Annotated in this window: 58 protein-coding genes and 1 tRNA gene (1 of these 59 only partly in view); 26 read left to right on the top strand and 33 right to left on the bottom strand. The window is 50.4% G+C overall.

The features are described from left to right. The 14 genes from ACO0LD_RS28170 to ACO0LD_RS28105 all read right to left on the bottom strand — a co-directional run. A protein-coding gene (locus ACO0LD_RS28170) for a FecR domain-containing protein (RefSeq protein WP_423012228.1) crosses the window boundary here: on the bottom strand, positions 1–42 show its beginning. It extends 1,677 nt beyond the left edge of the window; only the first 42 of its 1,719 coding nucleotides appear in the window; it begins with the start codon at positions 40–42; its stop codon lies beyond the left edge, outside the window. Between the two features lie 57 nt (positions 43–99). Next, a complete protein-coding gene (locus ACO0LD_RS28165; protein ID WP_162043428.1) occupies positions 100–792 on the bottom strand; it encodes a response regulator transcription factor in 693 nt (230 codons plus the stop codon). Positions 793–1,032: 240 nt separating this feature from the next. Further along, positions 1,033–1,296 carry a cell division topological specificity factor MinE gene (gene minE / locus ACO0LD_RS28160; RefSeq protein ID WP_423012226.1) on the bottom strand — a complete coding sequence of 88 codons (264 nt, stop codon included), beginning with the start codon at positions 1,294–1,296 and terminating at the stop codon, positions 1,033–1,035. 1 nt (position 1,297) lies between these two features. Next, positions 1,298–2,113, bottom strand: a complete 816-nt coding sequence (gene minD, locus ACO0LD_RS28155) for a septum site-determining protein MinD (protein WP_423012224.1) — start codon at positions 2,111–2,113, stop codon at positions 1,298–1,300. Positions 2,114–2,158: 45 nt separating this feature from the next. Beyond that, the gene (minC, locus tag ACO0LD_RS28150) at positions 2,159–2,935 is read right to left on the bottom strand and encodes a septum site-determining protein MinC (RefSeq protein WP_423012222.1); all 777 of its coding nucleotides are present in this window, start codon (positions 2,933–2,935) and stop codon (positions 2,159–2,161) included. 358 nt (positions 2,936–3,293) lie between these two features. Beyond that, entirely contained in the window at positions 3,294–4,064 is a 771-nt protein-coding gene (locus tag ACO0LD_RS28145; RefSeq protein WP_423012220.1) for an ABC transporter ATP-binding protein, read from the bottom strand. Position 4,065: 1 nt separating this feature from the next. After that, positions 4,066–4,905, bottom strand: a complete 840-nt coding sequence (locus ACO0LD_RS28140; protein WP_423012218.1) for an ABC transporter permease — start codon at positions 4,903–4,905, stop codon at positions 4,066–4,068. A gap of 22 nt (positions 4,906–4,927) precedes the next feature. Then, the gene (locus ACO0LD_RS28135) at positions 4,928–5,914 is read right to left on the bottom strand and encodes an aliphatic sulfonate ABC transporter substrate-binding protein (protein WP_423012216.1); all 987 of its coding nucleotides are present in this window, start codon (positions 5,912–5,914) and stop codon (positions 4,928–4,930) included. A 44-nt stretch (positions 5,915–5,958) separates the two neighbouring features. Next, the gene (locus ACO0LD_RS28130) at positions 5,959–7,347 is read right to left on the bottom strand and encodes an LLM class flavin-dependent oxidoreductase (protein ID WP_423012214.1); all 1,389 of its coding nucleotides are present in this window, start codon (positions 7,345–7,347) and stop codon (positions 5,959–5,961) included. Between the two features lie 9 nt (positions 7,348–7,356). Next, entirely contained in the window at positions 7,357–8,187 is an 831-nt protein-coding gene (locus ACO0LD_RS28125) for a MetQ/NlpA family ABC transporter substrate-binding protein (RefSeq protein ID WP_423012212.1), read from the bottom strand. A gap of 28 nt (positions 8,188–8,215) precedes the next feature. Beyond that, positions 8,216–8,878 (bottom strand): methionine ABC transporter permease, encoded by a 663-nt coding sequence (locus tag ACO0LD_RS28120; protein ID WP_423012210.1) that lies wholly within the window; start codon positions 8,876–8,878, stop codon positions 8,216–8,218. Beyond that, positions 8,871–9,668 (bottom strand): methionine ABC transporter ATP-binding protein, encoded by a 798-nt coding sequence (locus ACO0LD_RS28115; RefSeq protein WP_423012208.1) that lies wholly within the window; start codon positions 9,666–9,668, stop codon positions 8,871–8,873. The genes ACO0LD_RS28120 and ACO0LD_RS28115 overlap by 8 nt, the downstream gene beginning before the upstream one ends. Positions 9,669–9,680: 12 nt before the next feature. Further along, a complete protein-coding gene (locus ACO0LD_RS28110; RefSeq protein WP_423012206.1) occupies positions 9,681–10,892 on the bottom strand; it encodes an acyl-CoA dehydrogenase family protein in 1,212 nt (403 codons plus the stop codon). A 151-nt stretch (positions 10,893–11,043) separates the two neighbouring features. Continuing rightward, complete coding sequence (locus ACO0LD_RS28105) at positions 11,044–11,946, bottom strand: LysR family transcriptional regulator (protein ID WP_423012204.1); 903 nt, start codon at positions 11,944–11,946, stop codon at positions 11,044–11,046. Between the two features lie 119 nt (positions 11,947–12,065). Between ACO0LD_RS28105 and ACO0LD_RS28100 the strand changes: the two genes are divergently transcribed. The 4 genes from ACO0LD_RS28100 (at position 12,066) to ACO0LD_RS28085 (ending at position 15,893) form a co-directional block, all read left to right on the top strand. After that, entirely contained in the window at positions 12,066–13,001 is a 936-nt protein-coding gene (locus tag ACO0LD_RS28100; RefSeq protein ID WP_423012202.1) for a DMT family transporter, read from the top strand. After that, a complete protein-coding gene (locus tag ACO0LD_RS28095) occupies positions 12,998–13,978 on the top strand; it encodes an aldo/keto reductase (RefSeq protein ID WP_423012200.1) in 981 nt (326 codons plus the stop codon). The genes ACO0LD_RS28100 and ACO0LD_RS28095 overlap by 4 nt, the downstream gene beginning before the upstream one ends. Positions 13,979–14,301: 323 nt before the next feature. After that, positions 14,302–14,784 (top strand): cyclic nucleotide-binding domain-containing protein, encoded by a 483-nt coding sequence (locus tag ACO0LD_RS28090; protein WP_423012198.1) that lies wholly within the window; start codon positions 14,302–14,304, stop codon positions 14,782–14,784. Continuing rightward, positions 14,781–15,893 (top strand): AI-2E family transporter, encoded by a 1,113-nt coding sequence (locus ACO0LD_RS28085; protein ID WP_423012196.1) that lies wholly within the window; start codon positions 14,781–14,783, stop codon positions 15,891–15,893. The genes ACO0LD_RS28090 and ACO0LD_RS28085 overlap by 4 nt, the downstream gene beginning before the upstream one ends. A gap of 46 nt (positions 15,894–15,939) precedes the next feature. Here ACO0LD_RS28085 and ACO0LD_RS28080 read toward each other — a convergent pair whose 3' ends face one another. Next, positions 15,940–19,377: a S8 family serine peptidase gene (locus ACO0LD_RS28080; RefSeq protein ID WP_423012194.1), complete on the bottom strand. Its 3,438-nt coding sequence runs from the start codon at positions 19,375–19,377 to the stop codon at positions 15,940–15,942. Positions 19,378–19,573: 196 nt separating this feature from the next. Beyond that, the gene (locus tag ACO0LD_RS28075) at positions 19,574–22,000 is read right to left on the bottom strand and encodes a penicillin acylase family protein (RefSeq protein WP_423012192.1); all 2,427 of its coding nucleotides are present in this window, start codon (positions 21,998–22,000) and stop codon (positions 19,574–19,576) included. Positions 22,001–22,165: 165 nt separating this feature from the next. Here ACO0LD_RS28075 and ACO0LD_RS28070 point away from each other — a divergent pair, with 165 nt between their 5' ends. Beyond that, positions 22,166–22,621: a MerR family transcriptional regulator gene (locus ACO0LD_RS28070; protein ID WP_423012190.1), complete on the top strand. Its 456-nt coding sequence runs from the start codon at positions 22,166–22,168 to the stop codon at positions 22,619–22,621. On the opposite strand, the gene prfH is transcribed toward ACO0LD_RS28070, so the two are convergent. Beyond that, positions 22,618–23,250, bottom strand: a complete 633-nt coding sequence (gene prfH / locus ACO0LD_RS28065) for a peptide chain release factor H (RefSeq protein WP_423012188.1) — start codon at positions 23,248–23,250, stop codon at positions 22,618–22,620. The two genes, ACO0LD_RS28070 and prfH, sit on opposite strands and share 4 nt — an antisense overlap. Beyond that, the gene (locus tag ACO0LD_RS28060; protein WP_423012186.1) at positions 23,250–24,443 is read right to left on the bottom strand and encodes an RNA ligase RtcB family protein; all 1,194 of its coding nucleotides are present in this window, start codon (positions 24,441–24,443) and stop codon (positions 23,250–23,252) included. Before ACO0LD_RS28060 ends, prfH begins: the two co-directional genes overlap by 1 nt. Before the next feature lie 455 nt (positions 24,444–24,898). On the opposite strand from ACO0LD_RS28060, the gene ACO0LD_RS28055 reads away from it, so the two are divergent. The 3 genes from ACO0LD_RS28055 to ACO0LD_RS28045 all read left to right on the top strand — a co-directional run bounded on the left by ACO0LD_RS28055 (position 24,899) and on the right by ACO0LD_RS28045 (position 27,351). Continuing rightward, complete coding sequence (locus tag ACO0LD_RS28055; protein WP_423012184.1) at positions 24,899–25,108, top strand: hypothetical protein; 210 nt, start codon at positions 24,899–24,901, stop codon at positions 25,106–25,108. Further along, positions 25,101–25,889, top strand: a complete 789-nt coding sequence (locus ACO0LD_RS28050) for a zeta toxin family protein (RefSeq protein WP_423012182.1) — start codon at positions 25,101–25,103, stop codon at positions 25,887–25,889. The genes ACO0LD_RS28055 and ACO0LD_RS28050 overlap by 8 nt, the downstream gene beginning before the upstream one ends. 262 nt (positions 25,890–26,151) lie before the next feature. Further along, positions 26,152–27,351, top strand: a complete 1,200-nt coding sequence (locus ACO0LD_RS28045) for a hypothetical protein (RefSeq protein WP_423012180.1) — start codon at positions 26,152–26,154, stop codon at positions 27,349–27,351. 66 nt (positions 27,352–27,417) lie between these two features. On the opposite strand, the gene ACO0LD_RS28040 is transcribed toward ACO0LD_RS28045, so the two are convergent. After that, the gene (locus ACO0LD_RS28040) at positions 27,418–28,611 is read right to left on the bottom strand and encodes a glycerophosphodiester phosphodiesterase (protein ID WP_423012178.1); all 1,194 of its coding nucleotides are present in this window, start codon (positions 28,609–28,611) and stop codon (positions 27,418–27,420) included. A 229-nt stretch (positions 28,612–28,840) separates the two neighbouring features. Here ACO0LD_RS28040 and ACO0LD_RS28035 point away from each other — a divergent pair, with 229 nt between their 5' ends. Beyond that, entirely contained in the window at positions 28,841–29,824 is a 984-nt protein-coding gene (locus tag ACO0LD_RS28035; protein ID WP_423012176.1) for an endonuclease/exonuclease/phosphatase family protein, read from the top strand. Positions 29,825–29,847: 23 nt separating this feature from the next. On the opposite strand, the gene ACO0LD_RS28030 is transcribed toward ACO0LD_RS28035, so the two are convergent. Beyond that, positions 29,848–30,414, bottom strand: coding sequence for a hypothetical protein (locus tag ACO0LD_RS28030; RefSeq protein WP_423012174.1), 567 nt, complete (start codon positions 30,412–30,414; stop codon positions 29,848–29,850). A gap of 319 nt (positions 30,415–30,733) precedes the next feature. Between ACO0LD_RS28030 and ACO0LD_RS28025 the strand changes: the two genes are divergently transcribed. From ACO0LD_RS28025 to ACO0LD_RS28005, 5 genes are all read left to right on the top strand, one after another. Further along, on the top strand, positions 30,734–31,213 hold the full coding sequence (locus ACO0LD_RS28025) for a DUF3455 domain-containing protein (RefSeq protein WP_423012258.1): 480 nt from the start codon (positions 30,734–30,736) through the stop codon (positions 31,211–31,213). Positions 31,214–31,448: 235 nt separating this feature from the next. After that, the gene (locus tag ACO0LD_RS28020; RefSeq protein ID WP_423012172.1) at positions 31,449–32,183 is read left to right on the top strand and encodes a DNA-formamidopyrimidine glycosylase family protein; all 735 of its coding nucleotides are present in this window, start codon (positions 31,449–31,451) and stop codon (positions 32,181–32,183) included. A 102-nt stretch (positions 32,184–32,285) separates the two neighbouring features. Beyond that, complete coding sequence (locus ACO0LD_RS28015; protein WP_423012170.1) at positions 32,286–33,002, top strand: glutathione S-transferase; 717 nt, start codon at positions 32,286–32,288, stop codon at positions 33,000–33,002. A 401-nt stretch (positions 33,003–33,403) separates the two neighbouring features. Beyond that, positions 33,404–34,546, top strand: coding sequence for an AAA family ATPase (locus tag ACO0LD_RS28010; RefSeq protein WP_423012168.1), 1,143 nt, complete (start codon positions 33,404–33,406; stop codon positions 34,544–34,546). 5 nt (positions 34,547–34,551) lie between these two features. Continuing rightward, a complete protein-coding gene (locus ACO0LD_RS28005; protein WP_423012166.1) occupies positions 34,552–35,313 on the top strand; it encodes a DUF4435 domain-containing protein in 762 nt (253 codons plus the stop codon). Positions 35,314–35,621: 308 nt separating this feature from the next. On the opposite strand, the gene ACO0LD_RS28000 is transcribed toward ACO0LD_RS28005, so the two are convergent. The 4 genes from ACO0LD_RS28000 to ACO0LD_RS27985 all read right to left on the bottom strand — a co-directional run bounded on the left by ACO0LD_RS28000 (position 35,622) and on the right by ACO0LD_RS27985 (position 37,934). Continuing rightward, a complete protein-coding gene (locus tag ACO0LD_RS28000) occupies positions 35,622–35,843 on the bottom strand; it encodes a hypothetical protein (RefSeq protein ID WP_423012164.1) in 222 nt (73 codons plus the stop codon). Continuing rightward, entirely contained in the window at positions 35,840–36,271 is a 432-nt protein-coding gene (locus ACO0LD_RS27995) for a VOC family protein (RefSeq protein ID WP_423012162.1), read from the bottom strand. The genes ACO0LD_RS28000 and ACO0LD_RS27995 overlap by 4 nt, the downstream gene beginning before the upstream one ends. Continuing rightward, the gene (locus ACO0LD_RS27990) at positions 36,268–36,747 is read right to left on the bottom strand and encodes a helix-turn-helix transcriptional regulator (RefSeq protein WP_423012256.1); all 480 of its coding nucleotides are present in this window, start codon (positions 36,745–36,747) and stop codon (positions 36,268–36,270) included. Before ACO0LD_RS27990 ends, ACO0LD_RS27995 begins: the two co-directional genes overlap by 4 nt. A 269-nt stretch (positions 36,748–37,016) precedes the next feature. Continuing rightward, positions 37,017–37,934: a LysR family transcriptional regulator gene (locus tag ACO0LD_RS27985; protein ID WP_423012160.1), complete on the bottom strand. Its 918-nt coding sequence runs from the start codon at positions 37,932–37,934 to the stop codon at positions 37,017–37,019. 174 nt (positions 37,935–38,108) lie between these two features. Here ACO0LD_RS27985 and ACO0LD_RS27980 point away from each other — a divergent pair, with 174 nt between their 5' ends. The 4 genes from ACO0LD_RS27980 to ACO0LD_RS27965 all read left to right on the top strand — a co-directional run bounded on the left by ACO0LD_RS27980 (position 38,109) and on the right by ACO0LD_RS27965 (position 41,677). Then, positions 38,109–39,200: a porin gene (locus ACO0LD_RS27980; RefSeq protein ID WP_423012158.1), complete on the top strand. Its 1,092-nt coding sequence runs from the start codon at positions 38,109–38,111 to the stop codon at positions 39,198–39,200. Positions 39,201–39,218: 18 nt separating this feature from the next. Continuing rightward, complete coding sequence (locus tag ACO0LD_RS27975) at positions 39,219–40,025, top strand: substrate-binding domain-containing protein (RefSeq protein ID WP_423012156.1); 807 nt, start codon at positions 39,219–39,221, stop codon at positions 40,023–40,025. Positions 40,026–40,148: 123 nt separating this feature from the next. Next, positions 40,149–41,468 (top strand): MFS transporter, encoded by a 1,320-nt coding sequence (locus tag ACO0LD_RS27970; protein WP_423012154.1) that lies wholly within the window; start codon positions 40,149–40,151, stop codon positions 41,466–41,468. Positions 41,469–41,548: 80 nt separating this feature from the next. After that, the gene (locus ACO0LD_RS27965) at positions 41,549–41,677 is read left to right on the top strand and encodes a hypothetical protein (protein WP_423012152.1); all 129 of its coding nucleotides are present in this window, start codon (positions 41,549–41,551) and stop codon (positions 41,675–41,677) included. 63 nt (positions 41,678–41,740) lie between these two features. Here the strand turns inward: ACO0LD_RS27965 and ACO0LD_RS27960 are convergent. Then, positions 41,741–41,816, bottom strand: a tRNA-Phe gene (locus ACO0LD_RS27960). A gap of 155 nt (positions 41,817–41,971) precedes the next feature. Between ACO0LD_RS27960 and ACO0LD_RS27955 the strand changes: the two genes are divergently transcribed. The 6 genes from ACO0LD_RS27955 to ACO0LD_RS27930 all read left to right on the top strand — a co-directional run bounded on the left by ACO0LD_RS27955 (position 41,972) and on the right by ACO0LD_RS27930 (position 48,128). Then, complete coding sequence (locus ACO0LD_RS27955; RefSeq protein WP_423012150.1) at positions 41,972–43,210, top strand: UbiH/UbiF family hydroxylase; 1,239 nt, start codon at positions 41,972–41,974, stop codon at positions 43,208–43,210. A gap of 118 nt (positions 43,211–43,328) precedes the next feature. Continuing rightward, positions 43,329–44,069, top strand: a complete 741-nt coding sequence (locus tag ACO0LD_RS27950) for a DsbC family protein (protein ID WP_423012148.1) — start codon at positions 43,329–43,331, stop codon at positions 44,067–44,069. 23 nt (positions 44,070–44,092) lie between these two features. Continuing rightward, a complete protein-coding gene (locus tag ACO0LD_RS27945) occupies positions 44,093–44,707 on the top strand; it encodes a nucleotidyltransferase family protein (protein WP_423012146.1) in 615 nt (204 codons plus the stop codon). Positions 44,708–44,931: 224 nt separating this feature from the next. Next, positions 44,932–45,396, top strand: a complete 465-nt coding sequence (locus ACO0LD_RS27940) for a DUF3429 domain-containing protein (protein WP_423012144.1) — start codon at positions 44,932–44,934, stop codon at positions 45,394–45,396. Positions 45,397–45,479: 83 nt separating this feature from the next. Further along, a complete protein-coding gene (locus ACO0LD_RS27935; protein WP_423012142.1) occupies positions 45,480–47,342 on the top strand; it encodes a M61 family metallopeptidase in 1,863 nt (620 codons plus the stop codon). 69 nt (positions 47,343–47,411) lie between these two features. Continuing rightward, entirely contained in the window at positions 47,412–48,128 is a 717-nt protein-coding gene (locus ACO0LD_RS27930) for a hypothetical protein (protein WP_423012140.1), read from the top strand. A gap of 190 nt (positions 48,129–48,318) precedes the next feature. Here ACO0LD_RS27930 and trpC read toward each other — a convergent pair whose 3' ends face one another. From trpC to rpe, 7 genes are all read right to left on the bottom strand, one after another. Beyond that, positions 48,319–49,119, bottom strand: coding sequence for an indole-3-glycerol phosphate synthase TrpC (gene trpC / locus ACO0LD_RS27925; protein WP_423012138.1), 801 nt, complete (start codon positions 49,117–49,119; stop codon positions 48,319–48,321). Positions 49,120–49,123: 4 nt separating this feature from the next. Continuing rightward, a complete protein-coding gene (gene trpD / locus ACO0LD_RS27920; RefSeq protein ID WP_423012136.1) occupies positions 49,124–50,155 on the bottom strand; it encodes an anthranilate phosphoribosyltransferase in 1,032 nt (343 codons plus the stop codon). Further along, positions 50,152–50,724, bottom strand: coding sequence for an anthranilate synthase component II (locus ACO0LD_RS27915; protein ID WP_110258194.1), 573 nt, complete (start codon positions 50,722–50,724; stop codon positions 50,152–50,154). Before ACO0LD_RS27915 ends, trpD begins: the two co-directional genes overlap by 4 nt. A gap of 41 nt (positions 50,725–50,765) precedes the next feature. Beyond that, the gene (locus ACO0LD_RS27910; RefSeq protein ID WP_423012134.1) at positions 50,766–51,185 is read right to left on the bottom strand and encodes a GxxExxY protein; all 420 of its coding nucleotides are present in this window, start codon (positions 51,183–51,185) and stop codon (positions 50,766–50,768) included. A 4-nt stretch (positions 51,186–51,189) separates the two neighbouring features. Further along, positions 51,190–52,686 carry an anthranilate synthase component I gene (gene trpE, locus ACO0LD_RS27905; RefSeq protein ID WP_423012132.1) on the bottom strand — a complete coding sequence of 499 codons (1,497 nt, stop codon included), beginning with the start codon at positions 52,684–52,686 and terminating at the stop codon, positions 51,190–51,192. A gap of 266 nt (positions 52,687–52,952) precedes the next feature. Beyond that, positions 52,953–53,636 (bottom strand): phosphoglycolate phosphatase, encoded by a 684-nt coding sequence (locus ACO0LD_RS27900; protein ID WP_423012130.1) that lies wholly within the window; start codon positions 53,634–53,636, stop codon positions 52,953–52,955. Positions 53,637–53,702: 66 nt separating this feature from the next. Beyond that, entirely contained in the window at positions 53,703–54,368 is a 666-nt protein-coding gene (gene rpe / locus ACO0LD_RS27895; protein WP_423012128.1) for a ribulose-phosphate 3-epimerase, read from the bottom strand. 103 nt (positions 54,369–54,471) lie between these two features. Here rpe and apaG point away from each other — a divergent pair, with 103 nt between their 5' ends. After that, positions 54,472–54,846: a Co2+/Mg2+ efflux protein ApaG gene (apaG, locus tag ACO0LD_RS27890; RefSeq protein WP_423012126.1), complete on the top strand. Its 375-nt coding sequence runs from the start codon at positions 54,472–54,474 to the stop codon at positions 54,844–54,846. Between the two features lie 18 nt (positions 54,847–54,864). Here the strand turns inward: apaG and ACO0LD_RS27885 are convergent, their stop codons facing one another. Further along, positions 54,865–55,035, bottom strand: a complete 171-nt coding sequence (locus ACO0LD_RS27885) for a hypothetical protein (RefSeq protein WP_423012124.1) — start codon at positions 55,033–55,035, stop codon at positions 54,865–54,867. Positions 55,036–55,187: 152 nt separating this feature from the next. Between ACO0LD_RS27885 and ACO0LD_RS27880 the strand changes: the two genes are divergently transcribed. Next, the gene (locus ACO0LD_RS27880; protein WP_110258199.1) at positions 55,188–55,964 is read left to right on the top strand and encodes an enoyl-CoA hydratase; all 777 of its coding nucleotides are present in this window, start codon (positions 55,188–55,190) and stop codon (positions 55,962–55,964) included. The last annotated feature ends 553 nt before the right edge of the window (positions 55,965–56,517 follow it).

Raw genomic sequence — 56,517 nt, 5'->3', positions numbered from 1 at the left:
GTATGGTATTTGTCGCAAGAGTGTGGGGGCGCTTAGTCTCATGCGGGACTCCTTGTTGGGAAAAGCTTTCCGGGGCAGCCTTGGCTGCCCCGGAGGTGTTTATTCTGGTGTCATTTGTTCCAGGCGGTAACCGTAACTATAGACGGGCGCCAGGCGGTAGCCGTTTTCCGGTCGCAATTCCAGCTTGCTACGCACTCTGGAGATATGCGTGTCCATGGTACGCGATGGGATATCCACATCACGTGACCATACTGCTTCCAGTATATAGGCGCGCGACAGCGGGCGACCAAGGTTGCGGAACAGCAGCAGGGCCAGGTCAAATTCTTTCTGCGTCATTTCCACAGGCACATCATTGACACTGACGCGACCTGCGCGGGTTTCAAATTTGTAGATGCCAAATTGCAGATGTTCAGACGCTGCCTGGGTAGGGTAGGCACGGCGCAACAAGGCCTGTACCCGCGCCACCATTTCACTGCGGCGTATCGGTTTGATCATGTAATCATCGGCACCAGCCGCCAGGCCAGCCACGATATCGTCTTCGCCAGAGCGGCTGGTCATGAACAGGACCGGCAGCGTAGGCGAGAGTTTCTCCCGCACCCAGTGCAAAATCTCGGTACCGCTCAGGTCTGGAACTTGCCAGTCGAGTATCAGCATGTCATAACTCTCCCTGCGCAGTTGATGCAGCATCTCTTTCCCACTAAGGAAAGGGTGAGTCGTATGACCGGCTGCATTCAATATGGTGCAGACCAATTCGAGCAAGTTATTGTCGTCGTCAAGTACAGCGATTCTCATGGGATGTTACCGTTGATGTTCGGCAAATAAAGTGGAATATCTTCCATTATATCGAAAGCAAGTGAAAAAATAAGTAATTGTGAAAAAATGTGAATAAAACACAAATTACTTCTTGTTACAAACTTCCGGTAATAGAAAGCGACAATTGCTGATTTTGTTAATTTTTTGATAAATTCACTGCCTACATCGCCTGTATCCGCAAGACCATGCAGTCTCTATACCTGCTATATCTATATAGACCTAACTGCGCAACTCAAGTTCCGGTAAAACAACATTCACGTCCAGCACTTCCAGATTACCCTGTTTATCCAGGGAAACTTTAATGTCTTCTGGATTGACTTTGGTGTATTTGGAAATCACGGCGATCAGTTCTTCGCGCAATGCCGGTAAGAAATCATAACCATCACGGCCCGAGCGTTCGCGTGCAATGATGATTTGCAGGCGTTCCTTCGCCATATTGGCGGTTTTGGGTTTGGTATTAAATAAAAATGAAAGCAGAGCCATATTATTTGCCTCCGAAAATGCGTTGCAGCAGCCCCGGTTTTTCGTAAGTGATGAAACGCAAGGGAACTTCTGTGCCCAGGAAGCGTGAAACTACGTCTTCATAAGCGTCCGACACGTCACTACCCTTCATGTGAATAGCCGGATTACCTTGATTGGAAGCATGTAACACCGCTTCCGATTCAGGAATAACACCAATCAACGGGATGCGCAAGATTTCTTGCACATCTACATAAGACAACATTTCGCCAGCTTCTACCCGTTTTGGTGAGTAACGGGTGATCAGCAGATGCTCCTTGACCGGCTCTCCGCCTGCCTGGGCACGCTTGGACTTGGCCTGGATGATCCCCAGGATACGGTCAGAATCCCTGACGGATGAGACTTCTGGATTGGTCACGACGATGGCTTCATCGGCAAAAGTCAGCGCCATGACGGCACCGCGCTCAATACCGGCAGGCGAATCGCAGACGATAAATTCAAAATCCATCTTGATCAGGTCATTCAGTACGCGCTCTACACCTTCTTCAGTCAGGGCGTCTTTGTCGCGGGTTTGTGAGGCGGGCAAAATATACAAATTATCGCAGTGCTTGTCCTTGATCAGGGCCTGGTTCAGCGTCGCTTCACCGCTGATGACATTCACCAGGTCATACACGACACGGCGTTCACAGCCCATGATGAGGTCAAGATTACGCAAACCCACGTCAAAATCCAGCACGGCGGTTTTATGCCCACGCATGGCCAGGCCAGAAGAAAAACTGGCACTGGAAGTGGTCTTGCCTACGCCGCCCTTACCGGATGTCACAACGATGATTCTTGCCACAAATAACTCCTTTTATCTATCCGAAGATACTGAAAATTGAGGGCGTCAGCCTGCTGATTTCACTGATGATACTTCAATACTGTCACCATTCAGTTTAACTTGAACTGCATGGTGAGGCTGTAACGGTGGGAAACCGTTCTCAAAGGTACGGTAAATCCCGGCGATGGAAACTAGTTCAGGTTCCATGGTCAGGGCAAAAATCCTGGCCTGGGTGTTACCAGTCGCCCCGGCCAGGGCACGGCCACGCAAAGGCGCATAAATATGGATGCTGCCATCGGCAATCACTTCAGCCCCGTTATTTACCGAGGCGGTAATGATCAGGTCAGCTCCGCGTGCATAGATACGCTGGCCAGCACGCACGGGAGTGTCGATCACCATGGCGGGCATATTGCGGATGATGACTTGTGGTTCAACTGCAACGGGTGCCGGGGCCGGCACCACCTCTACAGGTGCTGGCTGCTGTTCAACTGGAGTTTCAAGCTTAAGTTCAGGCTCTGCCCTGGGTTTGCTGACCACATCTATACTCAGACCGTGCGAGCGTATGGTGGCATGATCCTCTTCACGCGCATGGCGCACGGCAACCGGGTTCAGGCCATGCGACTTGAACAGTGGGATCAGCGCATTCCAGTCCAGCGCCTGTTCAGTAATGGCTTCCACATCAATGACAGCAAATTCATCATCAAAAAAGTCAGGCGAACCCGCAGTCATTTCCTTCAATGCTGCTTCCAGCACAGGAAAAGCGGAGTCATGCAGCAAAATTGCAACAGCAACAACAGTAGAAATCTTGATTTCGATAGGCTTGCGCGTCAGGCTGTTTTGCATGGCATCCAAAAAAAAATAGTGGTAAATCTGCTTAAAACCTATTTCCGATCTTACTGCGCGAGCGTGATCGGGGCTCATGTGCTGCTCAAAATGCTCATGTACTAGAGTACATTCCGCTTTTTGCGCTGCTCTTCACCCCGCTGACGCACGCTCGCTACAGATCGCAAACAGGTTCTTATTACCCAAATACTTGCACAGGAGGAATAATTACATTCTCCTATGTCAGCATTATATTCATGTACCAATTGTGGCAAGCATGAAAAGGACTAATCCTACCAATAGGCGGGCAGGATTGCAAAATTATGCACTTTTTATTTTACAAAGCTACAAAAACTGATATCGCTACACTTCAATCCACTTAAAAAGCATGTGCTTCGTGCAAGCTTTCCAGGATATTAATTTTCATCGCTGACAAAGCCGTATGCGACCGCTTGCGTGGCCTTTCCTGCAATACTGCAAATTCTTGCCTGATGCTCGCTGTCTGGTGATTCGTATGTTGATTCGTTTGTTGCTCCATGAGTACGACACGATCACTCAGATACAGGGCTTCATCAATATCATGGCTTACCAGGATGATGGTCAGTCCATGTTTGCTGGCGATATTGATCAGCAAATCCTGCAACTTCATGCGGGTGAAGGCATCTACTGCAGAAAAAGGTTCATCCAGTAACAGGATTTTTGGGCTGGAGAATAAGCCACGGGCAATTGCCACCCGCTGTGCCTGGCCGCCCGATAATTGCTTGGGCAGGGCATTCTCATAGCCATGCATGCCAACCTCCGCCAATAGCCTGGCAACTTTAGGCTGGTCGCGGCTGGCGTCTTCGCTGTCGAAAGCAATATTCTGCGCCACCGTCAGCCAGGGGAACAAGCGTGGTTCCTGGAAGATAAAACCTATGTCGCGGCTGACGCCCTGCAGCTTGTTACCATCCAGGCTGATTTGTCCTTCAAAATTGCCATCCAGCCCTGCAATGATGGACAGCAGGGTGCTCTTGCCACAGCCACTGGCACCGATCAGGCTGAGGATTTCACCTTGTTGCACGCTCAGTTGCAGATTTTTAAGTATCTGACGTGTGCCATAGGATTTTTTGGTTACCTGGATTTGCAATAAAGGTGCAAAGAATTTAGACATTTCAGGCCCCATTTCCTGGCTGGTAAGTATCACGCCAGGCCAGCAAATGCGTTTCCAGCTTTTGCATGAGCCAGTCGCTGCTTTTGCCGAGTACCGCGAGTATGGCAATCGCCGCCAGCACGATATCGGCACGGCTGGTTTCACGACCATCTGTCAATAGATAACCCAGGCCCTGACTGGCAGCAATCAGCTCTGCCGCCACCATGAACATCCAGGCCAGGCTGAGGCCATTGCGCAAGCCGGTGATAATGGCTGGCAAGGCGGCAGGCAAGAGTATGCGCCTGATCGTGTCGGCGGTAGACAAGTGGTACAACTTGCCCACTTCTATGAGACGCCGGTCCACTCCGCGTATGCCCGATACCACACCCATATACACAGGGAAGAAAGCACCGATGGCGATCAAGACCAGTTTGGGCGCTTCATCTATGCCCAGCCACAGCAAGAGCAAAGGTACCCAGGCCAGGGAAGGTATCGCACGCAAAGCCTGGAAACTGGGGTCAAGTATCGCCTCCAGACGACTACTCAAACCCACCAGTGAACCGGTGACGATGGCCAGGCCAGCGCCAGCGATAAAACCTGCCGCCACTCTTGCGCTGCTTATGCCTATATGTGCCAGCAAGCCTTGCTGCGCGAGGTGAACAATGGTGTTGAAAATCTCGCTGGGAGCAGGCAAGTGATTGGCCGCGATCCAGCCACGGCTGACACTGATTTCTGCCAGCAGGATCAAGGCGAAGGGCAGTATCAAGCCCAACAAGAAACGTGGCATGACAGGGCGCTGCCTGCTGGTCGTGATAGTCTTGGCAGGCGTATTCGCAGTAATGGTGGCGCTGGTCGATGGCATGATACTGGTTCGCTAGCCTGGATTACACCGTGATCAGCTTCTGGGCAAAGCGGGTATCAATGAGGTCGAGTATGGTACGGTTCAGATCAATGCCCGGTTTCACCAGACCTTCATCCTGCAAAATAGGCGCGGCTACCTGCAAGGCCTGTATATGTTCATTCGATGGCAGTGCATTGCTGAAGTCACTGCGCAATTTGATTTGCAACAAGGCCACCGGCAAACTGACCTTGGCTTCTTCAGACAGGATTTTTGCCGCTTCAGTCGGGTTAGTACGTATCCATGCCCTGGCTTTTTCGTAAGCACGCAATACACGTGTCACTTCTGGACCATGATTATTGAGGAATTCTTCACGCACATTCAAAAAACCATAAGTATTGAAAGCGACGTTGCGATAAATCAGGCGCGAGTTGGCCTCCAGTTCACTGGCTGCCATATGCGGGTCAAGCCCGGCCCAGGCATCTACCTTGCCTTGTTCCAGCGCAGCCCGGCCATCGGCATGTTGCAGGCTGACATGTTCAATGTCTGAACGTTTCAGGCCCGCAGTCTTCAAGGCGCGCAGCAAGAACAGATAAGGATCAGTGCCCTTGGTAGCGGCGACTTTCTTTCCTTTTAAATCGGCTAAAGTGCGTATCGCAGAATCCTTGCGCACTACCAATGCTGTCCATTCAGGACGTGAAAAAATATACGGTGTCTTGATCGGGTTGCCATTGGCCTTGGCCAGCAAAGCTGCCAGACCAGCCGTGGAACCTATATCCAGGCTATTGGCATTCAGGTATTCCAATGCGCGGTTACTGCCCGCACTGAGCACCCATTTGATATTTGTGCCGTCTGCTTTGAACTCTTCTTCCAGCCAGCCAAAGCGGCGCAACACCAGGCTGGTCGGTGAGTAATAGGCATAGTCCAGTCGCAATTCTTTGAGCGGTGATGCAGCATGAACGAGTGATGGCAAGCTCGCAATGCCAGTAGTTGCAGCGACAGTAGATAGTTGTAGAAAGTGGCGGCGTTTCATGACGTTTCCCGATAATGTTATTGTGTTTTTTTGGATGCGATTTTTTAGGCTGCATCAGCCAGCGGATTGTGGATATGCGTATTCCTGCCTATATGATTTTCTGGCAGACGTGAGCCGCGCTGGAATAACTGCTGGCGCAAAGTGCCATCGCTATAGTTGGTCTTGTAACGGCCACGCGCCTGCAATTCCGGTACGATGAATTTCACCACATCCCTGATGGTTTCATGCGCCAGGGCGAAAGTCAGGTTAAAGCCATCAATGCCGGTTTCATCCAGCCATGCTTCGAGTTGATCAGCCACTTCCCTTGCATCACCAACAATCACCGGCCCACGGCCACCGAGGGCGATAAATTCTGCGGCTTCGCGCACTGTCCATTTCTTGCCAGGATCTGCAGAGCTGAATGAGGCCAGCGCAGAGCGGCCCGCTTCAGACTCTATGTAGTCGATAGTCGCATCCAGCGGCAACCTCGAGAAATCCACACCTGTCCAGCCAGACAATAAAGCCAGTGAAGCATCAATATCGATGTACTGGCGATAGTCCTGATATTTTGCTTTTGCAGCTTCGCTGTTTTCTGCAGTGATGATCAGTGCCTGTGCATAGATATACACATCGCCAGCTTCACGCCCGGCAGTTTTCAATGCCGCACGTGTGTCATCAACATAGCGTTTAACTACCTGCTTGCTGGGGCCGCTGACGAAAGTGCATTCTGCATGCTGCGCCGCAAAGGCTGTGCCGCGCGCGGAATTACCCGCCTGGAACAACAGAGGGGTTCTTTGCGGTGAAGGCTCAGACAAATGTATGCCGGGCACGCTGTAATATTTTCCATGATGATGTATGGCATGCACGTGCGCCGGGTCGGTATAGATGCCACGTTCCTTGTCGCGCACCACAGCCTGTTCATCCCAGCTTTTTTCCCATAACTTATAAACCACTTCCATGTACTCATCCGCCAGGTCATAACGCTCGTCATGGCTCAGTTGTTTTTGCAGGCCCAGGTTACGGGCAGCACTATCCAGATAGCCGGTTACGATATTCCAGCCTATGCGCCCCTGTGTCAGATGATCCAGCGTAGAGATGCGTCGTGCAAAGGTATAAGGGTGTTCATAGGTCAGTGCGCAAGTCACGCCAAAACCCAGATGCCTGGTGACGCTGGCCATCATTGGCACCAGTGCCAATGGATCATTCAGCGGCACCTGTATTGCGTGGCGCAATGCTGCATCAGTATCCCCTGCATAGACGTCATATACACCCAGCACATCTGCCAGAAAAATTGCATCAAACAAGCCTTCTTCCAGCAGGCGTGCCAACTCTGTCCAATGCTCGGCACTGGTGTAGCGATGGCTATTATCTCTGGGATGACGCCACATGCCGGGCGATTGATGCCCGACAGTGTTCATCTGAAAAGCATTGAAGCGGATAAGTTTTTTACTCATACTAAATATCTACTTGGCTGCGACTTCAAGTGCCTGTTGATAATCTGGTTTGGAGAAACCGGCGAAATGCTTATTCGTCACTTCCAGAAATTCTTTGGAACGGTAAGCTGCTTCCAGGTCTTTTACCCAGGGCTTGCTCTTGTCATCAGTGCGTATGGCAACCAGGTTTTGATAATTGGCAGAGATTTTTTCACGCGCCAGCGCATCATTTAGTTTGAGGCCAGACGCCAGTGCGAAATTGCCATTCACGAAAGAGAAATCTGTATCTTCGAGAGAGCGTGGCAGTTGTGCTGCTTCCAGCGGTATCAGTTTGATTTTCTTGAGGTTATCCGCCACATCTTTTTCAGATGCACGGATAGGGTCGATATTTGCCTTCAGCTTGATCCAGCCCAGTTGATCCAGCAAGACCAGCGCACGCGCCTGGTTGGTCGGATCATTGGGCAAGGCGACTGTCGTTCCCTCTTTGACTTCGTTCAGGGACTTGTGCTTTTTACTGTAGATGGCAATCGGTGCAGTTGGCACCTTGATCAATTCCGACAGTGCCAGTTTATTGTCGGTCGAGAATTTCTTCAGATAGATGATGTGCTGGAAGGCATTTGCATCCAGTGAGCCTTCTGCCAGTGCAAAATTAGGCTGGATGTAATCATTGAATTCAACGACCTTGACCTTGTAACCCTGTTTTTCCAGTATGGGTTTGATACCCAGTTTGACCTGGTCAGCATAAGGGCCAGCACTGGTGCCTATCACCAGTTCTTTCGGGTCTTTGGCAAATGCTGAAGTAGTCAGGGTAGTGGCAAGTGCAAGAGTCAGTGCACCGAGGAGGAATGGGCGACGATACATGATGATGTCCTTTTGAAAAATTAAAGAATTAGCGTTTATCGATATGGCGGGCAATGCGGTTTCCCGTGAACTGTATGATCTGTACCAGTGCGATCAGCAGGGCAACCGTGATGAACATGACGTCGGTCTGGAAACGGTAGTAACCATAGCGTATCGCCAGGTCACCTATGCCACCGCCTCCAACCACGCCTGCTACAGCAGAGTAAGACAGGAAACTGATCGCTAATACCGTCAGTGCCAGCACCAGGCCACTGCGTGCTTCCACCAGCAAGACACGGACAATGATTTGCAACTCAGACGCGCCCATGGCATGCGCAGCTTCAATCACGCCGCGTGGTACTTCACGAAAACTCTGCTCTACCAAGCGGGCGAAATAGGGGATGGCCGCAATCGACAAGGGCACGGCTGCTGCCAGCGGGCCTATTGAGGTGCCGACTATAAAACGTGTGAAAGGCACGAGCGCCACCAGCAAAATAATGAAGGGGAATGAGCGTATGGTATTCACCAGCCAGCCCAGGAAAACTGCCAATGGACGGTTTTGCAGCGACTGACCGTCACCCACCAGGAAAAGCAAGACACCCAGCGGGCCGCCTATCAGCACCGCTGCGCTCAGGCCTATGGCCAGCATGGTGAAAGTCTGTAATGCGGCGGTACCCAGTTCAGGCAATAATGAAATCAGGTTTTCAAACATGGCTTAATTCCTTCCACTGTGCATTGCTGCCATTCTCCTGACCATGGAAAGCCAGCTCACGACCGAGCGCAGTCTTGCGCAGGATACCCGTGTCAGCCAATGAAAAACTCTCGGCAATTTCACCGTCTTCGATAACGGCTACCTTATTGCAGATGGTACTGAGCACAGATAGTTCGTGGCTGACGATGACGATAGTGACGCCCAGGCGCTGGTTGATATCACGCAGGGTATCGAGCACTTCGCGTGTAGTTTCTGCATCCAGTGCCGAGGTAGGTTCATCGCACAAGACCACATTGGGTTTGCTGGCCAGCGCACGGGCAATTGCCACGCGCTGTTTTTGTCCGCCGGATAATTGAGCTGGATAGCTGTTCGTCTTGTTGGCGAGGCCGACGATGTCCAGGCATTCAGCAACACGCTCAGCAATTTCATGCCTGCTTTGCTTCGTGTGTATTCTCAATGGGAAGGCCACGTTCTCAAACACACTGGCGTTTTGTAGCAGATTGAATTGCTGGAATATCATGCCTATGTTTTGCCTGGCGACCCGCAACTCTTTTTTACCGAGTCTGGTCAGTTCCTGCCCGGCGACTATGACTGCACCGCTATCCGGACGTTCAAGCAAATTGATCAAACGCAGCAGCGTTGATTTACCAGCGCCACTCTTGCCTATCAGGCCAAAGATATCGCCCTGTTCAATGTCGAGGCTGACAGATTTGACTGCATGAAAAGTCTTGCCATCCGGTAGAGGGAAAGCCTTGCTGACAGACTGTATTTGTATAAGAGGTGTACTCACGTTTATTGCCGATCAAGAATATGCAGTAGGTTCAGGAAGGCTGCCATTCAATACATAGCGGCCCAGATCGCGCAATTTGTAATCGATGGGATCATGCAGGGTATGTACCCTGACATTGCGCCAGAACCTGTCATAGCCATAGCGTGCCGAGGTGGAACGGGCACCAGTCAGTTCAAACATTTGCGAGCTGACTTCTATGCCAGCGCGGTGCGCCAGGCATTTTGCTTCTGCCACGGCAATCGCCAGTTCACCCCTGGTTTCTGCCGTGACCAGTGGTCCCTGGCGAAAAGCCTTTTCCAGACTCGCTGCAGCCTGGTCTGCCAGCGCAACTGCCGGGCGCAATAGCAACCACAGTTCGCCATAGCGATGTTGTATGAAAGGGTCGTCCGTGGCTTTATCCACACCCGCAGCAAACCATGCCTTGGCCTGCTCTTTTGTATATTGGCGTGCTGCATCAAAGGCACCCAGTCCTATGCCCAGGTACAGATTCGTCATGATGAGTTGGGCAACTTGCGAGCGCAGAGTGGCCTGTGCGGTTGGCAATGTTGCTGGCGCTTGCAACACCAGATCGGCAGGCAGGAAGACATTTTCAAAATGCACATTGCCACTATCCGTCTGCTTTTGACCAAAGGCGTCCCAGTCGGCTTGTACCGAGATTCCTTTTTGATTGGTCGGAACAGCGGCAATCAGGGCACTTTGGGTGGCATCATCCCAGGCAGAGATCGTCAGCCATTCTGCACCCACAGAGCCAGATGAAAAACTCTTGATGCCATTCAGGATAAAACCACCATCCGTCCTTGTTGCCGTAGTGCGCTTGTCCAGAGGGTTAAGAGCATTGCCCCAGAAAAATCTTTGTTCTACCGTGGCTGCCAGCAAGCGGCGCTGTTGCTGTGCATTGCCATACAGCTGTATACCAGCGAGTTGCAAGTGATGGAAAGCGAACACATGAGCCAGCGCGCTGTCGGCCTTGGCCAGCAGGCGTATGACCTGGAACACCAGCGACCAGTCCGCACCCTGACCACCAAATTCTACCGGGATGGAAAGTGTCAGCAAGCCCGAGGCGCGTATCCATTCGCGCTCTTGCTGCGCATGCCCGCCTGCGCGGTCACGTTCAATGGCGGTGCTGGCCAGTTGACCAGCCAAAGCAGTGGCAATAGCCAGTGCGTCTTCTTGCTGGTCTGAAGTAGCGGTAGGTAGGGCGCGGCTGTGCAGGGCAAAAGGCATGATGGCAAACCTGATATTTCTAAATGATCTGAAAAATCAGTATTACATTGCTCCTTATGCGCGTACACGAACAAATCCAGCTTACCTTATGCGTTATTGACCTATGAAGAAAACCAAGATTGGATAGTTGAAATGCGCATGATGACTTTGCTTATGATGTCGATGAGTTTTGTGCCTGTAGCAAATAATCGATGAAGACCCTGATCTTCAGGGCCAGATGTTTACCGGGTGTGTAAACAGCATAAATTTTGCCCGTATAAGGTGCGCAAAACTCCCAATCCGGTAAAACAATTTCCACCTGTTTCGCGGCGATGGCAGCACGTGCCGTAAAGTCCGGGACCAGGCCTATGCCACCACCAGCCAGAGTGGCAGCGAGTATGGCGGAACTATTGTTGATGGTCAGTCGTGCCGGGATTTGCACATTGCATTGTTGCTTGCCCTTTTGCATGGTCCAGTGATCATCAAAACTGCCATAGCCCAGATAAATACAGCGATGTGCTGTCAATTCATTTGGCTCTGCAGGATAGCCAGACTGTTGCAGATAATCTGGGGTAGCCACCAGTACGTAGCGCATCTTGCCCAGTGGCCGGGCCGCCAGTCCAGGTGCAAGTTCTCGCGAAATGCGTATCGCCAGATCTACCCCTTCATCGATGAGGTCCAGGGTATGGTCTACCAGCGTGAGGCGCACAGACACATCGGGATAGGCTTCCAGAAAGCCCGGCAGTAAAGGGGCCAACCAGACTTCGCCAAGCACGACAGGGGCAGTCACACGTATCACGCCGCTGGGATGCTGGCTGTAAGTACCCGCCAGCGCATGGGTTTCACGCGCTGCCTGCAAGATGCGCATGCTGCCGGTCAGCACTTCCTGCCCCAGTTCGGTCAGGGCAAATGAGCGCGTGGTTCTTTGCAATAGCCTGCCACCCATATGCGCTTCCAGCCGGGTGATATGGCGACTGATGGCCGAGGTATTCACCCCCAGTTGCCGGGCCGCCGCAGAAAAACTGCCGCTTTCCACTACCTGGGCAAAGATCGCCATTTCATTGAGCATTTCCATCAAGCATGTCCTTTTATTTTTGCCTGTGAGGCAATAATCATTTGTATTTTATGCTTATTGTTGAAGAGTGTCAGTTTGTCGATAATGGAAGTTACTTAAATCAGAAGCAGGCGGATACGATGAATAGCAACTCTGGTAATTCCGGGAATTCTGGAAAATGGCAAATGGTAGTGGCAATGACATTGTCCGGCACCATAGGCCTGTTCGTGCTGGCCAGCGGCCAGCCAGCCATGACGGTGGTTTTATTGCGCTGCCTGATCGGCGGCCTCAGCCTGCTGGCCTTGCTGTACTGGCAAGGTGTTTGGCAGAACTTGAATGTCCGGCAAGTGAAATGGCTCACGCTGGGGGCCGCTGCCCTCATCGTCAACTGGCTATGTCTGTTTTCTGCTTACAGGCTCAGCAGCATTTCGATTGCCACGGTGGTCTATCATGTACAACCCTTCTTTTTACTGATCTTGCTGGCCATGACGCGAAGAGATGGGCAGATCTGGCGCAAGCTGCCTTTTTTGCTACTGGCTTTTGCTGGGGTTGTGCTCAGCTCGGGTCTGGATATCCAGCAAGACTTCCTGCGCAATGCTGACGGGCATTTTAGCCAGGCCTTGGCAGGAGCCGGGCTGGCCTTGCTGGCCGCATTGCTGTATGCATTCGCTACCCTGGCGACCCGGAAGCTGCAAGGTATAGCCCCGGCGCAGATCGCCGGTTTGCAACTGCTCACGGGTGCCGTGGTATTGGCGCCGATGGCAGATTTATCAAACTGGAGCTGGCACTGGCAAAGCTGGGGCAGTTTATTGCTGCTGGGCTTTGTACATACAGGACTGATGTATAAACTCATGTACGATGCTTTTCAAAAGCTACCAGTGGTAAGTATCGCTACGCTGTCCTTTATTTATCCACTGGTGGCTTTGCTTGTCGATGTGTGGTTTTTTTCTACGGTCTTGAGTGCTCTGCAATTGCTGGGCATGGCGATGATCTTGATAGCCGTGCTGGCAAATCAGCGTGACTGGAATCTGCTTATGTTGATGCGTACTTTGAATTTTAAAAATGGAATCAAATGATGAAAACTCGTGAACTGGGACAACAAGGTTTGCTCGTATCTGAGCTTGGGCTGGGATGCATGGGCATGAGTACAGCCTATGGCGCTGCCGATGAAAATGAAAGCATAGCCACCATCCACAGGGCGCTTGAACTGGGGTTGAATTTTTTTGATACGGCAGAACAATACGGCCCTTATGCCAACGAAGCTTTGCTAGGCAAAGCCTTGCAAGGCAGGCGCAGTGAGGTCGTGATCGCCACGAAATTCGGTTTCAAGATCGAGAATAATCAAATAACTGGCCTGGACAGCCATCCCAAACATATACGTCTTGCGGTTGAAGGTTCTTTGCAAAGGCTGGGTACCGATTATATTGATCTTTTGTATCAGCACAGGGTAGATCCCGCTATCCCGATCGAAGAAGTCGTAGGCTGCATGGCTGATTTGGTACAACAAGGCAAAGTGCGGTTTTTGGGCTTGTCAGAAGCGGGTGTCAATACCATACGGCGCGCGCATGCGACCCACCCCATCAGTGCATTGCAAAGCGAATATTCCTTATGGGAGCGCAATCTGGAAGACCAGATTTTGCCGCTTTTGCGAGAACTGGGTATAGGCCTGGTACCGTTCAGCCCTCTGGGCCGTGGATTTCTCAGCGGTAGCGCACTGCGCGCTGAAGCTTATCCTGCGACCGATTTTCGCCATCTTGATCCGCGTTTGCAGGGTGAGAATTTTGATCGCAATATGCAGGCAGCCGACCAGGTCACGGCAATTGCCAGAACTAAAAATATCAGCCCCGCTCAACTGGCGCTGGCCTGGGTCATGCATCAGGGGCAGGATATTGTCGCCATCCCAGGTACCAAGCGAGTGAAGTATCTGGAAGAAAATCTGCATGCCGGCGATGTCGTACTGGACAATGCAGATATGCAAGCCCTGGGCCTGGCAATGCAAACTGTGGCAGGCGAACGTTATAGTAAAGAGAGAATGGCCATGGTGGACAGATGATCTGCACCAATGCTGATTCATTGAGAACCCAGATCTGCTGATGAAAACCGTACTTTAATCGCCCGGTTGTTGCTTGTTCATACACACATGCATCCTGAACCCGGCCTGCATGTGTGCTTGACGTCCTGCCGTTCTGAGACAGATTGCAAATGTGGTGCCAGGGCGTGGAAAACAAATGTGAGAGTGTCTTTGCACGATTTGTGGTGCTAATATCTACGTTTTTAGTGTAACTCCTGTGTACCACGCATGAGATTTTCATGGGCAAGGGCCGCTGGGTACAGCATAATTGTAGATTGCTCTGCTATCAATAATAAAGGACGCACATGACACTCACCTGGATAAGGCAACCTCCTGCCTCTTATCGCCTGCAACGCTTGTCAGGTATGTCATTGTTCGCCACCCTTAGTCCCCGCGAATTAAAGATTATCGATGGCATGCTGCACGACAGGCAGTATCTTGCCAATGAAATCATCTTTGATGAAGGTGAGGAAGGACAGGCACTGTATATCATCCTGTCTGGCATAGTGAGTATTAACCGCAGGCGTGAGCATGGTGATGAATTCATTGCCAACCTGACCGAAGGCAATTTTTTTGGTGACGTGGCTTTGCTGGATAACTCTCCTCGCAGCGCCCAGGCCAAGGCGGCAGAGAATTGTGAGGTGGCGGTATTTTTTCGCGCCGACTTCAGCTCTTTACTGGAAACCAATGCCGTCATCGGTTACAAAATTTCGCTGGAACTGGCTCGCCTGAACAGTCGCCGCCTGCGTGATTCCCTCGACGATGTTTCACGCAGTGAGGTCTTGTGAACCAGCGTCAATCTGGCCCCATCGTATGGCTGTGTGTACTGGCCTCGACTTGCCTGCTGCTATTTTTACTGCCCAAGGTGTTGTGGCTGCTGATACCGTTCATGTTTGCAATGATACTGTATTACATACTCGTGCCTGCAGTGGCGCGCCTGAGCCTGCTGGGTTTGCCGCGTGAATTGGCCGCGACTCTGGTCGGTGGTGTTTTTTTCATAGTGCTGGCTCTGGTGCTGACCTATATCATTAATAAATTCACTTTGCGAGCGGGGTCTTTGCAAGAGATGTTCACGCATTATGTGGATGGCGGTATACGTTTTGTGCGCAATTCCATGCAGTCCATGGAGGAAAATTTTTCCATACTGCGCAAGGCTCATGCCAGTGAATCGGTGAATGCATGGATGGCGAGTAACACCGATAATTTTGCGCAGCAATATGTTGCCAACATTTTGGTTTCCATGGCGGCGGTATTGCCAGCGGTATTTTTGACACCTTTCCTGACTTTCTTTTTCTTGCGCGATGGTCGCAAGTTCAAGCAATTTTTGGCTCGGGCTGTGCCGAATGCTTTTTTTGAAGAAACCCTGTTCCTCATGCATGAAATTGGGCAGACTGCGCGTCGCTATTTCCAGGGTTTGCTGAAGCTGACGCTGATAGACACTGTTATTCTGGCACTGGGTTTGTGGTCCATAGGCATATCTGCCCCGTTCACACTGGCCTTGATATCGGCCATCCTGGCGTGGGTGCCTTTTGTCGGTTCGGTGATCGGTTGCATCATGGTCGTCCTGGTGGCTTCTACCGATGCGCCAGACACCCCCCTGCTGGCTTACGGAGCCATCACGGTATTCATCGTGGTTCGTTTGCTGGATGATTTTATCTTCATGCCAATGACACTGGGACGCAGCTTGCACATGCATCCCCTGATTTCGGTGTTGATGATTTTTATAGGTGGTGAGCTGGCCGGTATCCCTGGCCTGATGCTGGCACTGCCGATACTGGGTGTTGCCATGGTGGTAGGTGAGACTCTGGGGCGCGTTATTACCAATCCCCGCCTGCGGGCAAGATACCGGCACGCCAAACTCATCAGGGAAAAGCAGGCCAGCGCAGATTTGCAATAGCTGGCCTGCATTTATCCGGTGCGGCGTGCCCGATAATCTACACAGCTCAGGCGTGATAAGCCTGGTAATCTATACCGTTTTGTATTGAACCTATGACCTGCGCCTGATTTTCCTGGCTCTCTGAAAAACTGGCCAATACACCCGCTGAAGTGATGTGGCCGCTGGAGAGCTCGGCACGCCAATAATCCAGCCCTGCCTGATCTGGTGTCCTGTGTAACACATTGGCATACAGCAGGGTAATCAGGGCATCCGTGCCAGGGTTGATGCCATATAAGGACTGAAATTCCTTGGACTGGAAAAAGCCTGCTGCAACAGTAGTGAGGCTACTGCCCTTATCCATGTCTGCAATCCAATATCCAAGACCTGCCAGATCAGGTTTGCGGGCGAATGCCGCCTGGTAAATACGGTATGCCTGCCCTGCAATGCCACTGACATCAAGCGCGACTGAAGTATCCGAAAAATTCAGGCGTTCCACATTCACCACACTGTCTGTACCATTGACGCCGCTTGAATCTTTGACGGTAAAACCGTTGCCATTTTTGCTGATGACATAATTTGATCGGGCACTTTCATATAAGCCAGTATCAAAGCCCGCACCACCGTCAAGACTGTCATTGCCTTTGCCACCGACCAGGGTATCGTTACCTATGCCACCCAGTAAAGTGTCATAGCCACCCATGCCATACAACAAGCTACCCTTGGCATTTGCGATGAGCATATCGTCACCATCACCGCCATAGGCATTCTGGATAATGGTGTCTTTGGCGATCGTCAAGGCACCGCCATTCAAACTGGAAGCAGTGAGGCCACTTAGATCAATGCGGTTATTGGAACCCAGCGCGCCTGCATTGATGGTATCGACACCGCCATTTGGGTCACTCAAAATACCACGGCTTGCATCTGCCTTGACCAGGTCCGGAAACGCACTGGTGTATACGAAGGTATGATTGTTGCTGCTGGTGTGGCCGATCAGATCTATGCTCCAGCTATCAAATGTGCCGGTTGAGCCGTTAGCCAGATCACGTACATTCAGGGTCCAGTTGCCGCTCGCCGCTTCTCCCATATCCAGCACGGTATCAAAAGTGAAATGGATATTGTCCTGGCTTGATCCAAAGGCGCTGAGACTGCCTTTGGACGGGCGGTACATCAGATAACTCGCCGTACCGGTAGGCGAGAACAGGATAATTTCCAGGTCACCGATAAATGTATGGGTAATATTGACGGTCACATCAACCCGCTCTACCACCAGGTTACTGGAAACTTGGATAGTGCTGTTAACCCCGGTTCTATCGTTGTCTGGAATAGCCAGGTTGGCGGTCTTGCTGGCGATAAATTCTTTTGTATTGGCGACTGTTTGTGCTGGCGTGTTCCAGGTTTCGGCCAATCGTACAGCGGCAAGCGCATCAACCTGGCCAAAGCCAGATGATTGCGTGACAGCTTCAAATTTCAAACCGCCACCATTCCAGTCTTTTGCACCATTGCTGATCCAGGAACTGGCATCGCCAGTCTGGGTAGCGGTATAGGCAAGGATTTGCTGTACGTCACGGTAGCCGAGCTGGGGATTGACCTCCAGCATTAAAGCAATAATGCCCGATACCAGAGGGGCAGAAAATGAAGTGCCATCAGACAATGCAAAATCAAAAATGTTCTCACCCGCAGTACCACTGCGGTCAGTCGTAAAGATACTGTTGTAGTCCCGGTAGCCAGCACCACCCGGAGCAGATACCAGTATCGATGCGCCAGTCGTGCTGAAACCAGAATCATTGCCAAAATAATCTGTTGAACCAACAGTGATGATGTAACGGCTATTCTGAAAATTATGCAAATTCGTGTCGTCACCAACGCTGTATGAATTACCGGCAGACTGGACCACGATCGTGCCAAGACCATTGCGGCCAGTTGTCACCAAGTCTTGCAGGGCTTTAAAGGCGGGAGCAAAGTCGGGAGAATTGGCATTGTCGAGAAAAGCCCAATTGGTGCTCTGTGCCAGCAGGTTACCGTAACCCCAGGAATTATTCAGTATGTCAAATGACTTCGCATAGGTGAAGGCATTTTTGATTTCGATCAAATATTTTTGACCGTAGGCAGATGATGTGTAGATAGGGATCAATTGTGCATTGTAGGCAGCACCGACTATCCCTTTTCCATCACGCGCAGCACCAATGACGCCTGCAACCAGCGTGCCGTGGTTGTCGCTGGCGAGTACGGGGGAACCGCCTGACGACAAGTCATAGGCCTTGACGCCAGGCCTGGTATTGCTGGTCAGATCAGTATTGGTGGCATCAATACCCTGGTCAAAAACGGCGATCTTGATGCCTTTGCCGGTAGCATGACTCCAGGCCAGTTCGGTCCTGGTTGTAAATAAATACCATTGATACGGGAAGTAACCATCACTAGGCAGATAGCCGCTTGGCCCATAGTCTGAACCAAAAATCACACCCCATGCATCTGCCTGCCGTGAGTTTTGCAAAGTGCCTGTCGCGTCATAGTAATTGGGTTTGATTGTGGCACCAACAGCATTGCTGAGGTTGAGCTCAAATGCCACCGCAGGTAGTAAGCTGCTGTTACCATAAATGGGTACTTTGACTGTGGCGGTTGTGCTGTTTGCTGCAAAAGTGACGGTCTGATTAACCAATTGATAATCAATCCCCGGCTGGGCAGTTTCACCCAGGCTCTTCACGAGCACAGTGACAGGGGAGGAAGAGGCTGCAGATAACTTGAGCGTGAACACCATTTCGCTGGTTCCGCTGCTCGTGCGATTAATTGCCTGAGTAGCTACCTGTATCGTTGGTAGCTGTGCAGCCTGGACATCCGTTACCTTTAGTTGATAGCTACCTGTTCCTCTAAAGGAGTTTGAGCTGATATCCACATAATAATTGCCACTGACCGTAGGTGTGAATGTCAATGAACCAGAGGCAGAATAAGCTAGATTGCTGGCGTCTTCCTTTGAAAAAATTCGCAGGAATGGATCAGTCAACGTGCCGCCAACATCGGAGATGGTATAGGTGTGGCCTGCCTGAAGGTTGACCATATGCCAGTCTGCATCTGACCATACTTCCAGCGCCCCGGTTTTTACCTGGCCCAATGTCAATACACTACTGGTTTGAGTATTTTCTGTATAGTCATCGGCACTGCTGCTGACCACACTGATGGAATAATTTCCTGTGGCTCCGGTACCTTCTACTGACCAGTAGTAAGTACCGCCTATCGCTGGTGTGTTAAAAATGCCAGCGTTGCTATTGGCTGAAACAGGTACGGTGTACAACAATTTGCCATTGTTGTCGCGCAAAACCAGGTTCAGATTCATGCCTGTCGTCAGAGAGTTAAGCGTCACCGTATATTTCACGCCGGCCTGCATCTCCATGAAATACCAGTCAGTATCCAGTTTGCTATCTATACGGCCGTATACAGTACCGCTCACGGCAAGATAGGCAAAAGTATCAGTATTGCCAGGTATGTCTTGGTATTGTTCAAAGGACGGCATGCGACTCTCTAATTGTAAGCAAATGTTAGAGCAATTTTAACCGATAGTCCTTAAAGTTAACTACTTTCTCTGCGGGCATTTGCAGTATTCAAATCAGATCGCTATTTTTTGTGCAAATTCTTAAAAATAAACAGGCCAGTCACAATGTTGGTATCAAAATCAGTCCGACCTGTTTTTAGTTCATGTTTTGGCTTATTTACGGTTTCAATATGACTTTATTTTTTGCATGGGCTTCCACCTTGCCAGGCGCAAACCACCAGGGTCTGCGCTCATCTTTTGCCCATAGTTTGGCCATGTCATTTTGATGAGGCTGGAAATGCCTTTCGCTGACACCACCCGCCATGGCAGCTTCGATTTTTTCATTATCACCAAAGTCCATGATGACTTGCATGGACGCGAAGAAATTCGATTCATACGGTTTCTGGAAATCATAGACACCACGGCTGACAGTCTCGCCACTGCCAGAGCGTTCAACAGTAAAACCACCCAGCAATTCCTGACCTGCGCCATTGCGGCGCAAGGGGCTGACAAAGCGTACGGTATGCGACTTGCCCCAGCGCCACTGCGATGTATCTTTACCTTGCAGGGCTTCGATTTCTGCACGGGCGCGCGGTGCTGCCGCGCGTATCACATCGGCCAGGGTTTCGCGTTTGTCCTTGGTGCGCACATCATCAAACCAGATCGAGTCTGGCTTGGCCAGCAGGGTATCAAAACGCTGCTGCCAGAAATACCAGGTAGACAGCATGTCCTTCGCAACATCGTCGCCGAGTTCATCACTGAAAGTGCCTATCACGACTTCTCTGTAGAGTGCCTGGTACACCAACGGTGCAGCGAGGGCCGCATCATCCCTGCCATCCCAATTTTTTAGTATGCTTGCGAGTTCTTTTTGTGCAGGATCATTTTCCAGCGCAGCGATAAGGGCAGGGCGCAAGGCATCTGATTGCAGGTTACGACTGTCATGCATGAGTTTCCAGTGATCTTCCACCGTCATTTTTTGTGCAGCACCGAGTACCTGTCCTATGCGGGTATAACGATAATTCGGTGAGACATAATTGGTGTAATACCAGGGGAAATCTTCAGGACGGGTATCATGATTGGCGGTGCCCACCCAGGCACGTGCCGGATTAATCATGCCCGGCATCTTGTCCTTGGGAATAAAGCCTGTCCAGTCATCACTGCCGTCTGCTGGTGGCAGGCGCGGGAAGCCGCCGTCAGCACCAGAGCGTATCGGAACCGCACCAGTGGCACGGTGAGCGATAGTTCCCTGATCATCACCAAAGACAAAATTGAACATCATCAAATCTATCTTTTGTACTTGCTTGTCAAAGTCAGCGGCATTGGCGGCAGTCAGCATGCCTTCTATGCCGATTTGCGGCGTCAGTACTTCGGCATCAGTTGAACGTAAGACCAGCAACTTGTCGCCCTTGGGGCCAAGGCCGGGATGGTCGGTGATCACTGGCCCGCGCTTGGTGAAACGGATGATCAGGGGCTGATCCCGGTAGCCGCTTGCTGCACTCTTGTCCTTGATGCGTATAGTTTCATTGATGACCGCGAAAGGCACGCTGCGGCCACCATCCATGTAATGATCTTTATTGGCCGGGTCCAGGCTTTCTACATACAAATCCTGCACATCGCCATAGGCATTCGTGACACCAAAAGCCACATGTTTGTTGCGTCCCACCATAATGCCAGGCATGCCGGGTATGGCCGCACCCACGGCCTGTATCTCGGGTGTGAACAGACCTACGGGATGCCAGGTGCCCGGCAAGATGCGGTTATCCAGATGCGGGTCATTCGCCACCATGGCTTTGCCTGATTGCGAGCGCGATGGGCCAATAGCCCAGTTGTTCGAACCCAGCCCTTGATGATTCAAAGTCTCTGGTGCGATATTCAAATCACTCCATGCCAGGTTCAATTGTGCAGACTGTGCCTGCTGGTTTGCTGCTTGCGTGATGGCTGTCGTGGGTACAGTCTTCCAGTCAGGATTGACAGTCAGCGGGAAAATCTCGCGTGCTTTTTCCATGCCCAGATGATCAATGAGTTTTTGCGCAATGACTTCCGCCTTGAAATTGGTTGAGTGGGTGTAATGGATGTAGTGCACCAGCGCCACCAGGTCAGCCACCGTCCAGGCTTGCGGTACCAGGCCTATGGCCTTGAGTTCTATGGGATGTTCACCGGGATAAGATTTGATATAGGCATTGATGCCGTCGACATAATGTTGAAAGAATGCTCGTGATTCAGGGCTGAGTTTTTCTGCATGGCGCTCACCGTTGCGGCGTATGCCGAGCACCCGCATGCGTATATCGCTGGGCACAGTCTCTGCACCCAGGATGGCTGACAATTCGCCACGCCAGGTTGCGCGGAATAATTCCATCTGCATCAAGCGGTTTTGCGCAGTGACAAAACCTTGTGCCCGCAACAGGTCAGGGGTATTGCTGGCAAAAATATAGGGTATCCCCAACTCATCGCGCAAGACTTTGACTGGTGCAGTCAAACCAGCCAACTGCATCTCACCATCGATTTGTGGATGACCGGAACTGCGCAGTTTCAGATACCCAGCAGTACCACCCAGTGCCAATAAGACCATCAGGCCTATGGCAGTACGTTTAACAAATTTACTCATGTAGTCTCCTTCGATTGATCAATGACTGACCACCGATTATTTTTTATTCAGCTCCCATATCATTTAGCATGCGTGTAAAACCGTCAAGCGTTAATAGCACTTGTCGTCAGCCTAAAGCCTGGACTAAACTCCATAGTCAAGAAAGATTTCAATCTGGAGCAGCCTATGAATATCAGCCAGTTTGCGAATGCCTGCGAAGTATCGACCGACACAGTGCGCTACTATGAAAAGCAGGGCATCATCAAGCCTGCCGCGCGCCAGGATAATGGTTACCGCAAGTATGGCGATGCAGACATACAAACATTGCGTTTTGTACGTGGCGCGCAGTCTTTGGGATTTTCCCTGTCAGAAATTCTGGCCATTATGCCCCGCCTGGCAGAAGGCAAGTTCGCCCGTGCTGACATTGAACAACAATTATTGAACAAGATGGCCCAGATAGACGCGCACATGCGTCAGTTGAAAACCCTTAAAAAAGAATTGCAAGCGACCTTTGCCTTGCTGACTTGCAAACCAGAGTTGCCAGTAACAAGCGCACAAAGCACCGCCACCGATAGCGGCAGCGGTGCTGGTGTGGCAATGGCAAAGAAGGCTTTCAAGAAGCCTGTCGCAAAAAGGCTTTAAGCTTTTTGTTCCTTGAAATCCATGCCTGCAAACACTCGTTTGGCATTTCCCCTTTCTGTATCGTGATGTTGCATACGTCTTTCAGCCTTGCTGTCACGTTCTTTTGCCGCATGCAATTCAGCCAGTTTGCTACTCAGTAATTGCGCAGCCAGGCGTTTGTTGGCATGCTGGCTGCGTTCAGTCTGTACCTTGACTGAAATGCCGGTGGCGATATGCGTGGCGCGGATAGCACTGTCAGTCTTGTTGACATGCTGGCCGCCAGGACCGGATGCGCGTGTGGCTTCATAACGTATTTCACTTTCAGGCATAGTGCTGCCAGCCTGAAATACTTTGCAGCCCAAAAACCAGTTCTTGCGTTTATGGCCCAGACGATAGGGACTATTGCAGATCCATAGCAGGCTACCTTCCCATGCCTGTGCCAGTTCCAGTACTGCATCCTCACTTTTATCACTGGTCAATTCCAGCAAGGCAGAACGCAGGCTGCCAGCATACGGGCCATCCAGTTGCTCGATGATGCGCGCAGTAATGCCCGCTTTTGTCGCCTCTTTATTGAATAACTGCAAAGCCTTGGCAACAGCCAGGCAACATTCTGCCGGGCCAGTATTCGCGGTGATTTGTAGATATAGCATCAGCAGCACTCCCCACGTGTTTTGTAGGTCAGCAGTGGCTTGCTGCGAGATATGACAGTCACCAGGTCTGCACCCAGCAAGCAGTCGAGCACACTGTCCAGATTTTTATAGACTTGCGGTGCTTCTTCATAGATCAGGGCACGGTCTGCACATATCACGCGGCTGCCAAATTCTGTGCGGCTCAGTTGATCTGGTGTCGCCAGTTTGAACAACCTTTCCTTGCAATCAGTACGCTGCCATTTTCGGCCAGCACCATGCGCCAGTGAATACAAACTGGCTGCGCCATTCTCTGTTTTTGGTTGCAGCAAATAGCTATAGTCACCACGCGAACCCGGCAACATCACCAGACCCTGATCACTGGGGCTGGCACCTTTACGATGCAACCACAAACTCTTGCCATCCGCTTTTACAGGGGTGACGAGATTGTGATGCACATCGAGTATCAATTCGCCATTGCAACGCAGGCGACGCAAGATGCGTGCTGCGATCATGGCGCGGTTTAGTGCCGCATATGCCAGCGCTGCATCATGCTTGCGCAAGTAATCTGTCGCTGCTTTGCTATCACTTACCAGGCCAGCGTGACTATGTGCATCCACATGCTGACGCAAGATGAATTGCCCGAGACCACGCGAGCCGCTGTGCACCAGTAATTGCACGCGTTTGGCATGCAGGTTTACTGCGTCATAGCTGCTTGCATCATCGACTCTGTCAGTGATTTGCAGTTCGGCAAAATGATTGCCGCCACCGATAGTGCCCAGTGAGCGCATTTGCAGTAAATCCAGTCCTGCCGCCAGCAAGCCATCTGCGACTGCCTGTTTTTTAACTGCCAGGTCAGGATCAAGGCTGAGCAATTGCTGCCACTCATCTTCATCGACAGGCTCATCCAGATTACCGATTTGCTTGTCGAGTTTATCCAGTTTGACCTTGTTGATCGCCAGGTCAGTTTGATACAGGCTCATGCCGCAGCCTATGTCATTGCCAACCAGTGCAGGGTAGAAATGGTCTTGCGATAAAAATGCTGCGCCCACGGGGTAGCCACGACCCGGGTGTAAATCAGGCAAGCCAACTACGCCTACCATATGTGTTAATTGTGCTGTGGTCTTGAGTTGCTGTATTGCGCTGTCTTCAAGCCACAAGCGGTCAGAGGCGATCACGGATACGCGCTCAGACAATTGCTGAATAAAATTGCCCATAGAGGAATTCCAAATAATATCTTTTAAGGAATTGGGCGCTGGTATAGACGTATCAAATCACCAGCAGATGCTGACAAGATGAAGACTAAGATGAAATGCTTGCAGACGTGTACGCTGTATTAACAGCGCGATGAAATACGCACGCTGAAATACAAATTAATGCAGGCAGCAAAAAACCAGACCCAATGAAGGAGAGAGGTTTTGTAGTAGTCGCATGTGTATCTCCTTTCAGATGAATTGGTTGAGGTGAGAGTTTGATAGTAGCCGATGCTTTTTGGTTTTGGCAAGAAATTTTTCATGTTTGCCACACAATAAAATTGATGCAGCGATATTAAAGCCTGCTATATCAACGGCGTAACATATTGCAACTTCGTTTATTCTTTCTGCATCAAGCGTCTAGAATCAAAAACTGAAGTATGTATTTTTCAATTTCTTTGTCGTGATCAGGAATAAAAATGAGTCAGCCGAATCAAGAAAATAAATTAAGTGAAGATGATCTGCATGAGTTGGAACTGGACAAGAAGTTTGCAGAACATATCAAAAAACTCAACGAGACTGAGACCATCAGTTATGTCGATGAGCAAGGTTATCTGGTCAGGCGTACTCCTGATGGAATCATTACGCGCGTGCATGATGTACCTGTAGAAAAGTCGAAACATGAGTGAGCGTCCCATCGCCCTGTTTTATGGTGGCACGAATGGCTCTGGCAAATCCACTTTGCGCGACATCGACTCCGGCAGCAAGATTAGCAAACATATAGACCCCGACGCCATCGCCCGCGTCATGAATCCACAAGACCCACGCGCTGTTGATGTCGCAGCAGGCCGGGAAGCAATACACCAGTTCAAACAAGCCCTTGTAGCAAAAACCTCATTTACGATGGAAACCACGCTGACCGGTAATGGCATACTCAGGCGTATGGATGAAGCCAAAGCTGCCGGGTTCCAGGTGCAATTGCGCTACGTCGGGCTAAACAGTGCGGATGTCAATGTAGAGCGGGTAGCCAATCGTGTAGCTAAAGGCGGCCACCATATTGATGAAGATGTCATCAGAAGACGATATGCAGAAAGCCAGGAAAACCTGGTCAAGGCCGTCGCGATTTGTGACAAGACCTTGATACGTGACAATTCTGGTGCAACCCCTGTCACTTACCTGAAGATTGAAAATAATCAGATCACTCATCTCACGGATAAAGAGTCACCAAACTGGATTAAAGCGATAGAGACAAAAATTGTGGCGGGTATGCAAACCAGCCAGTCTCAATCAAAATTAGCAGAAAAAGCGAACGAAATTACTGCAACTCCTTTGAAGGAAACGCAAAAGTCGGAAAAATCGACCGCAATTGACAATGCCAGTACCAATGCATTATCAGGGCAAGATAGCCCTTCGAATCGACTGATTGCCACTGTCAACGAATCGACCAGGTTGGATAAACCAAAGCCATGAGGTGATGGCATTGCAATAAGAGTGCGATCACTCCGCTTATCTCTTCTTGATTTTTGTCATCCGATTCCGCTCTTTGCCGTTATAGCTAGATGCGGCAAATGTATTTGGCTGTTTGTACGCGCTTGCGCGTAGTTTTAAGCTCTTGCTTCAATGTAATGTGATCATGCATATCTGGTCAGATCGCTGTCAACATGAAGAATTGCCACATACATACGTGCCATATTTGCTGGCCAGCCACACCTCAGAAATAATGGAAAAGAATATGAAATTCTATTTATTAAAACACACATCACCAGGCGCAATGCTCAGTCTTGCAGCCTGCCTGATGATAACTGCATGCGGCGGCGGTTCTTCGTCCAGCCCGGTGACTACGCCCGTTGTCACCACCCCGGATGTCGCCAATCCTCCTGGCCCTGGCCATTTTGAGGCTGCCACCTTTATCAAAACCATCAGTGCTGCTGAAGTGACGGCTGCCTTGCCAAAAGAAGTGACGGCAGTAGTCAAGCCTCTGTACGCAGTTGATACTTACAAGATCACTTACACCACGACTGATACCAGTGGCCGCAGCGTGATTGCCTCAGGCCTTGCAGCCATCCCGCGCAAGACTGGCAGCCTGGCCAGCCCGGTACTCGGTTACCAGCATGCAACCATCAAAACCAATGCCGAGGCACCGAGCAACCATGCTACAGCAGATGAGCCGGCAGTGCTGTTTGCCTCCATGGGTTATCTGGTCAGTGCCACTGATTATGTAGGTTATGGTACTACCAAGGGCTTGCCACATCCGTATTTGCTTGCGACGCCGACTGCGCTTTCGGTAGCAGACTTTATGACGGCCAATTCACGCTGGCGGCAAATGAAATCTATTGCTGAGAATGGTCAGGTGTTTTTAACTGGCTATTCTGAAGGTGCCTATGCGACCATGGCGACTTTGCGCTACCTGACACAAAACCGGACTGGCGCTTTGCCCGTCAGCACCTTCATTGGTGCCGGGCCTTACGATGTGGTGTTGACACTGAACGCGATGCTGGATGCTGTACGCAAAGAGAACCCGATTGTCGGTGCGCTTATCAGCCCCGGCTTCTTGAAAAAACTGGGTGCAAATGACAGGGCCAATGTGCGCAATTTGTTATTGTCGTCCGCACTGGGCAACAATAGCGATATCAGCTTTGACCCTACCTTCCTCGACAACTTCCTCAACGATGATGATGCCGCTATCACGGCACAAAGCAATGTCAATGATTGGACACCGCAATCGCCGATCTCATTCTTTCATGGTCGTGATGATACGACTGTACCTTATGGAAATACTGACTCAGCCTTCCAGGCCATGACCAGGCGCGGTGCCGGGACTTTGATAGACCGCATGGATTGCCCGGTCAAACCGGCAGAGCATATCCCTTGCGTACCGGCTTTCCTGATCAATGATATTACCCGTCTGGGTACATTGGCCAAAGGCTTGTAGTGCAGCAGCTCAGGCACGAAGTGAAAGCACTCCGGGCCTGAGCTTGTCATGCACTGATCAGGAAGATCAACGGCCAGTTTCTTTCAAATAATCTGCACGTGCAGCCAGTGCGGTGTCGGCAAAGTCAGAGAACATGCCGTCAATACCAAGACGGAAGAATTGCAGGTATTCTGCCTTTGGGTCACCATTGTAGTTGGCTGCAAGGCGGCGCTTTTCATTACGGAAAGTGTAAGGGTGCACCAGTAAGCCAGCCTTGTGCGCATCGCTGATCAGGCTGGTGGGGGCCAGAGTAGTCGCATCGGTTTCATTGATCTTGCCATCGCCATTCACATCCACCAGTTTGCCATCGGCACCCACTGTACCCTTGACGCTGACAATGTAACGCTTCCACGGACCTATGCCATCAGCATAGGTCTTGATTTCGGCCAGACCGGCAGGTGTCACCATGTCGCTGAACAGGCGCTTGTCACCAGCCAGTGCCCAATCATAAGGTCTGTCGTAAGGTGCTGCAAAGGTCAGTGCACCGGTTTTTAAATCCACGTCATCTGCATCAATCAATTGCACCAGCTTGACGTTTAAGCCTTTCTTGCGCAATTCTTTCAAGCTGCCCGGTTCAAATGACTGCACAAAGACAGGGGCAGTTTTATCATTCCAGCCCGCCTTGGTGATAAGGTCGATGAGCTTGTCTTCCAGTGGCAAACCAAGGGCGCGGTGGTAGCTGGGGTTTTTGGTTTCCGGGTAGACTGCAATGGTGCGTCCAGTCTCTTTTGTCTTGGCTTTGACCAGGTCAATGATCTCCTGGAAGCTGACGATTTTATACAGGCCGTTGAATTGTTGTGGGCGCTCGGCATCCGTGGATATGCCACCCAGTGTCTTGATTTCTGCAAACGTAAAATCGCTGGCAAACCAGCCGATTTGCGTTTCGCCATCAACATCGATGGTTTTTTTTCTGGATGCAAATTCAGGGTGTTTGTCTACATCTGTGCTGTACGCCAGATTAGGATCATGACGCGCAATCAGCACGCCATCTTTGGTCGAAATCAGATCTGGTTCTATCGCATCTGCACCCAGGTCAATCGCTTTTACGTAGGCTTCATAAGTCTCTTCGGGCAAATAGCCAGAGGCACCGCGGTGGGCAACGACCAAAGGTTTTTCGCCATTCAGCGTAGGTAGAGGCTGCAGGCTATTGCCACCGCAGGCGCTGAGCAAAACCAACAGGGATGATGCCAATAAATATTCTGGAGTGCGTGTAGCTTGCATGAGCGTCTCTCGGTAAAAAAGAGCGACGATATAAGTTATGTATGACGATGTAATGACAGAGTTACAATTGTTACACTTGTCTTAAAAATATTTTTCGCCTGGTTTTGCGATGCTATGATGAATGCCAATGTGGCAATTCACACATTTTTTTTCTAGTACGCGTTGATTCATCCGCATTCCATTCAGCGGTGCTGTAGTTCCTTGTATCTTCACTTTCAAAGGAGTAATCATGCATCACGGCAAAGTATCCGCAGAAGTTGCAGCAGGCTTGCTGGTGTTGAAAAAGAGTCTGGATGAAGCAAAGATTCCCTCGTCCAAACTGGATGAAACTATCAACATCGCCACCTGGAATATCCGAGAGTTTGGCAAGGTGCCGCGTAATGATGCCTCGATACATTACATCGCAGAAATTCTGGGCCAATTTGACCTGATAGCCATCGTTGAATTGCGCAATAATCTCGAAGACCTCGGCAAGGTCATGACTTATCTGGGTGATTCATGGCGCGCGGTGTATTCAGACTGGTCTGATGACCGTGGTGGCAATGATGAACGCACTGCCTTTCTATACGACAGGAGGGCAGTAACGCATACAGGGCTGGCTGCAGAAGTGGATGCACAACGAGTAAAGGAAGGGACTGAATGGGTCACCAAGGAATCTTTCTGGCGTGCGCCTTACCTGTGTTCATTCAGGGCAGGCAACTTTGATTTCCTGGCGCTGGCTTTGCATGCCAGATGGGGTGACAGCAATGACGCACGGCGCGATGAATTGCAGCGCTTCAGCAACTGGATCAAGCGTCGCTTTGCCAGCAAATATGTCGAGGACCACGACTTGCTCGTCTTTGGCGATTTCAATACCCCCACCATCAAGGATGAGATTTTCGCAGCTCTGGTTGACTGCGGTTTGCAGATACCCAAACCACTGGTGCAGTTAAAAGCTGGCAAGCGCACCATTGGTGGTTCTAATCTGAAGGGCAATGCACGCTATGACCAGATATTGCATTTGCCGACAGTGCCTGAGAATTTTACCAATGCTGGTGGTGTCGTCGATTTCTTTGCCGATGGCGCCAATATCGCCGCGCTATACCCGGGTAAAAATTACACAGTGCAGCAATTCAGCTTCCAGATGTCTGATCATTTTCCGGTCTGGATACAAGTCAAAACTGATATTGAAGGTTTTCGCCTGAATCAAATTATTCAGGCAAAGTCGAAGTGAGTTGATGCACGCTTTGCTGTTGCTCAGTAAAGTTGGTTTTCCCAGTCTACATCCCAGACCGCCCACCAGTTTTGCTGGGCATCGGCGGCGGGTTGCTTTCTGGATGGCAGATAAGTCGTCTGCTCCAGACTGATATTGACTTCGGCAGGCACTTTGTCACGTAGAACTTGATAAGCAGTCTCGTGCGTCAATTTTTCAAGCATGTCTGCGACGCCTGTGATTGACCAGCAGTGATAAGACCATGTGTCTTCCGGCAAAATACCGGTGGCAACATCCATGTCGAACTTGTAGCACAGGCGCAGCCGCAAACGCAGGGCAGGCTGTGGCTCTGTGCTTGCCTTATCAGAAGGCAAGCAAAACAGACGCACTATACCTATTTCAAAACGCGTACCGCGCCCGCGATTGGTAATGTCGTCATACACCACCAGGCCGTCACCTTCAGCGGGGATGACATCGTAGTCACGCACATCCTGGTAATAAGTGCTCATCAGGCTCAAAGCCTGTGGCAACATCATGCCCTTGAGCGTTTGTTTATTCGCCCTGAGCAGGGCGCGCAAATCTTTATCGGCCTGGGCCGGATGTCTGTTCATGTTGATGTTTTTCTCTTCAAGTTGCGGACATCACACTGTGCTTACTATGTCCGGGTATGTTGCAGGTAATTTTACAGCGAAACAAATTGCCATTGAGAAAAAACGTCCAGGCCAGATATTTGAATCCAGGGTCGATTTATTTAAAAAATAATGAATCCGATCGGGCATCTGGTACGTATCTGACATATTGGTCTCAAAGACTGATACCTCAACCACTACTCAGGAGCCTTACATGAACGCCTTCACTTTGACTACCGCATCCCGCGCCGCTGGCATCTCCACCGTGCTGGCAAGCGCAATATTGGCAGGCTGTACTTCCATGAGCCCCATGGCAGCCACCTACTCGCAAGACAGCTTGCCAGATGCAGTCAAGGTTCCAGCAGGCAATAAGGTCGCCATGCAAACCGTTGGTGCAGGGCTGATCACCTATGAATGCCGCGCCAAGAAAGACATGGCTGGGCAGTTTGAATGGGCTTTCGTCGGCCCGGACGCTACACTGACTGACCGCAGCGGCAGCAAGGTCGGCAAATACTATGGCCCACCCGCGACATGGGAAAACCTGGACGGCTCCAAAGTTACCGCTACCCAGGTAGCAGTTGCACCCGCAAGCGCAGGTAATATCCCTTATCAGTTGGTCAAAGCCAATCCAGCGACAGGCAGCGGCGCAATGACAGGTGTTACGTACATCCAGCGCGTAGCAACCAAAGGTGGGGTAGCACCATCAAGCACATGTGATACAGGCAGCGTGGGTAGCAAACAAACGGTGAATTACCAGGCGGATTATATTTTTTGGAAATGATCTGCCTGTAAAGTAGTTGTTACCTGATTATTGGCCGGTGCAGCAAATTCTTGCTGCACCGTCTTTTTTTGCGATTACATTTCGTGACTTTCTGAACAGTGCCTGTATCAAGCGTAGGAATAGCATTTCAGATCCAATAGATGTCCTACATCTTTCTCAGAGTTTTCCTATAGTTCATCTCCCTTATCTGCAGCAAACTCCTTACTTACAAACAAAACCTTGATAAGGGGCAGCCATGCCTGAAGGCCCATCCATCCGTATTTTGCAGGAAGCAGCCAACGGCTTTTCAGGCAAAACCGTGAAGAAAGCACATGGCAACGCGAAAATGGATATGTCACGCATGGCAAATCAAAAGATCAAGGCCGTGCGCACCTGGGGCAAGCACTTCCTGATCGTCTTTGACGATTTCACGGTACGCATACATCTCCTGATGTTTGGCAGTTACCGTATCAATGAACAAAAAGACGCAGTTCCGCGTCTGTCTCTGTCATTTCAGGACGGTGAAGAACTCAATTTTTATACCTGCTCAATCAAATATCTCGAAGGTGATATCAATACCCATTATGACTGGACCGCCGATGTCATGTCAGACAACTGGGATGCCGCAGCCGCGCGCAAGAAATTACGCGACCATGCTTCTATGTATGTTTGTGACGCCTTGCTGGAACAGGATATTTTTTCTGGCGTTGGTAATATCATCAAGAATGAAGTCCTGTTCAGAATCCGCCTGCATCCTCTTTCGCTAGTCGGCAGTTTATCAAGTGCAAAATTGTCGGAAATGGTGACGCAGGCAAGGCAATATAGTTTTGAATTTCTCGAATGGAAAAAAGCCTTTGTTTTGAAACAGCACTGGCTTGCACATACCAAAAAAATTTGCCCGCGATGCCATATCCCATTCCTGAAAACACATCTCGGGTATAAAAAGCGCCGGGCTTTTTATTGTGAGAAGTGTCAGAAGAAATATGCTTAGAAAGAGACTATTATTGAAGATGACATACGGTGACAAGATTTTTCTTGTCGCCCAGATGAGTGCACCATATGAATTGCAAGTTATTGAGCAAAGGATAATGCCATGAGCACCTCAAATGTTCCTGATTATGAGCTGTACTATTGGTCGGTACCGTTCCGTGGTCAGTTTGTACGGGCGATCCTGGCATGCGCCGGGAAAACCTGGGTAGAGGCCGACGATGCGTCTACCCTGAAGCTCATGAGCGGGCCGATAGAGGATATGCCAGTACCCTTCATGGGGCCACCAATACTCGTCGACAAAAAAACAAGATTCGCCATCGCCGAAATGCCAGCCATCGTGCTGTATCTTGGCGAAACACTAGACCTCATGCCAGCAACACCGGAACTACGCGCCATGACAATGAAAATAGTCAATGATGCCAATGACGTCATCGACGAAATCACTCTGGATGGCGGGCGCCAGATGTGGACCGAAAAACGTTGGACGGAATTCATTCCAAGATTGCAAAAGTGGATGTCGCTATGGGAAGAGACAGGTAGACGATACGGCATGCAAACAAACAGCGGCTTTCTATTAGGCGGCGAGGCGCCTGGCATTGCTGATATCGTGACAGCCACTTTGTGGTCGACTTTAGACGGGCACTTTCCCAAAATCAAAAAACTACTTGAGAAGACAGCGCCCATGACGGCAAACCTGTCACGACGCGTCAGCGCGCTACCTCCCCTGGTCAAGCTCGCAGCTAAAGCAAGCGAAGATTACGGTGATGCCTATTGTGGTGGCAAGATCGGCGCATCGATGAAAAAAGTAATAGGTGTTTAGATAAATTAGTGTAATGAAAGAGTGAAATTTCATCCTCGCAAGAACACTCTTTTAACCTCGAAGGCTTTATAGCATCGGACAGTGTTGCGAGAGATGTCCAGTTGTTTTGCGATCCACTGGAATGGAATATTGTCATGAATGTACCAACGTCGGATAATGAAACCTTAATCAATCCTACTAATCAAGAAAGTAAAATTGTATTCGAAACATTGGCAATAATGGATGCAAATTATCCAGAAGGCTAGTTAGAGTACAAATCTATAAGTTTGTGATCTAAGACAAAATAAATCTAACAGCTTGCGATCATTTAATTTGAGCATTGCATTGCATATTTGCTATTATATGCTACAAAAATACATCTAAAGCTGGATCATAATGTTAATACGTATGGGAGTGAGCAAGTGAAAATATTGTCTTTTGAGGTATTTGGGCTTCTTGGCAAGGAGTTGCCAGTAAAGCTTACTTTCAACTCAGACTTAAACATTATTACGGGGCGCAACGGATCCGGGAAGACGAGTGTACTGAAACTTCTCTGGTACACCATGAGTGGAAACATACTCTTGGCACTTAAAGAAGTGGAGTTTAAAAAAGCAGTTCTAAGCACGGATTTATATGAATGCGTTATTTATAGAGTTTCATCTAATAGATGTCGAATACAACTGACAATTGGTGATGAAGAGACCTTTCACGAGGATTATATTGATGATGAGGGAGATATAGTAATAAATGCCGAAGACGAAGTGGATCGACAGCTTCTCAAACTTGGATCCTCTGTTTTTCTCCCAACGTTTCGGCGAATCGAAGGCGGGTTTACACTAAGTGACAAAGTGAATCCATTGTCAAAGGCGAAGAATGATATTGAGGAATCTCTTATCGCGCTGTCAAAAAAACTTTCAAATGGAAATCATGTTTTTGTTGCTTCATTAAGTACGGTTGATATAGTTTCTCTGCTCGTTCGTCAGTACACGGACCTATCTGAGAAATACAATCAACTTCAACAGCAAACATCTCAAGACATTATTCAAAAAATTAAAACTTATGGAGTTGCCCAACAAGGGCTTAATAACGATGTTCAGCTTGGTGGACTTAATAACGATGTTCTGCTTGGCGTAGCTACAAATACTCTAGTCGAGATACGCCGACAAATCGAAAGTATGGAAGCGTCCCGAGAAACAATTATGAAACCGTTAGAGGCAGTCAAAACCCTCGCAATGAAATTGCTTAAACACTCTGGCATAAAACTAAGTAGAACACTCAGTTTTGGTGATGCGGCGAACGCAGTTAATTCAGAGGCACTATCTGCCGGTGAAAAGCAAATGTTAAGTTTCATTGCGTATAACGCATTTTATCAAAACTCACTCATTTTTATTGATGAGCCGGAACTAAGTCTCCATGTGGATTGGCAAAGGCAACTTTTTCCAACATTGATGGCGCAACAGGGGTCGAACCAGTTCGTAATTGCCACACATTCTCCTTTTATTTACAGCAAGTATCCTGACAAAGAAATTCAAATTGATCTCGATCGCGGTGATGAAGAGGAATAGCAGCTATGGTGAAGAATAGAAGAAAAAATGAAATTTCTGTAGAGGAAATATTAGCGTTCCTTAAGAATACAGGCCTCCCTACAATCATAGTTGAAGGAACAGGCGACATCATTGTCTACCGTAGATTTGAAAGAATGCTTGAGCATGTCGGGGTAGACGTGTTTTCAGCAGGTGGGCGAGAAAAGGTTTTAAAAATATTTGAGAGGCGTAATGAAATTCCTGCGTCTGTACGAGTGATTTTTATTGTCGACAAAGATATATGGGTAAATACTGGTATTCCGCTAGCATTCGAGAATGCTAGTTTGCTTTTTACAGATGGTTATTCGATTGAGAATGACGTTTATCGGGACGGTCAGTTCTGGGAGCTTTTGAGTGGTACTGAATTTTCGAAGTATGAACAACAGATCGAAGAATTTATTGAGTGGTACGCATTGGCTTTGGCTAGACATCTGCATGATCAAAGTTGTCCAATTAAGTTGCATCCGAAGCATGTGCTTGATCCAAAACAGAGACCTTCATTGTTAGCTTTGGCGGAGGATGAGGAGTATCCTTCTGAACTAAGAGGAACTATTTCTGCTGACTATAAACGGTTGATGCGCGGTAAATCGCTATTTAATTTACTAATTGAGAATACAAATAGCCGAAGAGGTGGTGTTCATCACACAAGCGATGCGTTATTTGAAAGCGTAGCAGCACGTCCCGGATCATTTCTACTTAAATTATGCATGCAGGTGGAGAATCGAATTAATGAATTAAGTGCAGGTTAGTGCGCATTATTGAGCGATGTCATTTTATTCGAGCGCAAATGAAATGTTCAGATCAATTAATATCGTTGAAATTTAAGCCATCGGTACCATTTACCAAATGTGGGGATAAAGTATTTTTTGTAGAGCAGGTAAGAATCTTGCAGATTCGGGATTTGAGATGGAAGAAGAGCTTACGTCGTCGTAACCTTTTACCAAATATCCCTTGGTGACCTTTGGCAGAATCGAAACAGCAACGCAAGCACTTTCAGTAATTGTCTTGAGACCCGGCCAGTATTTGACACGATTGCATTTGGCTCAAGCTGCACTTCCTACGTGCGCTGCCTGATGCGCCACTTGCTTGTATAAGGCAAGGCGAACATATATAAACCTGAAAATAGCATCAGAAACAGCGGAGGCAGCGGCGCATATGTTATCCACGGCGACGGCTCACCTGGACTAATTGCCCTTGCCGCAAAATTGGCGATGACTGTCAGTGTGAAAACGATGGACAGCCAGCGGTGACTTTGTCGTATCCATTCGCTCAAGTTCATGATGATTTCCCCGCTTGTGGCTTGGTCGCGGCCTCTATCATTTTCCATCCATTGCCAGAAGGGTCGCGAAAACCAGCATCCACTGTGCCATAACGGTCCACGGGTTCCTGTGTGAACTCAACGCCGCACTTGCTCAAACGGTCGTAGGCAGCGCGGCAGTTATCTACCAATAGCACGTTTGGTGGCATGGCCCCTTTCGCCACCATCTCATGCAAGGTCTGCGCGGTTGCTGCGTCATGCAGTGGTGCTCCGGGCACAGACAAACCGAGCTGGAAAGAGGGCTGGTCTGGATGCTGGACCGTCAGCCAGCGATAACTACCGTTACGAACATCGGTGTGGACAAGGAACCCCAACTTGCCGACGTAGAATGCCAGCGCTTCATCCTGATCATGCACATACAGACCTGCCACATTGACACCTTGAGTCATATATCCTCCTGATTTAATTGAGGCTCCAGTTTGCCAGCGGCTTCGATTCGCCGCTTCTCCAAAACTGCTGTATTGAGGTCAGGACGCGCCGCATTGCGCATGACGCACTCGGGGATATGCACGCCCGCATGCGGAAGTGTGCGTTCGCGCTCCCTGAGCTCTCCCGGGCTTTCGCCAGTAATATCACGAAAGATGCGCCCAAAGGTGCCAAGACTGCTCCAGCCAGTCTGGAGTGCGATCTCGGTAACGGGCAGATCAGTGTCGCGCAACAGGGTTTTAGCCCGCTCGATGCGGCGTGTGAGCAGGTAACGATGGGGAGGCAGGCCGAAAGCCTTCTTGAACTCGCGCGCGAAGTGTGCCGCCGATACTGCGCTCACTTGCGCCAACTTGTGGATAGGCCAGTCCTCATGGGCTGCACCATCCATCCGGTCTTTAGCTCGCAGCAAACGTCGTAATAGCTGGGGACTCTGAGGCATCTTATCCTCGCGCAAATAAAAACGCCGACCTGAGAGGGTGGCGCTGATGATGAAACGGATTCTTGGTAAACCGGGGCGGAATCGAACCACCGACACAAGAAATTTCAAGCTTTGCCATTTTTAGTGAAAATCGAAGACACACAAAAAGTTTGTTCTACAAAAGCTGTATGAATGATATCAGCAAAGCCTATACCAAGGATAACGGCACAGATGGCTCGTACATACAGATGCTGTTTCAGAACAATAGTCGCAAAAGGGGAGTGGTTTCATCAGGGCAGGGATTTTTTATCGTTCTTGATACTCTGCTCCAGCATGTCAAACAGGGTTTGTGCTGCGGGTGGCATGATGCGTCCACGTTTACTGATCAGGCCCAGCGTCCGGCGGATGGGCGGGTTCACCAAAGGCACACCGACCAGCGTAGCCTGGATGTGTGGAGGCAGGGATAATCGCGGTACTGCCGCTACGCCCATGCCTGCTTCAACCAGTGCCAGAATGCCGGATACATGATTGACTTCATAAAAGATGGCTGGATGTTTTTCTACACCCGCCAGGGCATTGTCGATCAGACTGCGGTTGCCACTGGATTTGGAAACGGAAATATAGCGCTCGTTGGCGGTTTCCTTCCATGACAGTTTCTTGCGCTTGGCCAGTGGATGGTCATGGCGCATGGCCAGCACATAACTCTCTTTGTAGATGGGCTTGAAGTCGATTTCAGGATCTTCGGCACCGGCAAAATTGATACCGAAATCGGCTTCGCCAGCCAGGATCAGGTTTAGCACGTCTTGCGCGCTTTCATCATGGATGCGTACGCGTATCTTGGGAAAACGTTCGGTAAAGTTTTTCAGCACCGCCGGTAAAAAATAATGCACGGCAGATGGCACGCAGGCCAAGGTGACAATGCCGGTGCGGTGTGCGGCCAGGTCAGATACACCCAGTATCGCGCCTTCCAGCTCATCCAGCGCGGTACGCACATTGGTCAGAAACCCGCGGCCTATATTCGTCAGTTGTACGCGTCGTGTAGTGCGTTCAAATAATTTAACGCCCAGCGTGTCTTCCAGCTTTTCTATGCGGCGGCTCAGTGCTGGTTGCGACAAGAACAGGTCTTCGGCAGCCTGCTTGAAGCTGCTGCGTTCTGCCACGGCCACGAAAGCCTGTAGTTCCTGTAAATCGAAATTGATGCGTCCCATGCATTAATCTTAAGAAATATTGCAATTCACAAATTATGCCACGTGAAGGATGATGCAGGCCAAAGAAAGAGCAGGCAGTGGCATTTGCGTCGACCAGTTTCATTGCCAGTTCACCGCATAGCAATATTGCAAACAAAATGCCTCATCAAGAAGGCAAAAAACTTTGGAGACAACATGTTCAAACCTTCTTACCTCGTCGTCCTGCTGGGTGCCAGCGGCAACGCCTTTGCACAATCCTCCGTCACGCCGTATGGCATAGCCGATCTGGGCGTGCATTATGGTACGGGCATCAATGCCAGCAATGCTCCAGTTGCATCCGGTTCCACGATGGCCTTAAGCAGCGGCATCAATAATACCAGCCGCTGGGGTATCAAAGGGCAAGAGGCCCTGGGCGATGGCATGGAAGCTGTATTCCAGCTCGAAGGTGGCTTGAATATTGATACCGGTGCCTCAGCCAAATCAGACAAACTGTTTGACCGCCTGGCCTTTGTCGGCATCAAATCCGGCTACGGCAGCCTGACTGCCGGTCGCCAGGCGACTATCCTGTCCGACGCTATTTCGCCAGTAGACCCGCTGGGCATGCGTTATGCGAGCTTCAACCCTAACATTAATGTCACCGCACTCAGCAATACCGCTTTTGGCACGCATGCATTTGGCGTGCAATATGGTACCAGCGGCTATGCTGACAATTATTATCGTCTGGATAATATGCTGAAATACACAGGCGACTTTGGTCCGCTGGTGGCGCGTGTTTCGTATTCATTTGGTGAAGTGGCGGGCAATAGCAGTGCCTTGTCTACCATGGGTGTCGGTCTGGCTTATCAGCAGGATGGCTTGAGTGTTTCTGGCGCTTACATGAAATTCAAAAACAGTGCCGATTTTGGCCTGCAAGCCTATACCCTGGGTGCGGCCTGCCAATTCGGTAGCGTTCAATTGAAGGCCAATGTTGGCAGTAATCGCGCCGACACCAGCAGCACCAGACAAACCCGTCAGCGCATCGCTTCTGTTGGTGCCGCATTTGCTGTAGTTCCCGACCTGACCCTGACCACGGCGTATTACCGCGTACGCCGCGAAGCCAGTGGTTTTGTCGATGACGGCTTTGACCGCAGTTTCGCTTACCTTGAAAAAGCCCTGTCTAAACGCAGCACTGTGTATATCGAAACCGATTACACCAACTGGAGAGGCAATGCCGCCGGTATCACCGGCAGCCAGACCAACAGCAGCAATGGCTTTGGCCTGACGCTGGGCCTGATGCACAAGTTCTGACCGATGAAAGGAATCGTCATGTCCAGATTTATCTCCCGCTTTAATATCAATATTAAAATCACGCTGCTTACCCTGGCCGCTGCCAACTTGCTTGCAGGCGGCCAGGCGGTGGCTGCCGACATCAGGGTGATCAGTTCGGGCGGTTTTGCCCAGGCCTACAAAAACCTGGCACCAGCGTATGAGCAGGCCAGCGGTGACAAGCTGGTGTCCGGCTGGGGACCATCCATGGGCACGACCACCAATGCCATCCCGGTGCGCATGGCACGCGGCGAAGAAATTGATGTCGTTATTATGGTAGGCGATTCGCTCGACACCCTGATGAAAGAAGGCAAGCTGGTAGCTGGCAGCAAGGTGGTGCTGGCAAATTCACCGATCGCCTGCGCAGTAAAAAAAGGCAATGCCAAACCAGACATCAGTACCGTTGATGGTTTGAAGAATGCTTTTCTGAAGGCCCGCAAGGTGGCTTATTCCGATAGCGCCAGTGGTGAATATATCAAACACCAGTTGATGAAAAAACTGGAGATCACCGAACAGATGCAGGGCAAAGCGGCACAAATTCCGGCTACGCCAGTCGGTGAAATCATCGCCCATGGCGAAGCCGATTTTGGATGCCAGCAGCGCAGTGAATTATTGCCGGTAGAGGGCATAGACATCGTAGGCCTGTTGCCGCAAGAAGTACAATTGACGACGACTTTCTCTGCCGCCATTGTCACTGGCAGCAAAGTGCAGCCTCAGGCACAGGCGTTGTTGAACTTTTTGTCGTCAGAAAAAAATGCCGGTACGATTGCAGAGACTGGTCTTGAGCCAGTAGCAGGCAAGAAATAATTTGTTCCGCTTTCTTTCGTTTTGTCTCGTTTTATCCTGTTATCCCGTTTCAATTATCCCGTTTCAATTTTCACAGACCCGGCTGACTGAAAAATCAGCCACCGACTACAAAGGTCGAATAGCATGTCTAGCGCAACCACCATAGCTCCCCACAGCGTTGATCAGGGAAGCAGTGCACCAGCACCACGCCAATCGAAATTTTCTACCGTGATCCGTGTCACGAGCGGCAATTTCATTGAAATGTATGACTTTTTCCTGTTCGGATTTTATGCCACCTATATCGCCAAGGCATTCTTTCCGGCTACCAGTGAATATGCCGCCCTGATGATGACCTTTGCTACTTTCGGCGCAGGTTTCTTCATGCGACCGCTGGGGGCAATCATCCTTGGCAGTTATATCGACCGCATCGGTCGTCGCAAGGGCCTGGTGCTGACCTTGGGTATTATGGCGTCTGGTACTGCCATGATCGCCTTCATTCCCGGTTATGCCACCATAGGTTTGCTGGCGCCTTTCCTGGTGCTGGTCGGCCGCTTGTTGCAGGGCTTTTCCGCCGGGGTGGAACTGGGTGGTGTATCGGTCTATCTGTCCGAAATGGCGACGCCGGGTCACAAGGGTTTTTATGTCAGTTGGCAATCAGCCAGCCAGCAGGTGGCCATCATCTTTTCGGCAGGCCTGGGTTACTTCTTGAATGAAACCCTGAGCAAGGAATTCATTGCCGATTGGGGCTGGCGCATTCCTTTCTTCATTGGCTGTTCCATTATCCCGGTGGTGTTTTACATTCGCCGCTCACTGCAAGAGACTGAAGAATACCTGGCGCAAAAAACGCATCCCAGCTTCAAGGAAATGCTGAAAACCATTTCCCTTAACTGGCCGCTGGTGGTCACTGGCACCATGCTGATCGTGATGACCACGGTGTCGTTTTACCTGATCACCGTCTACACGCCGACCTTTGGCAAGACCGTGTTGAAACTGACGACGGTGGAAAGTCTGCTGGTGACATTGTGCGTGGGGGTATCCAATTTTATCTGGCTGCCGGTCATGGGTGCGCTGTCTGACCGCATCGGCAGATGGCCCATCATGGCGTTGTTCTCTGGCCTGACGGCAGTGACGGCTTACCCTTTGCTGTCATGGCTGATCGCCAACCCCAGTTTTCAACACATGCTGATCGTTGAGCTGTGGCTGTCCTTCCTGTATGGCAGTTATAACGGTGCGACGATTGTTGCGCTGACCGAGATTATTCCTGTGCGCATCCGTACCACCGGCTTTTCACTGGCATACAGCCTGGCCACAGCCTTGTTTGGTGGGCTGACGCCACTGGTTTCTACCTGGCTGATAGAAACCACCGGCGACAAGGCATCGCCAGGTTACTGGATGGCGATGGCCGGCAGCTTTGGCTTGCTCGCGACTTTCCTGATTTATCGTGGGATAGTAAAAGAACGTTAATCTATTTTAAAGACGACTGCTGTTGCATACAGCATGGCAGATGGCGTGGTAACGACCAGGCCATCTGCCGCTTTTCACTGATGCGGCGCATCCTGACGACCCCGCTGGCTGACTGGTTTACCCTGCAGGTTTTCTGCACTACCCGTGAACTTATCTTGATCTCGGCACGGGCGGTCGGTACTGCCATGCTGTCAGCGACTAAAAAATGAGGGACAAAATAAAAATGGCTACATGCCGAAGCGTGTAACCATTTTTATTTTACTGCTCATTCTTGGTGGCCCGGGGCGGAATCGAACCACCGACACAAGGATTTTCAATCCTCTGCTCTACCGACTGAGCTACCAGGCCAAGACCAAGAATTATAGACATGTTGGGTGTGGTTTGCAAGCTTTTTCTGAAAAAACCTGTGTTTCCCTCTATGGCGGGGCTTTGATCTGGCGCATCGGGCAGGTGGGTGGGCTTCCCGTATAATGGGGCATTATCTGGTTTTTAATGGGGGACTGATGTCTGCTCAGGTGCGGGATTGCGATATTTGTATCGTTGGTAATGGGGCGGTTGGCAAGGCGGCTGCTTTGGGCTTTGCCCAGGCGGGTTTGCGTGTGAGTTTGTTGTGCGCGCCGGGTTCTGGTGTGCCTGCAATTGTTCCAGGTTCGGCTCCCGGTTCGGTTCCCGGTTCTGCATCTGCTTCGGCTGACTGGGATGTGCGGGTGTATGCGCTGAACCATGTGGCGCATGATTTGTTGTCTTCGCTAAAAGTCTGGGATGCGCTGGACCAGGCACGGGTAGCACCTGTGTCGGCCATGCAGGTGCAGGGAGGTGGCGTCGATGCGGGCAAGCTGGGCTTTGATGCCTATGGCGCGCATGTGAATGAGCTGGCCTGGATCGTTGAAGACAAGAATCTGAACCAATCGCTGGATACTGCCTTGCGGTTCGCGCAAAACCTGACGCTGGTGCAGGGGCGGGCGCAAGCTTTGGAAGTTGGTGCTGATGCTGCACAAGTGGTGCTGGATGATGGCAGCAGCATACGTGCATCTTTGGTTGTTGGAGCTGATGGTGCGCAGTCCTGGGTGCGCGGTGCTTGCGATATCGGTCTGGATTATCGTTCTTATGACCAGCATGGTGTTGTGACCAATTTTGAATGCGCTAAACCGCATCATGGTGTTGCTCATCAGTGGTTTGTGCAAGATCAAGGTATTATTGCTTTATTGCCTTTGCCGGGTAATCGCGTGTCGCTGGTATGGTCGGCACCGGATGCGCTGGCAGAGACTTTATTGCGCGAGCCACTTTCTGCATTGGTCGAGCGCTTGATGCCATATTGTGGAGAGGTGCTCGGGCCTTTGCAGCCGGTCTTGCCGGAGGCGATCAAGGCATTTCCCTTGCGCTTGATGCGGCCACATAGCATGATCGCGCCACGGGTTGCATTGGTGGGGGATGCGGCGCATGCAGTGCATCCGCTGGCTGGGCATGGCATGAACCTGGGGTTTGCCGATGTGGTTGATTTGCTGAAAGTGATTAAAGAAAAAGAGGCGCATCGTGATTGTGGTGATGCCCGTTTGCTGGGCCGTTACCAGCGCGCACGCAAGGAAGAAGTGATGCTGATGCTGGCGACCACGGATGGTCTGGCGCGCCTGTTTGCATCTGATTTGACGCCTTTGCGTACAATACGTGATCTGGGATTGAACTTGCTGGACCGGTTACCAGTCATAAAGAACAAATTAATCGCCCACGCCATGGGGAAATAAACCTGGCGCGGTGTGCTGGTGTCCATATGTAAGATTGCTGCGATGAGCACGACCAAGTACCAGGACATGGTGCTGGCGATTGTGCGTAAGCCTGATGAAAAATGAAAGAAGACTGAAGATGAAAAAAACACTGCAAGGCTTGATGATCATGACGCTGGCTTTAGCTGGCAATGTATTCGCAGCTGAGACGGCACAAGAAGCCAGTGTGCGCAAGCTGATACAGCCAACCTTTCGAGAAGGTGTGAAAGTTGATTCTGTGACCAAGACGCCATACTCTGGATTGTTTGAAGTACGCATAGGTTCAGACATTTTATACACCGATGAGAAAGCGCAATTCCTGTTCTCGGGTGAAGTCATAGATGCAAAAAATGGCACCAATTACACCAAGGCCAGGGTAGATGATTTGAGCAAGGTGAAGTTTTCTGATCTGCCGCTGGAATCTGCCCTGAAGATGGTCAAGGGTGATGGCAAGCGTGTCATTGCAGTATTTGAAGACCCGAACTGTGGCTATTGCAAACAGTTCCGCAAGACCTTGACGAGTATGGATAACATCACTGTTTACACTTTCATGTATAACATTCTGGCGGATGATTCCAAGACCAAGTCAAAAAACATCTGGTGTTCTGCTGACCGTAACAAGGCTTGGGATGACTGGATGTTGCATGGCAAGGTAGCGCCAGAAGCGCCGGCCAATTGCAATACGCCGAATGACAAGATTTTTGCCCTCGGTCAAAAGATGCGTGTGACCGGCACACCATCAGTCATCTTCACTGATGGCAGCCGTGCACCTGGTATGCTGGATGTGAAAATGCTGGAAAGCAGGATCGCTGCGGCAGCCAGCGGCAATAAAGCCAACTAAAAAGCCAGCTAAAACTTTTTTCTATGACTTCGACACCGCGCTGGACAGGCATTTTGCTGGCAGCGGGGCGAGGTCGCCGTTTTGATGCCAGCGGCCAGCGCGACAAGCTTTTGCAAAAATTGGCCGACAGCAAATCCGTAGCGCAGCATAGTGCACAGAATTTGCTAGCGGCCATGCCGCAAGTTGTCGCGGTACTCAGGCCAGATAATGCTGCGTTATCGGATCAATTGCAGGCAATGGGCGTTGAGTGCCTGGTCTGTCATGATGCCGATGCAGGCATGGCCAATTCCCTCAAGCATGCCTTGCGTACCACGGCTGACAGTGCCGGTTGGCTGATCGCCCTGGCAGATATGCCCGCAGTAAAACCTTCCACCATGACACTACTCTTTAATGCCCTGCAAGCGGGGGCAGAGATCGTGGTGCCTGTGTATCAGAGGCGGCGCGGCAACCCAGTCGGGTTTGCGCATCAATATTTGCCGCAATTACTGGATTTGCAGGGCGATGTCGGTGCCCGCAGTCTTTTGCAAAGCAATCCGGTAACGCAAGTGGAGGTGGATGACCCAGGTATTCATCAGGACATCGATACCCAGGATGCCTTGCTCAATCATCTGCATCCTGATGGGAAAGCAAATGCTTGAAATGCTGAGATCAATGATTTTGTGACGAAAACCCTGCAAATAAGACATGTTTTAGCAGATGATAGCCCTTATATATAAGAGTTTTCTACAATTTTTCACCTTCCTCGCCAGTTTTGTTACTTCTAAATAGCTTGTGGATATATCTATACAACTAAAATAACCATAGAATAGCGGTTTTCTTCCACCTGATTTAAGACGTGGCGGTATTGGTGCTGCCAAAATCTATGAATAATCTCAATCAAAAACTGGCGATACGAATTGGTTTTGCTGGCCTTGCGCCATTTGTCTTCTTGACGCTGGCTTGCTGGATCGTGCATCCAGACTGGTTGGGAGCGCTCATCAAAGCGCAGCTGCATTATGGCATTGTGATTCTTTCTTTCCTTGGCGGCTTGCACTGGGGAGTGGTCCTCATGGCAGGCGGCGCTAATGAGAAAGAGACAAAAAAGGCACTCATCTGGGCGGTGGTCCCAATTATTATTGCCTGGTTGTTTATGAGTCAAATGCTGATTGGCTTTGTGGTGCAGGTAGCTGGTTTTATCATGACCTATAAGATAGACAAGCGGCTGTACCAAAGTTATGGCGTGCCAGAATGGTTTATCAATTTACGTTTGCAACTGACCCGCGTGGTCGTGGGCGCGCAGATTTTTACCTTTATCGCCGCTAATGTGCGCACCTATCCCTCAGCTTAGTATGCAATTTCATATGCAGCCTTGGCATATAGCCTGGATCAGCAGACTAATTAATAAATAAAGAAACAGAAAGATCGTTCAGCATGAAAAAAACGATAACAACAAAGAGACCTGGTGCGGCTGTATCTGCGCATGCGCTGGCGTATACCATCGTTCCCAAAGACCTGGCTGGACATATGTATCTGGTTACGCTGGACATCGCGGCACCTGATGCTGAAGGCCAGATTGTCAGCTTGCCAGCCTGGATACCAGGCAGTTATATGGTGCGTGAATTTGCCCGCAACATCGTGCAGATCAAGGCCAGCTCTGAAGGTAAAAAAGTCGCACTGAAAAAGCTGGACAAACACACCTGGCAAGCTGCGTCTTGCAAAGGTGCTTTGCGTATCACTTATGAAGTATATGCCTGGGATTTGTCAGTTCGTGCAGCGCACCTGGATCAAAGCCATGGCTTCTTCAATGGCACCAGCGTGTTCCTGAGCGTGCATGGACAGGAGATGAACCCGCATGTGGTCGACATTCAACGTGCTGATGACGCTGCCTGCAAAACCTGGCGCGTTGCCACGTCCTTGCCTGAGTTGAAAGCCAAACGCTATGGCTTTGGTACTTATGTAGCTGCCAATTATGATGAGTTGATTGATCACCCGGTTGAGATGGGTGATTTCGCTATGGCGACATTTGATGCGCACGGCATCTCCCATGATTTTGTCGTGACTGGTAAAGTACCAAACATGGACATGGAGCGCATGGTCGCTGATGTCAAAAAAATCTGCGAAACCCAGATCGCCTTTTTTGAGCCGCGTACCAAGAAAGCACCGATGGACCGTTATGTCTTCATGACCATGGTGGTCGGTGAAGGTTATGGCGGCCTGGAACATCGTGCTTCTACCGCATTGATTTGCAACCGCACTGATTTGCCAGTCAAACACCATGCAGAAATGAGTGATGGCTATCGTGGCTTTTTGGGCCTGTGCAGCCATGAATATTTCCACACCTGGAACGTCAAGCGTATCAAGCCTGCGGCCTTTGCCAGCTATGATTTGCGTCACGAAAACTACACAAGCCTGTTGTGGGTATTTGAAGGTTTCACCAGTTATTATGATGACCTGATGCTGGTACGCTCAGGCGTGATTGATGAAGCTGCTTACTTCAAGTTGCTGGCCAAGACCATCAATATGGTGACACGCGGTAGCGGTCGTACAAAGCAAAGCGTGGCTGAATCCAGCTTCGATGCCTGGACCAAATATTATCGCCAGGATGAAAATTCACCGAATGCGATAGTCAGCTATTACACCAAGGGTTCTCTGGTGGCACTGGGCCTGGATTTGACGATACGTGCAGAAACTGCAGGTAAAAAATCCCTTGATGACGTCATGCGTGCGATGTGGCAAAAATTTGGCCGCGACTTTTATGAGCGCACTCTGTCAGGCAAGCAGCAAGGCCTGGGCGAGACTGAGTTTGAAAGCCTGGTGGAACAAGTCACTGGCGTGAACGTACGCCGCTTCATCGATAAATATGTGCGCGGGACTGAAGACGTGCCGCTGGCAGATTTGTATGCAGACTTCGCCTTGCAGGTAAACGACGGCAGTGCAAGTAAAAAAGCTAGCCTCGGTGTGCGTGTGGTGCGTGACGGTAATGACTGCAAGATCGCCAATGCACATGAAGGTCGTGCAGCGCATGTCGCTGGTTTGTCGCCAAACGATGTCATCGTCGCCGTCAATGGTTTGCGTGTAACTGCTGCAGATGCTGCCGATAGTTTGGCTACGGCGCTGGGTCGTTATCGTGTTGCTGAAACTGTACAGATTCACGCCTTCCGTCGTGATGAATTGCTGACAGTGCAGGCTAAATTGCAGGCGGATGATGTACCAGCCGTCACTCTGACAGTGCAGGCAGCGGGCAAGTCTGCCAGTTTAGTGAGACCAAGCTTTCAGAAGCCTGGCAAGAAGTAAGTTATAAACTGCATCTGATCTGATATCTGATAACACGCCGTACAGTGATTTGCTGTACGGCGTTTTTTTATGCCTGATATTTCTGCTGCGCAGGCGCTGAACTTTCTGTTGTATGATTTTGTCATAACAAATTATTACCTCACCTGGGCCTGCATGACTGTATCGACTTCTTACTCACAGCAAGCGCTTTGGCAAAAGTCTCTTAACTGGGCAGGGATCATTCTATTGCATCTGATCTTGTTGCTGAGTTTGCGGCAGATACATGGGCGGTATGTAAATAAGCAGGATGGCTTGACGTATCTGGATGTCAGTATGGTGCAGTCTGTGTCAAAGTCTCTTCCCAAAGCCAAGCCCGAAGCGCAGCCTGAAGTTGTTCGGGCAACCAAGGTAGTCACGCCGGGATTGCCATCTGTTCGTGAAAAGAGCAGGCCAACTTCTGCAGACTCATCGCCTGAACCCCAGACCTTTCCTATAATTGAGCTGTCAGATACTCAGCCTGCAGCAGAGAGTAAATCAGTCTCGCTGGATCTCGGAGCCTTGCGGCGCGGTGCTGTCGCGAATGACAAGAAGCAGCGTTTGAAAGAGCCTGTATTGGCTTTTAGTCAGCCTGTCACTGAATTGAGAATGGAAGAAAAATTTGGCAGGGATGTCGCGGATGCCAAACGAAAAAACTGCATGAATGCGTATTCGCAAGGGGCGAGGGTAGGCAATGTCGCTATATCCGGTTTGCTTGTCGCTGGGGTGATCGTGGCGGATACGGTAAGTGGGAAGGGGTGTAAATGGTGAGTGTGTGTTCTGTCGGATGCAATACCTAGCTTCCTTTAACCAGACAAAAAGAGGGAGTTTTTTGTTCAGACGTTAAAAACGTCTCCGACAATCGACGAACGCCGCTGGGCTCCTGCCTGCGCAGGAGCGACGAAATTACCAGTAAACGTAGGATTGAGTGACGGAGCTAAATTTGCACGTTTGTCGCAAACTATCCAAACACTTTAGCCAGTTCTGCCCCCGGATTCTCAGCCCGCATAAAAGCCTCGCCCACCAAAAAGCCATGCACATTAGCTTCCCGCATACGTGTGACATCCGCTGCTGACATGATGCCGGATTCGGTAATCACCAGTTTGTCTGGCGTAATCCTTGGCAGCAAATCTATTGTCGTATCCAGCGACACTTCAAAAGTACGCAGGTTGCGGTTGTTGATACCCAGCATGGCCGTCTTGAGTTTCAGGGCGGCTTCCAGTTCTTCAGCATCATGTACTTCAACCAGGACACCCATGCCCAATTCATGTGCGCAGGCTTCCAGATCAGCCATCAGGCCGTGATCAAGTGCAGAGACGATGAGCAGGATGCAATCTGCACCCCAATGCCTGGCCTGATAAATCTGATAAGGATCGATCATGAAATCCTTGCGCAGTGCTGGTAGGCTGCACGCTGCACGCGCCTGTTGCAGATATTCAGGCGCGCCCTGGAAGAACTGCACATCGGTCAGTACTGACAAACAGGCCGCACCATGTTCTGCATAGCTTCGGGCAATCTCGGCTGGATGAAAGTCAGGGCGCAACACACCTTTTGAAGGTGAAGCCTTTTTGATTTCAGCAATCACCGCCGCCTTGCCAGCCGCAATCTTGCCACGCAAGCTGCCTTCAAAACTGCGCAGATCAGCTTGTGCTTCCTTGTTTGATTCAACTTCTGCACGCAGGCTGGCAAAGGATTGATATTTCTTGGCTGCTGCCACTTCATCCGCTTTGACTGCCAGGATTTTATTTAAAATGTCAGACATGGGCTTACTTCCCTAATTGCTGGGTGACTTCAATAAACTGTTCCAGCTTGGTTTTGGCTGCGCCGGATGCGATAGCTGTCTGGGCCAGCTTGACACCGTCCGCGATTGACGTGGCGATACCTGCACCATACAAGGCCGCACCCGCATTCAGGGCAACGATATCGGTAGCCCCACCAGGCACATTATTCATCACTTCAAGTATCTTGGCTTTTGACTCATCGGCACCAGATACACGCAGGTTGCGATTGGATACCATCTGCAAGCCAAAGTCTTCCGGGTGTATATCATATTCTCTGATTTCGCCATTCACCAGCTCACCCACCATGGTAGGTGCACCAAGTGAAACTTCGTCCATATTGTCACGCCCCCACACCACCAGTGCATGTTGTGCCCCCAGCCTTTGCAAGACGCGGATTTGTATGCCCACCAGATCAGGGTGGAACACGCCCATCAAAATATTCGGAGCGCCTGCTGGATTGGTCAATGGCCCGAGGATATTGAAAATGGTACGTACACCAAGTTCGCGGCGCACTGGCGCAGCATGCTTCATCGCGGCATGGTGATTCGGTGCAAACATGAAACCTATGCCGGTTTGTGCTATCGACTGGGCGATCTGCTCAGGCTTGAGATTGATATTCGCGCCCAAGGATTCGAGCACATCAGCACTGCCAGATGAGGAGGACACACTGCGGCCGCCATGCTTGGCAACACGCGCGCCTGCAGCAGCCGTGACAAACATGGATGCAGTAGAGATATTGAAAGTATGCGCGCCATCACCACCAGTACCGACGATGTCGATCATGTTGTCCGTATTTGCCAGTGGCACCTTGGTCGAGAATTCACGCATGACCTGGGCGGCGGCAGTGATCTCGCCTATGCTTTCTTTCTTGACGCGCAAGCCCATGGTCAGTGCGGTAATCATGACTGGCGACATTTCGCCACCCATCAGTTTGCGGAACAGGAACAGCATTTCATCGTGAAAAATTTCACGGTGTTCTATCAGGCGTGTCAGTGCTTCTTGTTGAGATATGGTCATGATGCTGTTCCAGTCAAAAAGTTTTTCAGCAGGGCGTGGCCGTGCTCGGACAATATGGATTCGGGGTGGAATTGCACGCCTTCGAGATTGAATTCCTTATGGCGCACACCCATGATTTCGCCGTCATCTGTCCATGCGGTCACTTCCAGGCAATCCGGCAGGCTGGCACGTTCTATTGCCAGAGAGTGGTAACGGGTAATCGTGTAAGGGCTGGGCAAATTCCTGAAGACGCCAACGCCAGTATGGGCAATGGCAGAAGTCTTGCCATGCATGACTTGCTTGGCGCGGATAACCTTGCCACCAAATGCCGCACCTATGGCCTGGTGACCAAGGCAGACGCCGAGGATGGGTGTCTTGCCAGCGAAGCGTTCTATGACGGCGATGGAAACACCTGCTTCTGCCGGTGTACAAGGGCCAGGTGAAATACAGATGTGATCAGGCTTCAGTGCTTCAATTTCTTCTATCGTAATTTCATCATTACGGTAGGTACGCACATCCTCACCCAGCTCGGCAAAATATTGCACCAGGTTGTAGGTGAAGGAATCGTAGTTGTCTATCATCAGTAACATAAGTAAGACCTCTCAACACAGAGTCACGGAGACACAGAGTTTCACAGAGAAACCCTTTTGATCCCGCTTTTTAATACGGGCACCATGAAATTAATAAGTAATCCAGTTTTATAACCAGTCAGGCGTAAGTAGGTAAGTAGTTGTGCGGTATGAACAGGGAGCAGTGACTCTATCGCTTTCAGTTCCAGTACCAGACTATCTTCTACTACTAAATCGAGTCGATAAGCAGACTCAACTTGTATACCTTTGTATGCAATGTCCAGACTAACTTGGCGTTTAAAACTCAGTTTGCGCAAATACAATTCATGGCACAGGCAGTTTTCATACGCACTCTCCAAAAGACCTGGACCCAGATGCTTGTGCACTTCTATTGCTGCACCTATGACCTGTTCACTTAACAAGTCATACTTCGCTTTTCTCTGTGTCTCGGTGTCTCTGTGGTGAGCAGTTTGGTCTGGCATTTTTTTAAATTTCCCCATCCAGGCCATCTTGCACTTGTTCTGCTGCACGCAATACTGCGCGTGCCTTGTTTTCGGTTTCCTGCCATTCCATTTCTGGAACTGAATCAGCCACTACACCGGCGGCTGCCTGCACATACAGCATGCCGTCTTTCAAGACACCGGTGCGTATCGCGATCGCCAGGTCCATTTCGCCACCGAAGGACAGGTAACCACAGGCACCGCCATAAATGCCGCGTTTGACAGGTTCCAGTTCATCGATAAGTTCCATTGCCCTGACTTTCGGCGCGCCAGACAATGTGCCTGCCGGGAAGGTGGCTTTCAATACATCAAGGTTGGACAAGTCAGCTTGCAAGACACCTTCTACATTCGAGACGATGTGTTGTACATGCGAATATTTTTCTATGACCATCTGATCAGTGACCTTGACGCTGCCGGTCTGGGCGATGCGGCCTATATCATTGCGGGCCAGGTCTATCAGCATCACGTGTTCGGCGATTTCTTTCGGGTCAGCCAGCAATTCTTTGGCCAGTTCCGCATCGCGTTCTGGTGTTGTCCCGCGTGGGCGGGTGCCAGCCAGTGGGCGTATGGTGACTTTCTTGCTGCCATCATTCAGGCTTTCATTGCGCACGAGAATTTCTGGCGATGCACCGATGATTTGCATGTCGCCAAAATTATAGAAATACATATAGGGTGATGGGTTCAGCGAACGCAGGGCGCGGTACAGTGACAACGGTGAATCAACATAGGGCTTCTTGATGCGCTGGCCTACCTGCACTTGCATGAGGTCACCGGCCATGATGTATTCCTTGGCTTTTTCTACAGCCTTCAGATAATCTTCCTTGGCAAACTCGCGTATCGATTCTGTACGGACAGACGCCGATGTGACAGGGGCATCAACACTACGGCGCAGCATGGCGCGCAAGTCTTTCAGGCGCTGGCGAGCTTTGGACCAGGCTTCTGGCTGGGTAGGGTCGGCATACACGATGAGATAGAGTTTGCCGGATACATTGTCGATGACGGCCAGTTCTTCGGTCAGCAATAACTGTATCTCTGGCAAGCCCAGATCATCTTTTGGTGCCTTGCCAGACAGGCGTTTTTCTACATGGCGCACGGCGTCGTAGCCAAAGTAGCCAGCCAGGCCACCGCAGAAGCGCGGCAGGCCAGGACGCAGCGCAACCTTGAAACGTGCCTGGAATTCAGCAATGAAATCCAACGGGTTCATTTCGCGGCTTTCTATGACCTGGCCGTTTTTCAGGACTTCGACTTTTTCACCAAAGCTGCGCACCAGGGTATTGGCGGGCAAGCCTATGAAGGAATAGCGGCCAAAGCGTTCGCCACCCATGACGGATTCAAGCAAGAAGGTATTCTTGCCACCGTTTTGGGTCTGTGCGAGTTTTAAATATAAGGTGAGCGGGGTTTCCAGATCGGCGAAGGCTTCCGCAATCATGGGGATACGGTTGTAGCCTTGCGCGGCCAACGATTTGAATTCGAGTTCGGTCATGGTTTTCTTTCAACCGCCTGCCTGTTCCTGAAGCTTATGCACGCGTCTACAGCAGCAGCGCACGCAAATTCGCTCAAGAGAGTATGGACGGGTAAAACAGATTGATATAACAAGCAAGAAGATGTGCTGGGGATGTGCACAGCCACTCGCGGCATTCGTGTATTAACAGAATTGCCAGCGTCGCCATAGCCAGGCCTCAAAAGTGCCTGGAGTGATCATGGAACGTTTGTTATCGAGGAACATTCGTTATGTGAATGGTTTGAAAGTCAATGAGAGTTTTTCGCTGACAGCAGTTGTGCTGCTACCAACAGGGTTTCGACTATACCATCACTTTGAATATTTTGTACAGCTTCACCGTGGTTGTATCCATACGGCACTGTCAAGACCGGGCAACCGGCAGCGCGAGCAGCAATCGCATCATTGCTGGAATCGCCTATGGCCAGCACTTGTGATGGTGGCAAGTCCAGAGCCTTGCAGGCTTCCAGCATGGGCAGGGGGTCAGGTTTCTTTTTTGCAAAGCTGTCACCGCCATAGACTTGCTCAAAATAATGAAGTATTTCTTTCTTTTGCATCAATGGCAGGGCAAACGCCAGTGGTTTGTTGGTGACGCATACCAAACGTAGACCCAGGTCGCGCATGGCTTGCAAGCCTTCATGTACCTGCAGGTAAAGCTGGCTGTGGTCGCCATTGATGACCAGGTAATGACGCTGGTAAGCTGCCAGCGCATCATCAAAGCGGGCTGCTACACCAGTGGCATCAAAATCCAGGGACAAGACTTGCTGGATCAGATTTTCAGAACCCTTGCCCACCTTAGTCTTGATGACATCCAGCGTCAGCGGTGCCAGCGCAAAGTCCTCGCGCATGCGGTTGATGGCGACCAGAAAGTCTGGTGCGGTATCGATCATGGTGCCATCGAGATCGATGATGGCGGCTTTGATTTTGCTGAGCATGGCGGGGGCGATCAGAGGTAGACTTTCCGCCTGGTGTGGCGAAAAGCCTGAATATGAAATTGAGGGTTAAACCTTGGACAACTCAAGGCGCATGGCATCGATGATGGCTTTGTAGTCGGGTTTGCCAAATATGGCAGAACCGGCAACAAAGGTATCTGCACCAGCACGGGCTATCTCTGCGATGTTCTCGATTTTGACGCCGCCATCCACTTCCAGCATGATGTCGCGGCCAGATTCATCAATGATCTTGCGGGCTTGCGCGATTTTCTTCAGTGTATGCGGGATAAAAGTCTGACCGCCAAAGCCAGGGTTGATCGACATGATCAAAACGATATCGACTTTGTCGATGACATTTTCCAGTACATGCAGCGGTGTTGCAGGGTTGAATACCAGGCCAGCCTTGCAGCCATGGTCACGTATGATTTGCAGGCTGCGGTCTATATGTTCCGACGCCTCCGGGTGGAAGGTGATGATATTCGCGCCTGCCTTGGCAAAGTCGGGGATGATGCGATCGACAGGTTTGACCATCAGATGCACATCGATAGGCACTTGCACATGCGGGCGTATCGCTTCGCACACCATGGGGCCTATGGTCAGGTTGGGCACATAATGATTGTCCATGACATCAAAATGGATCATGTCAGCGCCAGCGGCGACAACATTGCGGACTTCTTCTCCCAGACGGGCGAAATCGGCGGACAATATACTGGGAGCAATGCGGAAAGTAGTCATGATGGAATCGTGCTTGAAAAAGATATGCTATTTTACCTTGTGAGGGCAAGCGGCTGTTGTCTTCGTCTGGCACAATGAACATAGTTCATCATGAAAGAAAATTATGGCAGCGTATGAAATAAATGTATCGGTGGCGACGCAATACCTCAAAGACCAGTCCGATCCTGAGCAAAACAATTTCGTTTTTGCCTACACCATCACCATCAAGAATACCGGTACCGTGGCGGCGCAAGTCATTTCCCGCCATTGGATCATTACCGACAGCACCAACCATGTAGAAGAAGTCAAGGGTCTGGGAGTAGTTGGCCATCAACCCTTCCTGGCTCCAGGACAAAGCTTTGAATACACCAGCGGCAGTTCATTGAGAACCCCGCAGGGCAGCATGAAGGGCACTTATTTCTGCGTGGCAGAAGATGCCCATCGCTTTGAGGCAGAGATACCCGAATTCGTTTTGTCTTTGCCGCGTACCCTGCATTGATACTTACATAGTCCAGGCTTATTGCGGATTTTCAATATCCTGGCTTTGCTTGCTTTGCTCTATCGGCTTTTTATCTTCTTTGGGTTGTGTTTCTGGTCTTTCTGGCGCGCGGCCATGAAACATCGTCCACCAGACGATAAAAATCAGCATGAACATCGCTACGCCTGCTTCCAGCGCTAATAACCACATCGCATTCACCTCGCTCAATAAATTAAGCGCATTGTACCTGCTAATTTGTGCGCTTATTTGCGCACCTAATTACAGGTGCTGGTCCGGCGCATTACAATAGGCATACCGGCATTCATGCTGCATACCCCTACTCAATAAAATCAGGAGCGTCTATGACATACGAATGTATTTTGACTGAAACCCGCGACAAAGTCGGCTTGATCACCTTGAACCGTCCCAAGGCCATGAATGCGCTGAACGATCAGCTCATGGATGAACTGGGTCTGGCACTGAAAGCTTTCGACAAGGATGAAAACATCCATTGCATTATCCTGACTGGCAGTGAAAAAGCCTTCGCCGCCGGTGCCGACATTGCCGCCATGGTGGGCTATAGCTTCATGGATGCCTATAAGGACGACTACATTACCCGTAACTGGGAAACCATGCGCCAGATCCGCAAGCCAGTCATCGCTGCTGTCGCCGGTTATGCCCTGGGCGGTGGTTGCGAAGTCGCCATGATGTGCGACTTCATTATCGCTGCAGAAAATGCCAAGTTCGGCCAGCCAGAAATCAAGCTCGGCACCTTGCCTGGTGCTGGAGGCACCCAACGTTTGCCACGTGCGATATCCAAATCCAAAGCCATGGACATGTGCCTGACTGCGCGCATGATGGATGTGGTCGAAGCAGAACGCGCAGGCCTGGTATCCCGCGTCGTGCCGCTGGATAAGCTGATGGAAGAAGCATTTGCTGCAGCGAATGTGATCGCTTCCATGTCCTTGCCCATCATCATGATGGCCAAGGAATCCGTCAACCGTGCTTATGAAACTACGCTGTCAGAAGGTATACAGTACGAGCGTCGCCTGTTCCAGGCGAGTTTTGGTACGGAAGATCAGAAAGAAGGTATGCAGGCATTCCTGGAGAAACGCCCGGCTGTATTCAAGAATAAGTAATTTGTCTCTAGTTTCTAGTTATATAGAGGCTATGTAAAGGCGCGTCATATATGACGCGCCTCTATAAATTAAATCGCATCTATACAGCTCTAAAAAATACATCTCATTCACGAAGCAATGCCAGCATGTCGCAAAGCCGTAAAACTCCTTCCCCTTCAAGGGGAAGGCAGGGATGGGGATGGGTTTCGGTCGATAGGCGAAATGAGCGCTATATAGATAGCCCCCGACCCGTCGCTCCTGCGCAGGCAGGAGCCTAGCGTCGTCCGTCAATGAACGGCGAAGCAGGCAACCAGGACAGACGCCAAATACCGGGGCTGTAGGGTGCGCCGTGCGCACCGTTCCCGCACCTTATATGTACAGCGGATAGTTTTGCACCTATAAGTAGTAAAGAAGCAGTACACGGCCCACCAAAGAGCGGTGCGCCGTGCGCACCCTACAAAATTAACCGTCGTCGCCCCCAGATAAGCCTCCCCCAAGAATTCCCTAAATAATTTACGCCAGGGTCTTGCAAAGTAGGGAGATAGTTTGCTATAGTTCGCATCCCGCTGAAGAG

Origin of the sequence: Undibacterium sp. Ji83W (genome assembly GCF_049340385.1) — a bacterium.
Classification (GTDB): Bacteria; Pseudomonadota; Gammaproteobacteria; order Burkholderiales; family Burkholderiaceae_D; genus Undibacterium.
The sequence above is the reverse complement of the archived record's forward strand: the minus strand, read 5'-3'. Positions and strand labels throughout refer to the sequence as shown.

Bases quoted from the DNA above. Each gene is read 5' to 3' on its own strand.
- ACO0LD_RS27975 (WP_423012156.1), top strand. From the start codon at position 39,219: ATGTCCAGATTTATCTCCCGCTTTAATATCAATATTAAAATCACGCTG.
- ACO0LD_RS27885 (WP_423012124.1), bottom strand. From the start codon at position 55,035: ATGTGGTTATTAGCGCTGGAAGCAGGCGTAGCGATGTTCATGCTGATT.
- ACO0LD_RS28050 (WP_423012182.1), top strand. From the start codon at position 25,101: ATGAGTGAGCGTCCCATCGCCCTGTTTTATGGTGGCACGAATGGCTCT.
- ACO0LD_RS28030 (WP_423012174.1), bottom strand. From the start codon at position 30,414: ATGAACAGACATCCGGCCCAGGCCGATAAAGATTTGCGCGCCCTGCTC.
- ACO0LD_RS28045 (WP_423012180.1), top strand. From the start codon at position 26,152: ATGAAATTCTATTTATTAAAACACACATCACCAGGCGCAATGCTCAGT.
- trpD (WP_423012136.1), bottom strand. From the start codon at position 50,155: ATGACCATATCTCAACAAGAAGCACTGACACGCCTGATAGAACACCGT.
- ACO0LD_RS28055 (WP_423012184.1), top strand. From the start codon at position 24,899: ATGAGTCAGCCGAATCAAGAAAATAAATTAAGTGAAGATGATCTGCAT.
- ACO0LD_RS27945 (WP_423012146.1), top strand. From the start codon at position 44,093: ATGACTTCGACACCGCGCTGGACAGGCATTTTGCTGGCAGCGGGGCGA.
- apaG (WP_423012126.1), top strand. From the start codon at position 54,472: ATGGCAGCGTATGAAATAAATGTATCGGTGGCGACGCAATACCTCAAA.
- ACO0LD_RS27950 (WP_423012148.1), top strand. From the start codon at position 43,329: ATGAAAAAAACACTGCAAGGCTTGATGATCATGACGCTGGCTTTAGCT.
- rpe (WP_423012128.1), bottom strand. From the start codon at position 54,368: ATGACTACTTTCCGCATTGCTCCCAGTATATTGTCCGCCGATTTCGCC.
- ACO0LD_RS28095 (WP_423012200.1), top strand. From the start codon at position 12,998: ATGATGAAAACTCGTGAACTGGGACAACAAGGTTTGCTCGTATCTGAG.
- ACO0LD_RS27900 (WP_423012130.1), bottom strand. From the start codon at position 53,636: ATGCTCAGCAAAATCAAAGCCGCCATCATCGATCTCGATGGCACCATG.
- ACO0LD_RS28000 (WP_423012164.1), bottom strand. From the start codon at position 35,843: ATGAACTTGAGCGAATGGATACGACAAAGTCACCGCTGGCTGTCCATC.
- ACO0LD_RS28135 (WP_423012216.1), bottom strand. From the start codon at position 5,914: ATGAAACGCCGCCACTTTCTACAACTATCTACTGTCGCTGCAACTACT.
- ACO0LD_RS27935 (WP_423012142.1), top strand. From the start codon at position 45,480: ATGAAAAAAACGATAACAACAAAGAGACCTGGTGCGGCTGTATCTGCG.
- ACO0LD_RS27965 (WP_423012152.1), top strand. From the start codon at position 41,549: ATGCGGCGCATCCTGACGACCCCGCTGGCTGACTGGTTTACCCTGCAG.
- ACO0LD_RS28140 (WP_423012218.1), bottom strand. From the start codon at position 4,905: ATGCCATCGACCAGCGCCACCATTACTGCGAATACGCCTGCCAAGACT.
- ACO0LD_RS27970 (WP_423012154.1), top strand. From the start codon at position 40,149: ATGTCTAGCGCAACCACCATAGCTCCCCACAGCGTTGATCAGGGAAGC.
- ACO0LD_RS28110 (WP_423012206.1), bottom strand. From the start codon at position 10,892: ATGCCTTTTGCCCTGCACAGCCGCGCCCTACCTACCGCTACTTCAGAC.
- ACO0LD_RS27990 (WP_423012256.1), bottom strand. From the start codon at position 36,747: ATGCCTCAGAGTCCCCAGCTATTACGACGTTTGCTGCGAGCTAAAGAC.
- trpC (WP_423012138.1), bottom strand. From the start codon at position 49,119: ATGTCTGACATTTTAAATAAAATCCTGGCAGTCAAAGCGGATGAAGTG.
- ACO0LD_RS28060 (WP_423012186.1), bottom strand. From the start codon at position 24,443: ATGGGCAATTTTATTCAGCAATTGTCTGAGCGCGTATCCGTGATCGCC.
- ACO0LD_RS27880 (WP_110258199.1), top strand. From the start codon at position 55,188: ATGACATACGAATGTATTTTGACTGAAACCCGCGACAAAGTCGGCTTG.
- minC (WP_423012222.1), bottom strand. From the start codon at position 2,935: ATGCAAAACAGCCTGACGCGCAAGCCTATCGAAATCAAGATTTCTACT.
- ACO0LD_RS28005 (WP_423012166.1), top strand. From the start codon at position 34,552: ATGGTGAAGAATAGAAGAAAAAATGAAATTTCTGTAGAGGAAATATTA.
- ACO0LD_RS28070 (WP_423012190.1), top strand. From the start codon at position 22,166: ATGAATATCAGCCAGTTTGCGAATGCCTGCGAAGTATCGACCGACACA.
- minE (WP_423012226.1), bottom strand. From the start codon at position 1,296: ATGGCTCTGCTTTCATTTTTATTTAATACCAAACCCAAAACCGCCAAT.
- ACO0LD_RS27955 (WP_423012150.1), top strand. From the start codon at position 41,972: ATGTCTGCTCAGGTGCGGGATTGCGATATTTGTATCGTTGGTAATGGG.
- trpE (WP_423012132.1), bottom strand. From the start codon at position 52,686: ATGACCGAACTCGAATTCAAATCGTTGGCCGCGCAAGGCTACAACCGT.
- ACO0LD_RS28015 (WP_423012170.1), top strand. From the start codon at position 32,286: ATGAGCACCTCAAATGTTCCTGATTATGAGCTGTACTATTGGTCGGTA.
- ACO0LD_RS27980 (WP_423012158.1), top strand. From the start codon at position 38,109: ATGTTCAAACCTTCTTACCTCGTCGTCCTGCTGGGTGCCAGCGGCAAC.
- ACO0LD_RS28080 (WP_423012194.1), bottom strand. From the start codon at position 19,377: ATGCCGTCCTTTGAACAATACCAAGACATACCTGGCAATACTGATACT.
- ACO0LD_RS28105 (WP_423012204.1), bottom strand. From the start codon at position 11,946: ATGGAAATGCTCAATGAAATGGCGATCTTTGCCCAGGTAGTGGAAAGC.
- ACO0LD_RS28020 (WP_423012172.1), top strand. From the start codon at position 31,449: ATGCCTGAAGGCCCATCCATCCGTATTTTGCAGGAAGCAGCCAACGGC.
- ACO0LD_RS27940 (WP_423012144.1), top strand. From the start codon at position 44,932: ATGAATAATCTCAATCAAAAACTGGCGATACGAATTGGTTTTGCTGGC.
- ACO0LD_RS28025 (WP_423012258.1), top strand. From the start codon at position 30,734: ATGAGCCCCATGGCAGCCACCTACTCGCAAGACAGCTTGCCAGATGCA.
- ACO0LD_RS28120 (WP_423012210.1), bottom strand. From the start codon at position 8,878: ATGTTTGAAAACCTGATTTCATTATTGCCTGAACTGGGTACCGCCGCA.
- ACO0LD_RS27930 (WP_423012140.1), top strand. From the start codon at position 47,412: ATGCCTGATATTTCTGCTGCGCAGGCGCTGAACTTTCTGTTGTATGAT.
- ACO0LD_RS28035 (WP_423012176.1), top strand. From the start codon at position 28,841: ATGCATCACGGCAAAGTATCCGCAGAAGTTGCAGCAGGCTTGCTGGTG.
- ACO0LD_RS27995 (WP_423012162.1), bottom strand. From the start codon at position 36,271: ATGACTCAAGGTGTCAATGTGGCAGGTCTGTATGTGCATGATCAGGAT.
- ACO0LD_RS28040 (WP_423012178.1), bottom strand. From the start codon at position 28,611: ATGCAAGCTACACGCACTCCAGAATATTTATTGGCATCATCCCTGTTG.
- ACO0LD_RS28125 (WP_423012212.1), bottom strand. From the start codon at position 8,187: ATGTATCGTCGCCCATTCCTCCTCGGTGCACTGACTCTTGCACTTGCC.
- ACO0LD_RS28145 (WP_423012220.1), bottom strand. From the start codon at position 4,064: ATGTCTAAATTCTTTGCACCTTTATTGCAAATCCAGGTAACCAAAAAA.
- ACO0LD_RS27985 (WP_423012160.1), bottom strand. From the start codon at position 37,934: ATGGGACGCATCAATTTCGATTTACAGGAACTACAGGCTTTCGTGGCC.
- ACO0LD_RS28130 (WP_423012214.1), bottom strand. From the start codon at position 7,347: ATGAGTAAAAAACTTATCCGCTTCAATGCTTTTCAGATGAACACTGTC.
- ACO0LD_RS28100 (WP_423012202.1), top strand. From the start codon at position 12,066: ATGAATAGCAACTCTGGTAATTCCGGGAATTCTGGAAAATGGCAAATG.
- ACO0LD_RS28165 (WP_162043428.1), bottom strand. From the start codon at position 792: ATGAGAATCGCTGTACTTGACGACGACAATAACTTGCTCGAATTGGTC.
- ACO0LD_RS28075 (WP_423012192.1), bottom strand. From the start codon at position 22,000: ATGAGTAAATTTGTTAAACGTACTGCCATAGGCCTGATGGTCTTATTG.
- ACO0LD_RS27910 (WP_423012134.1), bottom strand. From the start codon at position 51,185: ATGCCAGACCAAACTGCTCACCACAGAGACACCGAGACACAGAGAAAA.
- ACO0LD_RS28090 (WP_423012198.1), top strand. From the start codon at position 14,302: ATGACACTCACCTGGATAAGGCAACCTCCTGCCTCTTATCGCCTGCAA.
- ACO0LD_RS27915 (WP_110258194.1), bottom strand. From the start codon at position 50,724: ATGTTACTGATGATAGACAACTACGATTCCTTCACCTACAACCTGGTG.
- prfH (WP_423012188.1), bottom strand. From the start codon at position 23,250: ATGCTATATCTACAAATCACCGCGAATACTGGCCCGGCAGAATGTTGC.